Annotated in this window: 49 protein-coding genes and 3 tRNA genes (2 of these 52 cut by a window edge); 36 read left to right on the top strand and 16 right to left on the bottom strand. The window is 52.2% G+C overall.

Annotated elements, in window-relative coordinates:
* Positions 1-951: the 3' portion of a lysophospholipid transporter LplT gene (lplT, locus tag WC1_RS05485; protein ID WP_016150926.1), read on the top strand. The gene continues 243 nt to the left of window position 1, outside the view; only the last 951 of its 1,194 coding nucleotides appear in the window; the start codon falls outside the window, past its left edge; the stop codon is at positions 949-951.
* Positions 952-1,033: 82 nt separating this feature from the next.
* Here lplT and WC1_RS05490 read toward each other — a convergent pair whose 3' ends face one another.
* The 4 genes from WC1_RS05490 to mutH form a co-directional block, all read right to left on the bottom strand.
* Positions 1,034-2,074 carry an NADP(H)-dependent aldo-keto reductase gene (locus WC1_RS05490; RefSeq protein WP_003033954.1) on the bottom strand — a complete coding sequence of 347 codons (1,041 nt, stop codon included), beginning with the start codon at positions 2,072-2,074 and terminating at the stop codon, positions 1,034-1,036.
* Between the two features lie 106 nt (positions 2,075-2,180).
* A complete protein-coding gene (gene ygdR, locus WC1_RS05495) occupies positions 2,181-2,399 on the bottom strand; it encodes a lipoprotein YgdR (protein WP_000758660.1) in 219 nt (72 codons plus the stop codon).
* A 144-nt stretch (positions 2,400-2,543) separates the two neighbouring features.
* Positions 2,544-3,257, bottom strand: a complete 714-nt coding sequence (locus WC1_RS05500) for a TerC family protein (RefSeq protein WP_003033961.1) — start codon at positions 3,255-3,257, stop codon at positions 2,544-2,546.
* A 75-nt stretch (positions 3,258-3,332) separates the two neighbouring features.
* Positions 3,333-4,028, bottom strand: coding sequence for a DNA mismatch repair endonuclease MutH (mutH, locus tag WC1_RS05505; protein WP_003840955.1), 696 nt, complete (start codon positions 4,026-4,028; stop codon positions 3,333-3,335).
* Between the two features lie 684 nt (positions 4,029-4,712).
* Between mutH and rppH the strand changes: the two genes are divergently transcribed.
* The 12 genes from rppH to recD all read left to right on the top strand — a co-directional run bounded on the left by rppH (position 4,713) and on the right by recD (position 23,100).
* On the top strand, positions 4,713-5,243 hold the full coding sequence (gene rppH, locus WC1_RS05510) for an RNA pyrophosphohydrolase (RefSeq protein WP_003033982.1): 531 nt from the start codon (positions 4,713-4,715) through the stop codon (positions 5,241-5,243).
* A 12-nt stretch (positions 5,244-5,255) separates the two neighbouring features.
* Positions 5,256-7,502 carry a phosphoenolpyruvate--protein phosphotransferase gene (gene ptsP, locus WC1_RS05515; protein WP_003033984.1) on the top strand — a complete coding sequence of 749 codons (2,247 nt, stop codon included), beginning with the start codon at positions 5,256-5,258 and terminating at the stop codon, positions 7,500-7,502.
* 188 nt (positions 7,503-7,690) lie between these two features.
* The gene (lgt, locus tag WC1_RS05520) at positions 7,691-8,566 is read left to right on the top strand and encodes a prolipoprotein diacylglyceryl transferase (RefSeq protein ID WP_003033987.1); all 876 of its coding nucleotides are present in this window, start codon (positions 7,691-7,693) and stop codon (positions 8,564-8,566) included.
* Between the two features lie 6 nt (positions 8,567-8,572).
* Positions 8,573-9,367, top strand: coding sequence for a thymidylate synthase (gene thyA / locus WC1_RS05525; RefSeq protein ID WP_003033990.1), 795 nt, complete (start codon positions 8,573-8,575; stop codon positions 9,365-9,367).
* Between the two features lie 183 nt (positions 9,368-9,550).
* Positions 9,551-10,021, top strand: coding sequence for a prepilin peptidase-dependent protein (locus WC1_RS05530; protein ID WP_003033993.1), 471 nt, complete (start codon positions 9,551-9,553; stop codon positions 10,019-10,021).
* On the top strand, positions 10,012-10,575 hold the full coding sequence (locus WC1_RS05535) for a prepilin peptidase-dependent protein (protein WP_003840950.1): 564 nt from the start codon (positions 10,012-10,014) through the stop codon (positions 10,573-10,575). The genes WC1_RS05530 and WC1_RS05535 overlap by 10 nt, the downstream gene beginning before the upstream one ends.
* Positions 10,572-10,979, top strand: a complete 408-nt coding sequence (locus WC1_RS05540) for a DUF2509 family protein (protein ID WP_003840948.1) — start codon at positions 10,572-10,574, stop codon at positions 10,977-10,979. The genes WC1_RS05535 and WC1_RS05540 overlap by 4 nt, the downstream gene beginning before the upstream one ends.
* Positions 10,964-11,287 (top strand): prepilin-type N-terminal cleavage/methylation domain-containing protein, encoded by a 324-nt coding sequence (locus WC1_RS05545; protein ID WP_016150925.1) that lies wholly within the window; start codon positions 10,964-10,966, stop codon positions 11,285-11,287. Before WC1_RS05540 ends, WC1_RS05545 begins: the two co-directional genes overlap by 16 nt.
* Positions 11,288-11,299: 12 nt before the next feature.
* Positions 11,300-14,668: an exodeoxyribonuclease V subunit gamma gene (gene recC / locus WC1_RS05550; protein ID WP_016150924.1), complete on the top strand. Its 3,369-nt coding sequence runs from the start codon at positions 11,300-11,302 to the stop codon at positions 14,666-14,668.
* Between the two features lie 179 nt (positions 14,669-14,847).
* Positions 14,848-17,736, top strand: a complete 2,889-nt coding sequence (gene ptrA, locus WC1_RS05555) for a pitrilysin (protein WP_003840943.1) — start codon at positions 14,848-14,850, stop codon at positions 17,734-17,736.
* Entirely contained in the window at positions 17,729-21,274 is a 3,546-nt protein-coding gene (recB, locus tag WC1_RS05560; RefSeq protein WP_016150923.1) for an exodeoxyribonuclease V subunit beta, read from the top strand. Before ptrA ends, recB begins: the two co-directional genes overlap by 8 nt.
* On the top strand, positions 21,271-23,100 hold the full coding sequence (gene recD / locus WC1_RS05565) for an exodeoxyribonuclease V subunit alpha (RefSeq protein ID WP_003034009.1): 1,830 nt from the start codon (positions 21,271-21,273) through the stop codon (positions 23,098-23,100). The genes recB and recD overlap by 4 nt, the downstream gene beginning before the upstream one ends.
* A gap of 124 nt (positions 23,101-23,224) precedes the next feature.
* Here the strand turns inward: recD and argA are convergent, their stop codons facing one another.
* Entirely contained in the window at positions 23,225-24,556 is a 1,332-nt protein-coding gene (gene argA, locus WC1_RS05570; protein WP_003034012.1) for an amino-acid N-acetyltransferase, read from the bottom strand.
* A 234-nt stretch (positions 24,557-24,790) separates the two neighbouring features.
* Here argA and amiC point away from each other — a divergent pair, with 234 nt between their 5' ends.
* From amiC to WC1_RS05620, 10 genes are all read left to right on the top strand, one after another.
* On the top strand, positions 24,791-26,044 hold the full coding sequence (amiC, locus tag WC1_RS05575) for an N-acetylmuramoyl-L-alanine amidase AmiC (RefSeq protein ID WP_003840937.1): 1,254 nt from the start codon (positions 24,791-24,793) through the stop codon (positions 26,042-26,044).
* Between the two features lie 373 nt (positions 26,045-26,417).
* Positions 26,418-26,987 (top strand): fimbrial protein, encoded by a 570-nt coding sequence (locus WC1_RS05580; protein WP_016150922.1) that lies wholly within the window; start codon positions 26,418-26,420, stop codon positions 26,985-26,987.
* Positions 26,988-27,048: 61 nt separating this feature from the next.
* Entirely contained in the window at positions 27,049-27,606 is a 558-nt protein-coding gene (locus tag WC1_RS05585) for a fimbrial protein (protein WP_003840934.1), read from the top strand.
* A gap of 10 nt (positions 27,607-27,616) precedes the next feature.
* Positions 27,617-28,165, top strand: a complete 549-nt coding sequence (locus WC1_RS05590; protein WP_003840932.1) for a fimbrial protein — start codon at positions 27,617-27,619, stop codon at positions 28,163-28,165.
* A gap of 12 nt (positions 28,166-28,177) precedes the next feature.
* Positions 28,178-28,774: a fimbrial protein gene (locus tag WC1_RS05595; protein ID WP_003840930.1), complete on the top strand. Its 597-nt coding sequence runs from the start codon at positions 28,178-28,180 to the stop codon at positions 28,772-28,774.
* Positions 28,775-28,892: 118 nt separating this feature from the next.
* On the top strand, positions 28,893-29,579 hold the full coding sequence (locus WC1_RS05600) for a fimbrial chaperone (RefSeq protein ID WP_003840927.1): 687 nt from the start codon (positions 28,893-28,895) through the stop codon (positions 29,577-29,579).
* Between the two features lie 44 nt (positions 29,580-29,623).
* Positions 29,624-32,233 carry an outer membrane usher protein gene (locus tag WC1_RS05605; RefSeq protein ID WP_016150920.1) on the top strand — a complete coding sequence of 870 codons (2,610 nt, stop codon included), beginning with the start codon at positions 29,624-29,626 and terminating at the stop codon, positions 32,231-32,233.
* The gene (locus WC1_RS05610; protein WP_003840923.1) at positions 32,230-32,823 is read left to right on the top strand and encodes a fimbrial protein; all 594 of its coding nucleotides are present in this window, start codon (positions 32,230-32,232) and stop codon (positions 32,821-32,823) included. Before WC1_RS05605 ends, WC1_RS05610 begins: the two co-directional genes overlap by 4 nt.
* 15 nt (positions 32,824-32,838) lie before the next feature.
* On the top strand, positions 32,839-33,423 hold the full coding sequence (locus WC1_RS05615; protein WP_003840921.1) for a fimbrial protein: 585 nt from the start codon (positions 32,839-32,841) through the stop codon (positions 33,421-33,423).
* 12 nt (positions 33,424-33,435) lie between these two features.
* Positions 33,436-34,479: a fimbrial protein gene (locus tag WC1_RS05620; protein WP_016150919.1), complete on the top strand. Its 1,044-nt coding sequence runs from the start codon at positions 33,436-33,438 to the stop codon at positions 34,477-34,479.
* A gap of 141 nt (positions 34,480-34,620) precedes the next feature.
* Here WC1_RS05620 and WC1_RS05625 read toward each other — a convergent pair.
* The 3 genes from WC1_RS05625 to WC1_RS05635 all read right to left on the bottom strand — a co-directional run bounded on the left by WC1_RS05625 (position 34,621) and on the right by WC1_RS05635 (position 35,051).
* Positions 34,621-34,697 (bottom strand) — tRNA-Met (locus WC1_RS05625).
* 152 nt (positions 34,698-34,849) lie between these two features.
* Positions 34,850-34,926 (bottom strand) — tRNA-Met (locus tag WC1_RS05630).
* Between the two features lie 48 nt (positions 34,927-34,974).
* Positions 34,975-35,051 (bottom strand) — tRNA-Met (locus WC1_RS05635).
* Positions 35,052-35,256: 205 nt separating this feature from the next.
* Here WC1_RS05635 and mltA point away from each other — a divergent pair.
* Both mltA and tcdA read left to right on the top strand, forming a co-directional pair.
* A complete protein-coding gene (gene mltA, locus WC1_RS05640) occupies positions 35,257-36,354 on the top strand; it encodes a murein transglycosylase A (RefSeq protein WP_003840394.1) in 1,098 nt (365 codons plus the stop codon).
* A gap of 109 nt (positions 36,355-36,463) precedes the next feature.
* Positions 36,464-37,270: a tRNA cyclic N6-threonylcarbamoyladenosine(37) synthase TcdA gene (tcdA, locus tag WC1_RS05645; protein ID WP_003840392.1), complete on the top strand. Its 807-nt coding sequence runs from the start codon at positions 36,464-36,466 to the stop codon at positions 37,268-37,270.
* A gap of 77 nt (positions 37,271-37,347) precedes the next feature.
* Here the strand turns inward: tcdA and csdE are convergent, their stop codons facing one another.
* Together csdE and csdA are read right to left on the bottom strand one after the other, a co-directional pair.
* A complete protein-coding gene (gene csdE, locus WC1_RS05650; RefSeq protein ID WP_003840390.1) occupies positions 37,348-37,794 on the bottom strand; it encodes a cysteine desulfurase sulfur acceptor subunit CsdE in 447 nt (148 codons plus the stop codon).
* The gene (gene csdA, locus WC1_RS05655; RefSeq protein WP_003840388.1) at positions 37,794-38,999 is read right to left on the bottom strand and encodes a cysteine desulfurase CsdA; all 1,206 of its coding nucleotides are present in this window, start codon (positions 38,997-38,999) and stop codon (positions 37,794-37,796) included. The genes csdE and csdA overlap by 1 nt, the downstream gene beginning before the upstream one ends.
* A gap of 192 nt (positions 39,000-39,191) precedes the next feature.
* On the opposite strand from csdA, the gene WC1_RS05660 reads away from it, so the two are divergent.
* From WC1_RS05660 to rlmM, 4 genes are all read left to right on the top strand, one after another.
* Positions 39,192-39,419 carry a YgdI/YgdR family lipoprotein gene (locus tag WC1_RS05660; protein ID WP_003840386.1) on the top strand — a complete coding sequence of 76 codons (228 nt, stop codon included), beginning with the start codon at positions 39,192-39,194 and terminating at the stop codon, positions 39,417-39,419.
* A 363-nt stretch (positions 39,420-39,782) separates the two neighbouring features.
* Positions 39,783-40,700, top strand: a complete 918-nt coding sequence (gene gcvA / locus WC1_RS05665) for a glycine cleavage system transcriptional regulator GcvA (protein ID WP_003034035.1) — start codon at positions 39,783-39,785, stop codon at positions 40,698-40,700.
* 18 nt (positions 40,701-40,718) lie between these two features.
* Positions 40,719-41,114 carry a DUF423 domain-containing protein gene (locus tag WC1_RS05670; RefSeq protein WP_003034037.1) on the top strand — a complete coding sequence of 132 codons (396 nt, stop codon included), beginning with the start codon at positions 40,719-40,721 and terminating at the stop codon, positions 41,112-41,114.
* Positions 41,107-42,207: a 23S rRNA (cytidine(2498)-2'-O)-methyltransferase RlmM gene (gene rlmM / locus WC1_RS05675; RefSeq protein WP_016150917.1), complete on the top strand. Its 1,101-nt coding sequence runs from the start codon at positions 41,107-41,109 to the stop codon at positions 42,205-42,207. Before WC1_RS05670 ends, rlmM begins: the two co-directional genes overlap by 8 nt.
* A 35-nt stretch (positions 42,208-42,242) precedes the next feature.
* On the opposite strand, the gene fucR is transcribed toward rlmM, so the two are convergent.
* From fucR to fucI, 4 genes are all read right to left on the bottom strand, one after another.
* Positions 42,243-42,971 (bottom strand): L-fucose operon activator, encoded by a 729-nt coding sequence (gene fucR / locus WC1_RS05680; RefSeq protein ID WP_003034043.1) that lies wholly within the window; start codon positions 42,969-42,971, stop codon positions 42,243-42,245.
* Between the two features lie 57 nt (positions 42,972-43,028).
* Positions 43,029-43,451, bottom strand: coding sequence for an L-fucose mutarotase (gene fucU / locus WC1_RS05685; protein ID WP_003840383.1), 423 nt, complete (start codon positions 43,449-43,451; stop codon positions 43,029-43,031).
* Position 43,452: 1 nt separating this feature from the next.
* Positions 43,453-44,871: an L-fuculokinase gene (gene fucK / locus WC1_RS05690; protein WP_016150916.1), complete on the bottom strand. Its 1,419-nt coding sequence runs from the start codon at positions 44,869-44,871 to the stop codon at positions 43,453-43,455.
* 122 nt (positions 44,872-44,993) lie between these two features.
* Positions 44,994-46,769, bottom strand: coding sequence for an L-fucose isomerase (gene fucI, locus WC1_RS05695; RefSeq protein WP_016150915.1), 1,776 nt, complete (start codon positions 46,767-46,769; stop codon positions 44,994-44,996).
* A 464-nt stretch (positions 46,770-47,233) separates the two neighbouring features.
* Here fucI and WC1_RS05700 point away from each other — a divergent pair, with 464 nt between their 5' ends.
* From WC1_RS05700 to fucO, 7 genes are all read left to right on the top strand, one after another.
* On the top strand, positions 47,234-48,733 hold the full coding sequence (locus WC1_RS05700) for a sugar ABC transporter ATP-binding protein (RefSeq protein ID WP_003034052.1): 1,500 nt from the start codon (positions 47,234-47,236) through the stop codon (positions 48,731-48,733).
* 3 nt (positions 48,734-48,736) lie between these two features.
* Complete coding sequence (locus WC1_RS05705) at positions 48,737-49,720, top strand: ABC transporter permease (protein WP_003034055.1); 984 nt, start codon at positions 48,737-48,739, stop codon at positions 49,718-49,720.
* A gap of 73 nt (positions 49,721-49,793) precedes the next feature.
* Positions 49,794-50,744, top strand: a complete 951-nt coding sequence (locus tag WC1_RS05710; RefSeq protein WP_003034057.1) for an ABC transporter substrate-binding protein — start codon at positions 49,794-49,796, stop codon at positions 50,742-50,744.
* Positions 50,745-50,797: 53 nt separating this feature from the next.
* Positions 50,798-52,378, top strand: a complete 1,581-nt coding sequence (locus tag WC1_RS05715) for an FGGY-family carbohydrate kinase (protein WP_003840376.1) — start codon at positions 50,798-50,800, stop codon at positions 52,376-52,378.
* Positions 52,379-52,444: 66 nt separating this feature from the next.
* Entirely contained in the window at positions 52,445-53,443 is a 999-nt protein-coding gene (locus WC1_RS05720) for a LacI family DNA-binding transcriptional regulator (protein WP_003034060.1), read from the top strand.
* A gap of 141 nt (positions 53,444-53,584) precedes the next feature.
* A complete protein-coding gene (gene fucA / locus WC1_RS05725; protein WP_003034062.1) occupies positions 53,585-54,232 on the top strand; it encodes an L-fuculose-phosphate aldolase in 648 nt (215 codons plus the stop codon).
* 27 nt (positions 54,233-54,259) lie between these two features.
* Positions 54,260-55,408: a lactaldehyde reductase gene (fucO, locus tag WC1_RS05730; protein WP_003840374.1), complete on the top strand. Its 1,149-nt coding sequence runs from the start codon at positions 54,260-54,262 to the stop codon at positions 55,406-55,408.
* A gap of 76 nt (positions 55,409-55,484) precedes the next feature.
* On the opposite strand, the gene xni is transcribed toward fucO, so the two are convergent.
* Both xni and WC1_RS05740 read right to left on the bottom strand, forming a co-directional pair.
* Positions 55,485-56,240, bottom strand: coding sequence for a flap endonuclease Xni (gene xni, locus WC1_RS05735; protein ID WP_003840372.1), 756 nt, complete (start codon positions 56,238-56,240; stop codon positions 55,485-55,487).
* Positions 56,241-56,406: 166 nt separating this feature from the next.
* On the bottom strand, positions 56,407-57,671 hold the 3' portion of the coding sequence (locus WC1_RS05740) for an L-serine ammonia-lyase (protein ID WP_003840371.1). Its footprint extends 103 nt past the window's final position; only the last 1,265 of its 1,368 coding nucleotides appear in the window; its start codon lies beyond the right edge, outside the window; its stop codon occupies positions 56,407-56,409.

Genomic DNA, 57,671 nt, shown 5'->3' with positions numbered 1-57,671 from the left:
ATGATGTTCGCGAACACCCTGAAACTGCTGGGTGCGGCAAGTATTTGCTTCGGCATTAATCCGTTCCTCGGGTATACGTTAGTGGGGATTGGCGCGGCGGCGTATTCACCGGCCAAGTATGGCATTCTTGGTGAACTGACTACCGGCGACAAACTGGTGAAGGCCAACGGCCTGATGGAAGCTTCCACCATTGCCGCGATTTTGCTCGGTTCTGTCGCCGGCGGCGTTCTGGCCGACTGGCACGTGATTGCCGCGCTTTCTGCCTGTGCGCTGGCCTATGCTGGCGCAGTGGTCGCTAACCTGTATATCCCGAAACTGGCCGCGGCTCGCCCTGGCCAGTCCTGGCATCTGGGGAAAATGACGCGCAGTTTCTTCTGTGCCGCCTCTTCGCTGTGGCGCAACGGTGAAACACGCTTCTCGTTGGTGGGAACCAGCCTTTTTTGGGGGGCGGGCGTTACGCTGCGTTTTCTGCTGGTACTGTGGGTTCCGGTGGCGCTCGGCATCACCGATAACGCCACGCCGACCTATCTCAATGCCATGGTCGCGATCGGGATTGTCGTCGGCGCGGGGGCGGCAGCGAAGCTGGTGACGCTGGAAACCGTGTCGCGCTGTATGCCTGCGGGGATCCTGATTGGCGTCGTGGTGCTGATTTTTTCTCTTCAACATTCGCTGCTTCCGGCCTACGCATTGCTGATGCTTATCGGTGTGTGTGGTGGGTTCTTTGTGGTGCCGCTGAATGCGTTACTGCAGGAACGGGGTAAGAAAAGCGTCGGCGCAGGTAATGCGATTGCGGTGCAAAACCTGGGTGAAAACAGCGCGATGCTGTTGATGCTGGGTATTTACTCACTGGCGGTGCTGGTGGGGATCCCGGCGGTAGCGATTGGTATTGGGTTCGGTGCGCTGTTTGCGCTGGCGATTGCGGCGCTGTGGATTTGGCAGCGCCGCCATTAGTCTGTTATATGCTGTTGCAACCAGGCCTACAGGGAACGCTGTCTGTAGGCCTGATAAGCGCAGCGCCATCAGGCGCTAACTGTTAAGGTGCAGGATAGGTATACACCTGATGCACCGCTTCAATCTCTGCCAGCACTTCCTCGCTCAACTCCAGATGCAGACTTTCAACGTTGGTTTTTAGCTGCTCCATGGTCGTGGCGCCCAGCAAAGTGCTGGCGACAAACGGCTGACGACGCACGAATGCCAGCGCCATTTGCGCAGGATCCAGATTATGGCGTTTCGCGATATCCACATAGGCCGCAACGGCTTTCTGCGTCTGCTCGCCGCTGTAGCGCGTGAAACGGCTAAACAGCGTATTGCGTGCACCGGCAGGTTTCGCGCCGTTCAGGTATTTCCCGGTTAATGTACCGAAGCCCAGGCAAGAGTAGGCCAGCAGCTCAACGCCTTCATACTGGCTCACTTCTGCCAGTCCAACCTCAAAGCTGCGGTTCAGCAGGCTGTAGGGGTTCTGGATGGTGGCGATGCGTGGCAGATCGTGTTTGTCCGCCAGGTGCAGATAGCGCATCACGCCAAACGCGGTTTCATTAGAAACGCCGATGTAGCGAATTTTCCCGGCGCGCTGAAACTCGGCCAGCGCGTCCAGCGTATCCAGCAGGGAAACGACCGGCGCGGAGTCTGTCCAGCTGTAGCCTAACTTACCAAAGCAGTTGGTCGGGCGCTGCGGCCAGTGAACCTGATACAGATCCAGGTAATCGGTTTGTAGTCTTTTCAGGCTGTCGTGCAGCGCTTCACGGATATTTTTACGATCCAGCGCCTGATTCGGGCGGATGCCGCTGTCGTTGTTGCGTGATGGTCCACTGACCTTAGAAGCGACGATCAGCTTTTCACGGCTGCCGTGTTTGGCGAGCCAGTTACCTACGTAGGTTTCGGTGAGACCCTGGGTTTCAGGACGCGGCGGTACCGGATACATCTCGGCAACGTCGATCAAATTAATGCCCTGTGCTACGGCATAATCGAGCTGTGCATGTGCGTCGGCTTCGCTGTTTTGTTCACCAAACGTCATTGTGCCCAGCCCCAGTGTACTGACTTCCAGCGAGCTGTGGGGTATACGGTGATATTGCATAGCCGTTTCCTTTTTATAATCACGACATAAGGATTATAAAAATGGCTGAGGGAAGCGAAAAAGGGAAGTAAAATTGTTAAGGCCAGCGCGCTGCTGACCTCAACCATCAGCGTTCAATGATTTGGGACACATCATCGCGGTTAATCTGCATCGCATTGCCCTGCTGGTCGTGATAGCTCACCAGACCGGTATCATCGTCAATTTCTGGTTTTCCATCGGTCAGGATCATTCGACCATCTTTTGTCGCCATTACATAATCGCTGCTGCATCCGGAAACGGCAAAAGCCAGTCCTACGGCGGAAATCAAAACTGCCCATTTTTTCATCTGCTTATCCTCACATGGCCTGCGTCTGACAATAGTTTAGTAATAACGCGAAGTTGTGCAGGGTGAAAGCAGTAAAATCTTAAACTGTGAGAAGGGGTAGGTGTGGTGGGCATTCGCTCCCCTTGCAGGGAGCGATGGATTTCATCAGAGCGGATTTTTTTTATTACGCCACAGGTTCAGGGTCTCTACCGCGATAGAGAAGAACATGGCGAAATAGATATATCCTTTCGGAACGTGGACGTCGAAACTTTCCAGAATCAGCGTAAAACCGACCAGAATCAGGAACGAGAGCGCCAGCATTTTTACTGAAGGGTGGCGATCGACAAACTCACCAATTGGGCGAGCAGCAAACATCATCACGCCTACGGCAATCACTACTGCCGCCATCATGATAAACAGATGATCGGACAAACCAACCGCAGTAATCACGGAATCCAGACTGAAGATAATGTCTAACAACATGATCTGCACAATCGCGCCCAGGAAAGAAGATACGCGGGTTTTTAACCCCTCTTCCTCACCTTCAATGGATTCGTGGATCTCCTTGCTGGCTTTCCAGATCAGGAACAATCCCCCCAGCAGAAGGATCAGGTCGCGTGCTGATATCGCCTCGCCAAACAACTCGAATAGCGGGTTTGTCAGGCGCGTTACCCAGGCGATAGAAGCCAGCAGTGCCAGACGCATGATCATCGCCGCCGCCAGCCCAATACGTCGGGCATGATTGCGTTGCGCTGTCGGGAGTTTGGCTACAACCAGAGAAAGGAAAATAATATTGTCGATCCCAAGAACGATCTCCAGCAGCGTCAGCGTACCGAGCGCAAGCCAGGCGTTAGGATCGGTTATCCATGCAAATAACATCGAACAAAGTCCTGCCAAAAAAAAGAAGCGGTAATTATAGGCCCGTAACGCGGCGGGTGAAAGGCCGGGCGGTGCCTATTGCGCCTGGAACAAGAAATGTCGCTCAAGCAATGCGCGGGTGAAGTTCTTTTTCAGGTAAAAGCCGCGTGGCAGGGTCAGGATGGGCTCGCCGTTGGCGCCAATGGCCTCGGTAAGCGCGCGGGCGTTGGCGGCTTTAGGACGCAGTTGCAGTACTTCCCCATGGCGAGCAGTGATGCGTTCGACATGACCTAACACAATCATGTCCATTAATTCTTCCCAGTCCAGACGCAATTGCTGGTCCTCTTCTTCATTCGGGCTCCACAGCAGGGGAGAGCCGACGCGGCGCTCAGCCAGCGGGATGCTGCGTTCGCCTTCTACCGGGATCCACAGAACGCGTTTGAGTTTGTGCCGTACATGGCTGGTTTCCCAGGTGACGCCGGTATTGCCGGTTAACGGTGCCACGCACACAAAGGTGGTTTCCAGCGGTCTGCCAAGACTGTCCACAGGGATCGTTTTCAGCTCCACGCCCAGCGCCGCAAAATCCTGCTCTGGTTTACTGCCCGCGCTGGCACCGAGCCAGATTTCCAGTAGCACGCCAATCCAGCCTTTATCGCGCTTAAGATCCTTCGGCGTAACGATTCCCGCCATTGCCGCTAATTCTCCTAACGCGTAGCCCGAAAGCTGTCGTGCCTGGCTCAGCAACTGGGCTTCAGATTCAGGGGGAGAAAGCAACGGACGGAGTTCTGGCATCGGGTTAACCCTTAGGTGAAAAAATAAGCAATGATTTTATACCGTGTGGACAGAGTTTATCTTTTTCCACATGCTTTATTCAATTATATGATTTATATTGGTTTTTAGATTCACGTTTGCAGAGTTGCGCAACAGCGAAGCGGGTTTTCCAATTCTGGTCACTGACAATGAACAGGATCTTACACCATGTTATCCACAGAAAGATGGGATAACTGTGAAAAACCCCCACTACTGTTTCAATTTACAGCCTTGACGTGCGACGAAAATCGAATTTTCACACAAATTGTGCCTAACTTATTGGCATAATCTGTGGATAAAACCGACGCTGGTCGATCTTTCATCAGCGTGAAGATCGTATGCGTGATGAACATCACATTTCTGTGTGTTTATCTGCGTGGATCAGTTTTAACTTTATGAATGTATAAGACTATTTTTACTCTGTGACGAATGTCTTATTCGGACTGTTCTGGGTTTTCCCATAGTAATTCCGTACTTCTTCACAACTATATCCACAGAAAAGGTGAATAAAATCGCCTTGCTTGCCCTTCTTCTGTTTATAACTCGGCCTTTAACTGTGAGTTATTCAATTGTTATTAGAATATCGCACCCTTAACAGAGTGGTTTACCGCCCCTCAGGAGTGTGAAACAATCGTTTGTATATAAGGTTTATGTTGAGGTAGTCCGGTGATTGATGACGATGGCTACCGCCCGAATGTAGGGATAGTAATTTGTAACCGCCAGGGGCAGGTCATGTGGGCCCGGCGATTTGGTCAGCACTCCTGGCAATTTCCACAAGGTGGGATCAACGCAGGAGAGACAGCAGAGCAGGCGATGTACCGGGAACTCTTTGAAGAAGTGGGTCTCAGTCGTAAAGATGTACGGATCCTTGCTTCTACTCGTAACTGGTTGCGTTACAAGTTACCGAAACGTTTGGTGCGTTGGGACACGAAGCCGGTTTGTATCGGCCAGAAACAAAAATGGTTTCTTCTGCAATTGGTCAGCAGCGATGCTGAAATCAATATGCAAACCAGCAGTACACCTGAGTTCGACGGCTGGCGCTGGGTGAGTTACTGGTATCCGGTTCGACAGGTGGTGTCATTTAAACGCGATGTCTATCGCAGGGTGATGAAAGAATTCGCAAGTGTTGTCATGGCGCTTCAGGAGAGCACTCCTAAGCCGCAAAGCACACCTGCGTACAGACGTAAAAGAGGTTAAGCTACGCAAATTATGCTCACCCGCCTGCGCGAAATAGTCGAAAAGGTGGCCAGTGCTCCGCGTCTGAATGAAGCGCTGAATATACTGGTTACCGACATCTGTCTTGCGATGGATACAGAGGTCTGTTCGGTTTATCTGGCCGATCACGATCGACGTTGTTATTACCTCATGGCGACCCGGGGACTGAAAAAACCACGTGGTCGCACTGTCGCACTCGCGTTTGATGAAGGTATCGTTGGCCTGGTTGGCAGGCTGGCGGAACCTATCAACCTCGCCGATGCGCAAAAACATCCCAGCTTTAAATACATTCCTTCGGTAAAAGAAGAGCGTTTTCGTGCATTCTTAGGCGTACCGATCATTCAGCGTCGCCAGCTTTTAGGTGTACTGGTGGTGCAGCAGCGTGAACTGCGTCAGTACGATGAAAGTGAAGAGTCTTTCCTCGTCACGCTCGCCACGCAAATGGCGGCCATACTTTCGCAGTCGCAGCTAAACGCGCTGTTCGGTCAATACCGGCAAACGCGCATCCGTGCATTGCCTGCCGCCCCCGGCGTGGCAATAGCTGAAGGCTGGCAGGATGCGACGCTACCGCTGATGGAGCAGGTCTATCAGGCTTCAACGCTGGATCCGGTGCTTGAGCGCGAGCGACTGACCGGTGCGTTGGAAGAGGCGGCGAACGAATTCCGCCGCTATAGCAAGCGTTTTACCGCTGGGGCGCAGAAAGAAACGGCGGCGATCTTTGATCTTTACTCGCACTTGCTTTCCGATACCCGTCTGCGCCGCGAGCTGTTTGCGGAAGTGGATAACGGTTCAGTGGCCGAGTGGGCGGTTAAAACGATCATTGAAAAGTTTGCCGAACAATTTGCCGCGCTGAGCGATAACTACCTCAAAGAGCGGGCCGGAGATTTACGCGCGCTCGGCCAGCGTCTGCTGTTCCACCTTGACGACTCTATCCAGGGGCCGAATGCCTGGCCGGAACGCTTCGTACTGGTGGCGGATGAACTTTCGGCGACCACGCTGGCGGAGCTTCCTCAGGACCGGTTAGTCGGCGTGGTTGTCCGGGACGGCGCAGCCAACTCTCATGCGGCAATTATGGTTCGTGCGCTGGGTATCCCTACCGTTATGGGGGCCGATATCCAGCCGTCGGTGCTGCATCGCCGCACGCTGGTGGTGGACGGTTATCGCGGTGAACTGCTGGTCGATCCGGAACCGGTATTGATTCAGGAATACCAGCGTCTTATCAGTGAAGAAATTGAGCTGAGCCGCCTGGCGGAAGACGACGTCAACCAGCCAGCACAGTTGAAAAGCGGCGAGCGCGTGAAGGTGATGCTCAATGCGGGTCTCAGCCCGGAACATGAAGAAAAGCTGGGTAGCAGGATCGACGGTATTGGCCTGTATCGCACCGAAATCCCGTTCATGCTGCAAAGCGGTTTTCCTTCGGAAGAAGAACAGGTTGCGCAGTATCAGGGCATGCTGCAAATGTTTAACGACAAGCCGGTGACCCTACGTACGCTGGATGTCGGTGCCGATAAACAGCTGCCCTACATGCCGATCAGTGAAGAGAACCCGTGCCTTGGCTGGCGAGGGATCCGCATAACGCTCGATCAGCCAGAGATCTTTTTGATCCAGGTTCGCGCCATGCTGCGTGCCAACGCGGCAACCGGTAACCTCAGCATTTTGCTGCCGATGGTAACCAGCATTGATGAAGTGGACGAAGCGCGACGTTTGATTGAACGCGCCGGACGCGAAGTGGAGGAGATGATCGGTTACGAGATCCCGAAACCGCGTATTGGCATCATGCTGGAAGTTCCGTCGATGGTGTTCATGTTGCCGCATCTGACAAACCGGATTGACTTTATCTCGGTCGGAACCAACGATCTTACCCAGTACATACTGGCCGTCGATCGTAACAACACACGGGTAGCCAGCATTTATGACAGTCTGCATCCGGGGATGTTACGTGCGCTGGCGATGATTGCGCAGGAAGCCGAAAGAAGCGGTATCGATTTACGCCTGTGCGGTGAAATGGCGGGCGACCCGATGTGCGTGGCTATTCTGATCGGCCTGGGTTTCCGTCATTTGTCGATGAACGGTCGTTCTGTCGCTCGCGTAAAATATCTGCTGCGTCATATCGATTTTGATGAGGCGCAAACGCTGGCGCAGCGCAGCCTGGAAGCGCAGATGGCGGCTGAGGTACGCCATCAGGTAGCGGCCTTTATGGAGCGCCGCGGCATGGGGGGGTTGATTCGCGGGGGATTGTAGGCCTGATAAGCGTAGCGTCATCAGGCATTACGGGGTAAAGATTACTTATACAGATCTTTTACATCTTCCCGGCATCCGCTTCTAACCCCTTGTGCTATCATTCGCACCTTTGGAGCGCCTGCATTATGCAGGCGCGCTTATCAATTGCTGTCTGACTTCAGCGAAATAACAAGAACTTGTGGTGACAGATGACCAGTAGCTATCTGCATTTTCCGGATTTCGATCCGGTCATTTTCTCAATCGGACCCGTCGCGCTTCACTGGTACGGCTTAATGTATTTGGTGGGGTTTATTTTTGCGATGTGGCTGGCGACGCGCCGCGCTAATCGCCCGGGCAGTGGCTGGACCAAAAATGAAGTAGAAAACTTACTGTATGCGGGCTTCCTCGGGGTTTTCCTCGGTGGGCGTATTGGTTACGTACTGTTCTATAACTTCGAGTTATTCCTCGATAATCCCCTGTATCTGTTCCGCGTCTGGGACGGCGGTATGTCCTTCCACGGTGGACTTATCGGTGTGATCCTGGTGATGATTATCTTCGCCAAACGCACCAAACGTTCGTTCTTCCAGGTTTCTGATTTCATTGCCCCGCTGATTCCGTTTGGTCTGGGTGCAGGGCGTCTGGGTAACTTTATCAATGGTGAGCTGTGGGGACGCGTTGACCCGAACTTCAAGTACGCCATGCTGTTCCCGGGCTCCCGTACCGAAGATATTTTACTGCTGCAATCTAACCCGCAATGGCAGTCTATTTTTGATACCTACGGCTCGCTGCCGCGCCACGCCTCACAGCTTTATGAGATGGCGCTCGAGGGTGTTGTGCTGTTTATCATTCTCAACCTGTACATTCGTAAGCCGCGTCCAATGGGCTCGGTATCCGGTCTGTTCCTGATTGGTTATGGTGCGTTTCGTATTATCGTTGAATTCTTCCGCCAGCCGGATGCGCAGTTTACTGGCACCTGGGTACAGTACATCAGCATGGGGCAGATCCTCTCTATCCCGATGATTGTCGCAGGCATTATTATGATGGTTTGGGCGTACCGCCGCAGCCCACAGCAACACGTTTCCTGAGGAACCATGAAACAGTATTTAGAACTGATGCAAAAAGTGCTGGATGAAGGCACACAGAAAAACGACCGTACCGGAACCGGAACGCTTTCCATTTTTGGTCATCAGATGCGTTTTAATCTGCAGGAAGGGTTCCCGCTGGTTACGACGAAACGCTGCCATTTACGCTCGATCATTCATGAGCTGCTGTGGTTTTTGCAGGGCGACACTAACGTTGCCTACCTGCATGAAAACAACGTCTCAATCTGGGATGAATGGGCGGATGAAAACGGTAATTTAGGCCCGGTTTATGGTAAACAGTGGCGCGCGTGGCCTACGCCAGATGGTCGCCATATTGACCAGATCACCACCGTGTTAAACCAGCTTAAAAATGACCCGGACTCTCGCCGCATTATCGTTTCTGCATGGAACGTCGGCGAGCTGGATAAAATGGCGCTGGCACCGTGCCATGCGTTCTTCCAGTTTTACGTCGCGGATGGCAAGCTCTCCTGTCAGCTGTATCAGCGTTCGTGCGATGTGTTCCTCGGCCTGCCGTTTAACATTGCCAGCTACGCTTTGCTGGTACACATGATGGCGCAGCAGTGTGATCTGGAAGTGGGTGATTTTGTCTGGACCGGTGGCGACACGCACCTGTACAGCAATCATATGGATCAAACGCATCTGCAGCTTAGCCGTGAACCTCGCGCGTTGCCGAAACTGGTTATCAAACGTAAGCCTGAATCTATCTTTGACTATCGCTTCGAAGACTTCGAAATTGAAGGCTACGATCCGCACCCGGGTATTAAAGCGCCGGTGGCTATCTAACCAGCTTCATGCTGACACAACCGACGCCCGTGAGCGTCGGTTTTTTTTGTCTAAAATCACGTTCTTCGGCGAACATTCCTGAAATAGTGCAGCGGTCTGCAACGCGACAAATATTTCCCGTAGCTCGCCGTAGAAACCGAATTTCCCGCTCGTTATTCATTTTCCTCACGCCATACTGGCGACATGAAAAAACAACAAGGTTACACGCTTCTCGAAACCCTGATTGCGATGCTGATCGTCGCGGCGCTTGGTGCATCTGGGCTGTATGGTTGGCAGCGCTGGCAGCAGCAACAGCGGCTGTGGCAGACCGCCTGCCAGGTGCGGGACTACCTGCTGCAACTGCGTGAAGATGCTAACTGGCGCAATCGTGATCACGTCATCAACGTGCTCCGCGAAGGGGGGACATGGTGTCTGGCAAGCTCAGCGACATCACAAGCTTCGTGTCAGCCTGTTTCACCGTTGATATTTGCGCCACTCTGGGCTGATGTCGAAATGGCAGATATCACGCCTTCACTGGCTTTTTTTGGACTGCGCAATACGGCATGGGCCGGACATATACGCCTGAAAAATGCGGCAGGGGAATGGCGCGTGGTGGTGTCTGGCTGGGGGCGAATCAGGCTTTGTGAGCGCGATGAGGCCAGATTATGTCAGTAAACGAACGGGGATTTTCACTGCTGGAGGTGCTCATTGCCATGGCGATTAGCAGTATTTTATTACTTAGTTCAGCACGATTTTTACCGGCGCTACAGCGAGAGATTCTGCGTAACACGCGCCAGTTAGCGCTGGAAGATGAAATATGGCAGCGGGCCTACACCGTGGCGAAGCATCTTCAACGGGCGGGATATTGCCGAGGAAACTGTGTCGGAGAGGGACTGGTGATATCGGCTAAGGGGGACTGTGTCATTGCACGCTGGGATGCCAACGGCAACGGCGTTTGGGAGAGCAGTTCCGCGAAAGAGGCTGATGCTATCGGGTTTCGTTTACAGGACAAGGCATTGGAAACCCTGCGTGGAGCCACCGGCTGTACTGGAAAAGGATGGGAGAAAATGACCGATCAGACTACCATCCAGATTCAGGCATTCCAGGTTGAACGGCTGAATTTTAGCGGATATTCCCCGCTTCTTACGCTGCGTTTGCGTGGAGTGAGCAATGACGAACCACAAAAAGTTGTTGAAGCGGTCTACAGCGTTACGGGATTCAACCTGTGAACCGTGAGCGAGGCGTATCCTCTCTGGCAATGGTCCTGTTGCTGCTGGTGCTCGGTAGTCTGCTGCTGCAAGGCGTTAGCAGACAGGAGGCTAGTTTTGCTGCGCGTGTGTCCACACAAAGTCAGGCGCTGCAGCGTCAGGCGGTAGTGCAATCCGCGATGGAATGGGGGCGTATACAACCCTGGCGCTTACAACCCGTCGTACAGTGTCGGCGCGATCCCACGCAGAATGCCGCGGTTTGCCTGCGCCTGCTTACCAATAATTTCGTGTTGCTAATCGCCCACTATGAAGGAGTATTTTTATGGCGTCAGGGGGCGGTTATTGATGGCAACATAGAATTCTCGGCGCATGGCTGGAGCGATTTTTGTCCGCTTAAGGAGCAGACGTTATGCCAGATCCCCTGAACAGTCACCGTGGCTTTAGTCTGCCGGAAGTGATGCTGGCAATGGTACTGATGATCATGATTGTGACCGCGTTGTCAGGATACCAGCGGGTGCTAATGAACAGCTTTATTATCAGAAACCAGTATCAACAACTCTGGCGTCACGCCTGGCAGCAAAGCCAGCTGTACCAGTTTTCATCGCCTGTGAACTGGCAGGTTAACCGAATGCAGACAACGAGAGCGGGATGTGTCAGCATCAACGTCATAATTTCTTCACCCCTCGGCAGGCAGGGTCAGATGACGCGTCTGCATTGCCCGAATCGTCAGTAGTCAGGAGTCGCTATGTTAAGGGTCTACCACTCCAACCGTCTGGATGTGCTGGAAGCGTTAATGGAGTTTATCGTTGAGCGCGAGCGGCTGGACGACCCCTTTGAACCTGAGATGATCCTGGTTCAAAGTACCGGTATGGCGCAGTGGTTACAAATGACTCTTGCACAGAAGTTTAGTATTGCCGCCAATATCGATTTTCCGCTGCCCGCGAGTTTTATCTGGGATATGTTTGTGCGCGTGCTGCCGGATATCCCGAAAGAGAGCGCGTTCAGCAAACAGAGCATGAGCTGGAAGTTGATGACGCTGTTGCCGCAATTACTGGATGGCGATGACTTTGCATTGCTGCGCCACTATCTGACGGACGACACCGATAAACGTAAGCTTTTTCAGCTTTCCTCGCGCGCGGCTGACCTTTTCGACCAGTATTTAGTCTACCGCCCTGACTGGTTGACCCAGTGGGAAGCGGGGCGACTGGTTGAGGGACTCGGCGAGTCTCAGGCCTGGCAGGCACCGTTGTGGAAAGCGCTGGTGGAATACACCGCGGAGTTGGGCCAGCCGCGTTGGCATCGTGCCAATTTATACCAACGATTTATTCAGACGTTGGAAAACGCGTCCGAGTGCCCGCAGGGACTGCCTTCTCGCGTCTTTATTTGCGGCATTTCGGCGCTGCCGCCGGTTTATTTGCAGGCATTGCAAGCGCTGGGTAAGCACATCGATATTCATCTGCTGTTTACCAACCCTTGTCGCTACTACTGGGGAGATATTAAAGATCCTGCCTGGCTGGCGAAGCTTATGGCGCGTCAGCGTCGGCACAGCTTTGAAGAACGGCACCTGCCGCTGTTTCGTGATAACCAGAAAGCCGAAGGATTATTTAACAGCGATGGGGAACAGGATGTGGGCAACCCGATGCTGGCCTCGTGGGGCAAGCTGGGGCGTGATTACATTTATTTGCTTTCGGAGCTGGAAAATAGTCAGGAACTGGATGCGTTTGTCGACATTACGCCTGACAACCTTTTGCATAATATTCAATCGGATATTCTGGAACTCGAAAGCCATGCCGTGGCGGGCGTCACGCTGGAAGAATATTCCCGTAGTGACAATAAACGCCGGCTTGATCTGAACGATACCAGCGTGACTTTCCATGTCTGCCATAGCCCACAGCGCGAGGTGGAAATTCTGCATGACCGGCTGTTGGCCATGCTGGAAGCGGACCCAACGCTGACGCCGCGCGATATTATCGTGATGGTGGCGGACATCGACAGCTACAGCCCATTCATTCAGTCGGTCTTTGGCAGTGCACCAGCCGAGCGTTACTTACCTTATGCGATTTCCGACCGTCGGGCACGCCAGTCCCATCCCGTCTTACAGGCTTTTATTAGTCTGCTGTCTCTACCGGATAGCCGTTTTGTCTCAGAGGATGTCCTGGCGTTACTGGATGTCCCCGTGCTGGCGGCGCGTTTCAACATTGATGAAGAAGGGTTGCGCTATCTTCGCTTATGGGTCAATGAATCCGGGATTCGTTGGGGAATTGACGACGATAACGTGCGTGAACTGGAACTTCCGCCTACAGGTCAGCATACCTGGCAATTTGGTTTAACGCGTATGCTGCTCGGCTACGCGATGGAAAGCGCGCAGGGCGAGTGGCAATCGGTATTGCCTTACGATGAGTCCAGCGGTTTGATTGCCGAGCTGGTAGGACATCTGGCCTCGTTGCTGATGCAGCTTAATCTCTGGCGTAGAGGGTTAGCGCAGGAACGACCGCTGGAAGAGTGGCTACCTGTTTGTCGGGAAATGCTTAATGATTTCTTCCTGCCGGACGCGGATACCGAAGCGGCGATGACGCTGATTGAACAGCAGTGGCAGGCTATTATCACTGAAGGTTTAGGGGCCGAGTACGGCGATGCTATACCGCTCTCTCTGTTACGTGATGAGCTGGCCCAGCGCCTTGATCAGGAACGCATCAGCCAGCGCTTCCTGGCGGGTCCCGTTAACATTTGTACGCTGATGCCGATGCGCTCCATTCCGTTCAAAGTGGTGTGCCTGCTGGGTATGAACGATGGCGTTTATCCACGCCAGCTTGCGCCGCTGGGCTTTGATTTAATGAGTCAAAAACCGATGCGGGGCGATCGCAGCCGTCGTGATGATGACCGCTATCTGTTCCTCGAAGCATTGATTTCGGCACAGCAGACGCTCTACATCAGCTACATTGGCCGCTCTATCCAGGATAACAGCGAGCGCTTCCCGTCGGTGCTGGTGCAAGAACTGATGGACTACATTGGGCAAAGCCATTATCTGCCGGGTGACGAATTGTTGACCTGCGATCAAAGCGAGACAAGGGTAAAAGCGCACATTACCCGTTTGCATACCCGTATGCCCTTTGATGCGCAAAACTATCTACCAGGCGAACAGCAAAGCTATGCCCGGGAATGGCTACCTGCGGCGAGCCTGTCAGGAAAAGCGCACACGGATTTTGTGCAGCCTCTTCCTTTTGAAATGCCAGAAACGCTAACGCTGGAAACACTGCAGCGATTTTGGGCACATCCGGTACGCGCCTTTTTCCAGATGCGTCTGAGGGTCAACTTCCGTTCTGAAGAGAGTGAGATCCCGGACACGGAGCCTTTCACCCTTGAAGGATTAACCCGCTATCAGCTTAATCAGCAATTGCTTAATACACTGGTTGAAGAGAACGACGCTGAACGACTGTTCCGCCGTTTTCGTGCGGCGGGCACGCTACCCTATGGGCCGTTTGGCGAAATTCTGTGGGATACGCAGCGTCAGGAGATGCAGTCGCTGGCTGAGCGTATTATCGCCTGTCGTCAGCCCTGTCAGAGCATGGAAATCGATCTTAACTGTAACGGCGTACAAATCACCGGTTGGTTGCCGCAGGTACAAGAGGACGGTTTGTTGCGCTGGCGCCCATCTTTGATCAGCATTGCGCAGGGCGCGCAACTTTGGCTGGAACATCTTGTCTATTGTGCGAGTGGCGGTACGGGAGAGAGCCGATTATTCCTGCGTAAAGACGGGGAATGGCGTTTTCCGCCGCTGGATGCAGAACAGGCGTTGCTGTATCTGTCGCAACTCATTGAGGGGTATCGGGAAGGCATGTCGTCACCATTGCTGGTATTGCCCGAAAGCGGCGGTGCATGGATAAAAACCTGTTATGACGCCGCAAATGATGCCATGTTAGATGACGATGCAACGTTGCAAAAAGCGCGCAGTAAGTTTCTGCAAGCCTATGAAGGCAACATGATAGTACGTGGCGAAGGTGATGATATCTGGTATCAGCGTCTTTGGCGTCAACTGGATGCTGATACGCTGGAGACTATTGTTTTACAGTCTCAACGCTACCTGTTACCGATTTTTCGCTTCAATCAGTCATGATGGCTGTATAAAAATTGCGCAATTCGATAGCTTCCACTATGATGCGCATTCTGTCACGGACTGATTCTTACAAAGAGAAGATGCTGGCTCGTTCAGCACATAGTCTTGCCCTGTTCAGACCATGTATTTATGCGTGGTTTGTAGTGAACAGGTGAATACGTTAATGATGAGGTTTGTGAATGCCCCGCAGCACCTGGTTCAGCGCATTACTGTTGTTCGTCGCCCTTTGGGTTCCCGTAAGTCAGGCAGATACCGGTTGGCAGCCTTTAGCTGAAACCATCCGTAAAAGCGATAAAGATACCCGCCAGTATCAGGCCGTGCGCCTTGATAACGGCATGGTTGTGCTGCTGGTATCCGATCCTCAGGCCGTGAAATCCCTTTCTGCACTGGTAGTTCCCGTGGGCTCGCTGGAAGATCCGGACGATCATCAGGGGCTGGCGCACTATCTCGAACACATGTGCCTGATGGGCTCGAAAAAATACCCGCAGCCGGACAGCCTGGCTGAATTTCTGAAAATGCACGGCGGTAGCCACAATGCCAGCACTGCGCCTTATCGTACGGCCTTCTATCTTGAAGTCGAAAACGACGCGTTGGTGGGGGCGGTGGATCGCCTGGCGGATGCTATTGCCGATCCATTGTTGGATAAAAAATATGCCGACCGTGAGCGTAACGCGGTTAACTCCGAGCTGACGCTGGCGCGTACCCGAGACGGGATGCGTATGGCGCAGGTGAGCGCTGAGACTATCAACCCGGCGCACCCTGGCTCGCGTTTCTCTGGCGGGAATCTAGAGACATTAAGCGACAAACCGGGCAACCCGGTGGTACAGGCGTTACAAAAATTTCATGAAAAGTACTACTCCGCGAACCTGATGAAGGCGGTGATTTATAGCAATAAACCGCTGCCAGAGCTGGCGCGGATAGCGGCTGACACCTTTGGGCGCGTGCCGAACAGAAATATCGAAAAGCCTGAAATTACCGTACCGGTCGTCACTGATGCGCAAAAGGGCATCATCATCCACTATGTTCCGGCAATGCCGCGTAAAGTATTGCGCGTCGAGTTTCGTATTGATAACAACAGCGCGCAGTTCCGCAGTAAAACCGATGAGCTGGTGACCTACCTGATTGGCAATCGTAGTCCGGGCACATTGTCTGACTGGCTGCAAAAGCAGGGCTTGGTTGAAGGTATTCGCGCAGACTCCGATCCGGTGGTCAACGGGAACAGCGGCGTGTTAGCCATTTCCGCGACGTTAACCGACAAGGGGCTGGCGAATCGCGATGAAGTTGTCGCGGCAATCTTTAGCTACCTCAATTTGTTACGCGAGAAAGGCGTCGATAAACGCTATTTTGACGAGCTGGCGCATGTGCTGGATCTCGATTTCCGTTATCCCTCCATCACCCGTGATATGGACTACGTGGAATGGCTGGCTGATACCATGATCCGCGTTCCCGTCGAGCATACGCTGGATGCGGTGAATATTGCTGACCAGTACGATGCGAAAGCTGTTGAGCAACGTCTGGCAATGATGACGCCGCAGAATGCACGTATCTGGTATATCAGCGCGAAAGAGCCGCATAATAAAACCGCTTATTTTGTCGATGCGCCTTACCAGGTGGATAAAATCAGCGACAAAACCTTTGCCGACTGGCAGCAAAAAGCACAGGGCATTGCGCTGTCGTTACCGGAGGTGAACCCCTACATTCCGGATGATTTCACGCTGATTAAGACGGATAAAAAATATGCTCATCCGGAGCTGATTGTTGATGAGCCGGATTTACGCGTGGTGTATGCCCCGAGCCAGTACTTTGCCAGCGAGCCGAAGGCTGACGTCAGCGTGATCCTGCGTAACCCGAAAGCCATGGACAGCGCCCGCAACCAGGTCTTATTCGCACTTAACGATTACCTGGCGGGGATTGCGCTCGATCAGTTAAGTAACCAGGCATCGGTAGGTGGAATTGGTTTCTCTACCAACGCTAACAATGGGTTGATGCTTAACGCCAACGGCTACACCCAACGTTTGCCGCAGCTTTTTCAGGCGCTGCTGAGCGGCTATTTCAGCTATACCTCAACGGATGAACAACTGGAACAGGCGAAATCCTGGTATGCCCAGATGATGGATTCCGCAGAAAAGGGTAAAGCCTACGATCAGGCTATTATGCCGGTGCAGATGCTTTCTCAGGTGCCTTATTTTTCACGTGATGAGCGCCGTCAGTTGCTGCCTTCCATCACCCTGAAAGAGGTGATGACCTACCGCGACGCCTTAAAAACCGGGGCGCGACCTGAATTCCTGGTCATTGGCAATATGAGCGAAGCTCAGACAACGAGCATGGCGTGGGATATCCAAAAACAGCTTGGTGCGAACGGGTCACAGTGGTGTCGCAACAAAGATGTGGTGGTGGACAAGAAGCAGTCCGTCATCTTTGAAAAAGCAGGCAGCAGCACGGATTCAGCATTGGCGGCGGTATTTGTGCCAACCGGATACGATGAATACGCCAGTTCAGCCTACAGCGCCATGTTGGGGCAGATTGTTCAGCCGTGGTTCTACAATCAACTGCGTACTGAAGAACAGTTAGGTTACGCCGTATTTGCTTTCCCGATGAGCGTTGGCCGTCAGTGGGGAATGGGGTTCCTGCTGCAAAGCAGTGATAAGCAGCCGTCTTACCTCTGGGAGCGTTATAAAGCGTTCTTCCCGACGGCGGAAGCGAAGCTGCGGGCGATGAAACCTGAAGAGTTCGCGCAAATTCAGCAGGCGATTATTGCGCAAATGCTGCAGGCGCCGCAAACGCTGGGGGCAGAAGCCTCACAGTTAAGCAAAGATTTTGATCGCGGCAATATGCACTTCGATTCACGTGATAAAATAGTGGCTCAGATTAAACTGCTGACGCCGCAAAAACTTGCCGACTTCTTCCATCAGGCGGTGGTTGAGCCGCAAGGCATGGCGATATTGTCACAGGTTTCCGGCAGTCAGAACGGGCAAGCAGAATATGTGCACCCGGAAGGCTGGAAAGTGTGGCAGACCGTCAGCGCGTTGCAGCAAACCTTACCCCTGATGAGTGATAAGAATGAATGATGCCGCTGAGTCCCTTGATCCACTGCGTTTGCCCCTGACGGGCGAGCGTCTGATTGAAGCCTCTGCGGGCACCGGTAAAACCTTTACCATCGCCGCCCTGTATTTACGTTTACTGCTTGGACTGGGCGGCTCTGCCGCCTTTCCTCGTCCTCTGACCGTCGAAGAACTGCTGGTAGTCACCTTCACTGAGGCGGCTACCGAAGAGTTGCGCGGTCGAATTCGTAGCAACATTCATGAACTGCGAATTGCCTGCCTGCGTGAAACCACCGACAACCCGCTATATGCCCGTTTGTTAGATGAAATTGCCGATAAAAAACAGGCTGCTCAGTGGCTGTTATTGGCTGAAAGACAGATGGATGAAGCGGCGGTGTTTACCATCCACGGTTTTTGTCAGCGTATGCTCAGCCTTAACGCCTTTGAGTCTGGCATGTTGTTCGAACAGCAACTGATAGAGGATGAATCGCTGCTGCGCTATCAGGCCTGCGCGGACTTCTGGCGTCGGCACTGCTACCCGTTGCCCCGCGACATTGCGCAGGTGGTTTTTGAAACGTGGAAAGGGCCGCAGGCGCTGCTGAGAGATATCGATCGCTATCTGCAAGGGGAAGCACCGGTTATCAAGGCTCCTCCGCCCGATGACGAAACGCTGGCCTCCCGGCATGAACAAATTCTTGCACGCATTAACCAGATCAAGCAGCAATGGCGTGATTCTGTTGATGAGCTGGATGGTCTGCTGGAAGCCTCCGGGATCGATCGGCGTAAATTTAATCGCGCTAACCAGGGTAAGTGGATCGAAAAGATCAGCGCATGGGCGCAGGAAGAAACCCAAAGCTATCAGTTGCCTGATGCGTTGGAGAAATTCTCCCAGCGCTTTTTAGAAGAGCGAACCAAAGCGGGCGGGATAACTCCTCAGCACCCGCTTTTCGTCGCTATTGATGAACTGCTTAGCGAACCGTTAACCCTGCGCGATCTGGTGATCACCCGGGCGCTGGCGGAGATCCGCGCGGCGGTTGCCGAGGAGAAACGCCGCCGCGGCGAGCTGGGTTTTGACGATATGCTCAGCCGTCTGGATGCAGCGTTGCGCAGTGAAAGCGGCGATGCGCTGGCGACGGCTATTCGCACCCGTTTTCCGGTTGCCATGATCGATGAATTCCAGGATACCGATCCGCAGCAGTACCGTATTTTTCGTCGGATCTGGCAGCATCAGCCGGATACCGCACTTCTGCTGATTGGCGATCCAAAACAGGCGATTTACGCGTTTCGCGGTGCGGATATCTTCACCTATATGAAGGCGCGCAGCGAAGTCAGCGCACACTATACGCTTGATACCAACTGGCGTTCGGCCCCTGGCATGGTCAATAGCGTGAATACGCTTTTCAGCCAGATGGACGACGCCTTTATGTTCCGCGAAATCCCCTTCAGCCCGGTAAAATTCGCAGAAAAAAACCAGTCGCTTCAGTTTGTTTTACACGGTGAAACGCAGCCAGCCATGAGTATGTGGCTGATGGAAGGGGAAAGCTGTGGCGTAGGCGACTATCAGAACTACATGGCGCAGGTGTGCGCCACGCAAATTCGCGACTGGCTTAAGGCCGGACATTCTGGCGCTGCGCAACTGGTCAGTGGCAAAGCATCCAGCCCGGTACGCGCGTCGGACATCAGCGTACTGGTACGTAGCCGCCAGGAAGCGGCGCTGGTCCGCGATGCGCTGACGCAACTGGCCATTCCCTCCGTCTACCTCTCTAACCGTGACAGCGTATTTGAAACGCTGGAAGCGCAGGAGTTGCTGTGGGTGCTGCAGGCGGTGATGACGCCGGAGCGTGAGAACACGCTGCGTAGCGCGCTGGCGACCTCAATGATGGGGCTGAATGCGCAGGATCTTGAAGCGTTAAATAACGACGAAAATGCCTGGGATGCGGTGGTCGAGGAGTTCGATGGTTATCGTCAGATCTGGCATAAACGCGGCGTGATGCCGATGCTGCGCGCGCTGATGGCTGCCCGCCAGATTGCGGAGAACCTGCTGGCGACGGCGGGGGGCGAACGTCGACTGACCGACATTTTACATATCAGCGAACTGTTGCAGGAAGCGGGCTCGCAGCTGGAAAGCGAGCATGCGCTGGTGCGCTGGTTGTCCCAGCATATTCTTGAACCCGACAGCAATGCGTCCAGTCAGCAGCTCAGGCTCGAAAGCGACAAGCATTTGGTTAAAATCGTCACCATCCATAAATCGAAAGGGCTGGAATATCCGCTGGTCTGGCTGCCATTTATCACCAATTTCCGCGTCCAGGATCAGGCTTTCTACCACGATCGCAGCTCCTTTGAAGCGGTGCTGGATCTCAGCGATGCCGAGGAGAGCGTTGAGCTGGCAGAAGCGGAACGTCTGGCGGAAGACCTGCGTTTGCTGTATGTCGCGCTAACCCGTTCGGTATGGCACTGCAGCCTTGGCGTTGCGCCGTTGGTACGACGTCGGGGCGATAAAAAAGGGGATACCGATGTGCATCAGAGCGCCCTTGGTCGCCTGTTGCAAAAAGGCGAGCCGATGGATGCCGCGGGTCTGCGTGGCGCGATTGAAGCGCTGTGCTGCGACGATATTGCCTGCCAGATTCCCGCGCAGCCTGACGGCGAACCCTGGCAGGTTGCGCAGTCTGTTAGCAGTGAACTGAGTGCAAAAATACTGCAGCGTACGCCCGGCGATAGCTGGCGCGTGACCAGTTATTCCGGTCTGCAACAGCGTGGACATGGTATTGCGCAGGATCTGATCCCTCGACTGGATATCGATGCCGCAGGCGTCGGTGAGGTTATTGAAGAATCAGGACTCACACCGCATCAGTTCCCGCGCGGCGCTTCGCCGGGTACGTTCTTGCATAGCCTGTTTGAAAATCTCGATTTTACGCAACCGGTGGATCCGCATTGGGTCGAGGAGCAACTGGCGTTGGGCGGTTATGACGCGCACTGGACGCCGGTTTTGACCGAATGGCTGGACGCCATTTTGCAGGCACCTCTCAACGAGACGGGCGTGAGTTTGAGTCAGCTTTCCGCGCGAGAAAAACAGGTGGAGATGGAGTTTTATCTGCCGATTTCGCAGCCGCTGATGGCCAGTCAACTTGATGCGTTGATTCGTCAGTACGATCCGCTCTCGGCGGGGTGCCCTGCGTTGGACTTTATGCAGGTGCGCGGCATGCTAAAAGGCTTTATTGACCTGGTATTCCGCCATCAGGGGCGCTATTACCTGCTCGATTACAAATCGAACTGGCTGGGTGAAGACAGCTCCGCCTATACGCAGCAGGCGATGGCCTCTGCCATGCAGGCGCATCGCTACGATCTGCAGTATCAACTTTATACCCTGGCGCTGCATCGCTACTTGCGCCATCGCATTGCTGATTACGATTATGAACGCCATTTTGGCGGCGTTATCTATCTCTTCCTGCGTGGCGTTGACAGTGAAAATCCGCAGCAGGGAATTTATGCGACCCGACCTGACGGAGAGTTGATCGCTTTGATGGACGAGTTGTTTGCCGGTGTGCCGCTGGAGGAGATGTCATGACAATCCAGAAACGATTACTGGAAGCCGTTGAGCAAAAGCAGCTCCGCCCTCTGGATGCCCAGTTCGCGCTGGCGGTTGCCGGAAATGATAACCCTGCCGTTGCGCTGGCAGCGGCGTTGCTCAGCCGTGAAGCAGGAGAAGGGCACGTCTGCTTACCGCTTTCGCGTCTATCCCGAAGTGAGGACGCCCATCCTCTGTTAAGCGCCTGGCTCGCTGAAGCGGGAGAGCCCGAAGACTGGGCGGAATGCCTGCTGGCCTCCGGGGCGGTAAGTCGTGGCGAGCAGCCCACACCGCTGGTGCTGTACGGCGATCGTTTGTATCTGAACCGGATGTGGCATAACGAACGCGCGGTGGCGCGCTTTTTCGGTGAAGTTAACTACGCCATTGAGGTGGATGAACAACGGCTGACCCACACGCTGGCAGCGCTGTTTCCGCCCGTTGAAGGCGTTAACTGGCAAAAAGTGGCCGCTGCTGTCGCGCTGACCCGTCGTATATCGGTGATCTCCGGTGGGCCGGGGACCGGAAAAACAACAACGGTGGCGAGGCTTCTGGCGGCGTTGATTCAGATGGCGGACGGTGAACGCTGTCGTATTCGTCTGGCGGCGCCCACGGGAAAAGCGGCAGCACGTCTGACCGCCTCGCTGGGCGCGGCGCTGCGAGAACTGCCGCTGACTGATGAGCAAAAGAAACGCATTCCCGATGATGCCAGTACGTTGCACCGCTTATTGGGCGCTCAGCCTGGTAGCCAACGCTTGCGGCATCATGCAGGAAACCCGCTGCATCTTGACGTGCTGGTAGTGGATGAAGCCTCGATGATCGATTTGCCGATGATGTCGCGCCTTATCGATGCGCTACCGCCACACGGGCGGGTGATTTTTCTGGGCGATCGCGACCAGCTCGCTTCTGTTGAAGCGGGGGCGGTACTGGGGGATATCTGTGCTTTCGTCGGTGATGGTTTTACCCCGGAGCGTGCCCGCCAGCTTAGTCGCCTGACTGAAACCACTATTCCGGCTGGTTCGGGAACTCAGGCGGCTGCTCTGCGCGACAGTTTGTGCCTGCTGCAAAAGAGCTACCGTTTCGGTAGCGATTCCGGAATCGGTCAGTTGGCTGCGGCGATTAATCGTGGTGACAAAGCCGCGATAAAAACGGTCTTCCAGCAGGGATTTGGCGACATCGAAAAACGCGCTCTGCACAGCAGCGAAGATTACGCTGCGATGCTGGAGGAAGCGCTGGCGGGTTATGGTCACTATCTGGATTTACTGCGCGAGCGCGCCGAGCCGGATGCTGTCATTCAGGCCTTCAATGAGTATCAGCTATTGTGTGCCCTGCGGGAAGGTCCGTTTGGCGTGGGTGGTTTGAATGAACGCATTGAGCAGGTGATGGCGCAAAAACGCAAAATTCACCGTTCGACGCATAGCCGCTGGTATGAGGGAAGGCCAGTGATGATCGCGCGCAATGACAGTTCGCTGGGATTATTTAACGGTGATATTGGCATTGCCCTGGATCGTGGGCAGGGTCTGAGGGTGTGGTTTGCGCTGCCGGGCGGTTCTATCAAATCGGTCCAGCCCAGCCGCTTGCCTGAACATGAAACCACCTGGGCAATGACGGTGCACAAATCGCAGGGATCTGAGTTTGACCACGCGGCGTTGATTTTACCCAACCAGCATTCACCTGTGGTGACTCGCGAGCTGGTCTATACCGCCGTTACCCGCGCGCGCCGTCGTTTGTCGCTGTATGCTGATGAGCGGATATTGAGTGGCGCCATTGCCACCCGAACCGAACGCCGCAGCGGATTGTCGGCGTTGTTTAATGATGGCATGATGTAGGCCGGATAAGCGTCAGCGCCATCCGGCTGTGTGCCTGATGGCGACGCTATCGCGTCTGATCAGGCCTACGATCTGCATACCAAAGATGTGCCAGCGAACTTTATGCCGCATCCGGCAACCACGCCTATGCCAAATCCGCCATCAGCACTTTTGACCGCCGCTGATAGTTGTACATCTCTTTTTTGCTTTCCGGCAGCAGGTCGATATCTACCGGCGTGAAGCCTCGCTCCTGAAACCAGTGAATGCTGCGCGTGGTCAGCACGAACAGCTTGCTCAGCCCCATTTGACGGGCCTGCGCGGCGATCCGTTCCAGCAACACTTCCCCGCGCGACGAGCTACGGTAGTCCGGATGTACCGCTACGCACGCCATTTCGCCAATTCTCTCTTCCGGGAAAGGGTACAGAGCGGCACAGGCGATAGTCAGGTTATCACGCTGAATAATCGTGAATTTGTCGATCTCCATTTCCAACTGCTCGCGCGAGCGGCGGACCAGAATACCTTGCTGTTCCAGCGGGCGGATAAGCTCCAGAATCCCGCCGATATCGTTGATGGTAGCGCGACGGATCTGCTCGGCGCTTTCCATCACGATCTGCGTACCGATGCCGTCGCGGGAGAACAGTTCTTGCAACAAGGCGCCATCTTCCTGATAGCTGATCAGATGGCAGCGGCGTACGCCACTGCGACAGGCTTTCACTGCTCCGCGCAGGAAACGCACCGTACCGGAGCTGTAATCGCCTTTCTCTTCCTGCAACTCAACGCGAGCCTGAGCTTCGTTAGGAAACAACTCGGAAATAATATCGCCATCATCGTTGGTGACACCCTGAGACGAGCAAAAACCGATCATTTTCTCTGCCTTCAGTTTGATAGCCAGCTGCGTGGCGACCTCTTCTGACGTCAGATTAAAGCTCTCACCAGTGACGGAAACGGCGACCGGGCCCATCAACACAATCGCGCCGCTATCTAACTGGCGGTGAATGGCATCTTCATCGATGCGACGAATACGCCCGCTATGGCAGTAATCTACGCCGTCATCAACGCCCAGCGGCTGGGAGATAATAAAATTACCGCTGACCACATTGATGTGTGCACCCTGCAATGGCGTATTATTCAGGCTCATCGACAGGCGGGCGGTAATATCAAGCTGAAGTAGCCCTGCAGCCTGTTTGACCAGCTCCAGGGTTTTCGCATCGGTGACGCGCGTGTTTTTGTGGTACACCGGCTCATGATGATGCGCCGCAAGATTGGCATCAATCTGCGGTCGAGCGCCATAGACCACGACCAGGCGGATGCCGAGGCTATGAAGAAGACCAATGTCATTGACGATACTGGAAAAGTTTTCATGCTCGATGGCTTCACCGCCCAGCATAATGACAAACGTTTTTCCCCGATGGGTATTGATATAGGGAACAGAATGGCGGAATCCCTGTACCAGTTCGGTTCTACGCTCCTTCACCACGGCACACCCTCATTGCATGATTATTCGTAATTTGTGTATTTTTATTCTGTTTTGGTTCTGTGCGCAAGCGTAATTTTTACCCATGCTGAAGATTTTTATCAGTAATACCGTGAATATAAAAAGAATGTTTACCCTTTTATAGATGACAGATTATGCGTCATTCGCTAAAGTTTCCTGTCAATTCGGACGTTTTACGTATTACCTCTAAAAAGATTTCTTTTGCTCGGGAGAAGCATGTCGGGATCCAACTCAGCAATCAGTCGCCGCCGTTTACTGAAAGGTGCGGGTGCTATGTGGCTTTTAAGCGTCAGCCAGGTGGGTCTGGCTGCCGCGAGTCAGGTCGTTGCCGTACGTATCTGGCCTGCGTCCAGCTATACCCGCGTCACGGTAGAATCTAACCGTCTGCTGAAATACAAACAGTTTGCCCTGAGTAATCCTGAGCGTGTGGTTGTGGATATTGAAGACGTTAATTTGAATTCGGTGCTCAAGGGCATGGGAGCGCAGATTCGTCCTGACGATCCGTATATTAAGTCGGCGCGCGTTGGCCAGTTTGATCCAAAGACCGTACGGATGGTGTTCGAGCTGAAACAGAATGTGAAGCCGCAACTTTTTGCCCTGGCACCGGTGGCGGGCTTTAAAGAACGTCTGGTGATGGATCTCTATCCCGCAAATGCCCAGGATGTTCAGGATCCGCTGCTGGCATTGCTGGAAGATTACAACAGGGGCGATCTGGATAAACAGGTACCGCCTGCGCAGAGTGGCCCACAGCCGGGCAAAGCGGGACGCGATCGCCCCATTGTCATTATGTTGGATCCGGGCCACGGCGGGGAAGACTCCGGTGCGGTGGGGAAATACAAGACGCGTGAAAAAGATGTGGTACTGCAGATTGCCCGCCGTCTGCGAGCTCTCATAGAGAAAGAGGGCAACATGAAGGTCTTTATGACGCGAAATGAAGATATTTTCATTCCGCTTAAAGTCCGTGTGGCAAAAGCGCAGAAGCAGCGCGCAGACCTGTTTGTCTCTATTCACGCCGATGCCTTTACCAGTCGACAACCCAGCGGTTCTTCGGTGTTTGCGCTCTCGACCAAAGGCGCGACCAGTACCGCAGCGAAATATCTGGCGCAGACCCAGAACGCCTCGGATCTCATTGGTGGCGTCAGTAAGAGCGGTGACCGTTACGTCGACCACACCATGTTTGACATGGTGCAGTCGCTGACCATCGCCGACAGCCTGAAGTTTGGTAAAGCGGTATTGAATAAGCTTGGTAAAATCAACAACCTGCATAAGAACCAAGTTGAACAGGCCGGGTTTGCGGTACTGAAAGCGCCGGATATCCCGTCCATTCTGGTCGAAACGGCATTTATCAGTAACGTTGAGGAAGAGCGCAAACTCAAAACGGCGACCTTCCAGCAGGAAGTTGCAGAGTCGATTCTGGCAGGGATTAAAGCCTATTTTGCCGATGGGGCGACGCTGGCGAGAAGGGGATAAATACACGTCCTGGCATTCTGATGCGATATAACGAATGATTGTCCAGGACGAAATATTATAGTAGGACTATTTACAGGTTCATTTATTATTATCGGATAAATTACAGATAACATATATTCATAAAGTATCTTGTTGATTATATAATTTTAAAATTAATACATCTGTTTGAAGTTTATTTTTAATTATTTGGTGGTGTTATTTTATTTATTAACTGATAATTATTTCATATTGATGTTTTCCTAAAAATAAATCTAATGATGTTTTCTGGCACATAGTGTCTCTTCACTTGGGATATAATTTTATCGCATCACCTCTGGTAGGAATGCAGACACCATAAATTATGGTATTGGATATTTATCACCAAGGGAAAAAAATGAAAAAATTTACTATTGCAGCCATTGCTATGGCATTTGCAGGAAGCGCTTTTGCGGGCGATCAGGACTCTGCGGATATTCACTTTGCCGGTGAAGTACAGACTAACATCTGTACGGCAGCGCTTTTAGGGGGAGGAACTTCAGTGCAACTGGATCCGACTGACGTTAAGACCGTCTCGGCAGCCACCACTGACTCGGTAATGAAAAAAGACTTCACAGTCTCTCTGGATTGTACGGCCCAGGGTTCCAAAGACAAAATTACCGGTGCGAGCTATGCCACTGTAACAGGCTATCTGGCGGCTGCAAAAGGAACAGCGGTTAATGCCAGCACTTCTGCGCTGGATAACACCGACGTTTCTGCTGCGGGTGCGCAAGGGGTTGGTTTCCAGGTGCAAAACAAAGACAGCAGCAATGCAGTCCAGACGTTTACCACCGCGGATCGCCAGGCGAAAGTGATCGATACTGCGGCGCCAATGCTGTTTAACTACAACGTTGGCTACCTGAAAACCGGCACCGTCAGCGGCGGTCTGGTTGCAGCTGACGCCATGTTTATCGCAACGTATCAGTAATATCAAAATAATGTCAGGCAGGGCCGTTGAGCCCTGCTTTTTCATCCAGGAGGGAGGGCGTATGCGTAAAGGAAAACCGTTATTGTTGCTCCTGATGATATTCGGTCTGTTAAACGGGCAAGGGGCGCTGGCTGCGGTTGCCCCTGATGCGGAACTTATTGTGCAGGGGCGTATTTATAGCACAACCTGTACCGTACAAACGCCGGGAGACGGTACTTCGATAGCGTTGGAGGAGGTGACCACACAGGCATTACATGATGCACGAAGCTTTCCTGTTTCGCCGAAGGAATTTACGATTAATGTCAGTTGTTCTTCACCTTCAAACTGGCATGAAGTGACGGGAAAATTTACCACTGACGGGGAGATCGAAGGTTCCAATTTTTCTGTTCATTTAAAAAATACGATTACCGATACGACTGGCGCAAAATATGTCGGCCTACAAATTAAAGATAAAATTACCGATACTGTTGTTGATTTCAGTGCAACGCAGCAGTTCACGTTAGCTTTTAGCAATGAGGACAGCGCCTCATTTAAGTTTGAAGTGGGTTATATGCCTTATGGTGTGCCGGAAAAGGGCGACGTACATGCGGCGGCGACCTTTACCCTGACCTATGCCTGACGGAGCGTCTGTGAATAAATTAATTGTTCTGCTGCTGTCTGGGCTGGCGTGGGTTAATTCAGCGCGTGCTGCCGATACGGTGGAATATGAATTTACCGGTCGGGTGACGGAGTTAACTTGTAAGGTGGAACTTTATTCCTACACGGGAACACCATTAAGTGCTCTTTATGTCGGCGGGCTCGTGATCGATACTCTGCCAGCCATAGGTGATATTACTTGGGTATCGAATGCGGGAGATTATTATTTCCGCGTTTCCTGCCCGTCCGGATATAAGGCGTCAACAGTGACAGGAAAAATAAGTACATCGCAGGAGGTTGATGCCGCCACCCTCGCAATAAAATCTGAAGATAGAAATAATCAGTTTGGCTTCGTTTTTAAAGATACCGATCAGAATATGATGATTGATTTTAGCACGGCGGAAAATACGCAGACCCTTGTCCAGGATGGCGATGTAAAAAGGGCTGATTTTAATTTTATAGTGGGTGTCGTGCCTTACGGTGTGAACGTGAACTACGGTTTCCTGCAAGCTTCTATTATGTTTACTGCCACATTTGAGTAACAGGGGAAGAAAATGAAATATTTACCATTCCTTTTGTCTCTGATGGCTTTCTGTGTTTATGGTGCAGCGCCGGTTTACGACACGGTACAGACGCCTGAAATTGTTGTTTCGGCTTTCGTCGAGCCTATACCCACACAATGTAAAGTATGGGTCGAGGTGGATGGCGTGAGCAGCACCACTATTGCGTTAGAGACGGCTTCCCTGAAGGAACTTCAGGGGGCGACTTCAGGCGCGCTGCATCAAAAGAGTTTCGCTATACGTTCTGAGTGCACTCAGGCCGAACAATATTATCCGAATATTCGTTGGGTGACGAGCGGAGAGACCGACCCTGCAACCTATGCGTTAAAAAATACCGCCTTATCAGGCGCGGTAAACGTTGGTTTCCTGGTACAGGATCAATCAACACCACCGGGCTCAGTCGTGAATTTCCAGACGGGTAGCCGAAAAGATTATGAATATGTAGATCGCGGCCGTTGTTATAAATTAGAGGAAGGTGAACGAGTCTGCTTTAACTGGGCGTCAACCTATTCAGTCGGTTATATCGCCTACGGTACGCCCGGCGCGGGCATTGTTACTGCCGATGCTACCGTAATTATTAATGTTGAATAAAATAGCTAAAATATATTTGGTTGGTTTATATATCAGATTTGCATAGTGTAAAAATATTGTTTCTGTCAAAGGGATTTATATGAAAAGGTATTCATGTTCGCTATTTATTGCGTGTTTGATGACGCTCACTACAACTTCATCACTGGCCAGCGTGGTGATTCAGGGAACGCGGGTCATTTACCCTGAATCGGCGAAAGAAGTAACGGTAAAAATGGTAAATGAGGGCAGGTCGCCTTTATTGGTCCAATCCTGGCTGGATGACGGTAATGAAAACGGCGATCCGGCTAAAATGAAGCTACCGTTTATTGTCACTCCCCCCGTCTCGCGTCTTGATCCACAAAAAGGCCAGAGCGTGCGTATTACCTGGACCGGTAAGGCGTTAGCGCAGGATAAAGAGAGTATTTTTTGGTTTAACGTGCTGGAAATTCCACCTAAAGATAAGAATGCGGAAGGGAAAAGCAAACTTAATCTGGCTTTACGTTCGCGGATTAAATTCTTTTATCGTCCGGCCTCATTGAAGGGCAGCTTTATTGATGGTTTAAATAATGTTAAGTGGTCGCTGGTCAATGACGCGGGTAACGTGGCGATCGTCCTGAAAAACGACTCGCCTTATTATCTCTCACTGATTGGCGGCGCGGTGTGGGCAGGGGCGAAAAAATATGACTACAAACCGAAAATGCTGAGTCCTTTTAGTGAGGAACGCTTTGTCGTACCGCAATTAACCACGACTTCCGTTAATAAAGTGTCATGGGTTGCGTTGAATGATTACGGTGCGGATGCGGAAGTCGTCAAAACGGTTAAATAAAAAAGTACCCGCAGAGTAACAGGATTATTAATTAAAAGGGAATGATGGTGCGCCGATTATCACGATCTATTTATTTATCGACGTTTCTGACTGGCTTTTTTTCGCTGACATCCGCACAGGCAGATGAAGGTACGCCCGATGAAAGCGCCAGCACCGAAATGGTGGAGTTTAGTGACGCCTTTTTAATGGGTGATGCGGGCAGCCAACTTGACCTGAAGCGTTTTTCACGTGGTAATCCTGTTCTTGCCGGAACATACAACGTTAAAGTTTTCCTTAATGGCAAGGAAATGTTCAAAACTCCGCTGACTTTTCACGAAAACAATACGGATTATGCGTCGGCGTGTTTTACCCATGCGCTGCTGGAACAGCTCAGTGTGGATCCCGAGCCGCTAAATCAGGAGGATGAGGATGGCTGTTATGATCTGGCTGCCACCCTGCCGAAGTCATCCAGCCGCTACGACCCATTGACGCAGGAGCTGAATGTAACCATCCCGCAGGTCTATCTGGTCAGTCATCCTGCCGGCTATATTCCTCCTTCGCGTTGGGATTCCGGGATCCCGATGGCGTTGCTCTCCTATAACGCCAACGCCTGGCATTCCAAAAGCGACAATACCACGCAGGACACCTTTTACTCCGGGTTGATGTTGGGTTTGAACCTTGGCGCATGGCGTTTACGCTCAAATGGCGCATACAACTGGGATAACGATAACGGCGGAGAGTACAGCAGCTACGATCTTTTTATTGCACGCGACATTGTGCCGCTGCGCGCAAAACTGGAAGCGGGGGACGTACGCACCAACGCCAACATGATGGATTCCGTTTCGCTGGACGGTGTGCACCTTTACAACGATGCACAGATGGATCCGTCGGCTAACAGCTATGTGCCGGTGATTCGCGGCGTCGCGAACAGCAATGCCAAAGTGACGGTACGCCAGGAAGGTCGTATTGTTACGCAGATCACCGTCCCTCCGGGGCCGTTCGCCATCAGCGACTACTATGCCGCACAAAACGGCAGCGATCTGGATGTTACCGTTGAGGAGTCTGATGGCAGTACGCGCGTATTTTCTATGCCCTATGCCTCTATTGCCCATTTACTGCGTCCTGGTGAAGTGGACTGGGATATCGGTATCGGCACGGTGGATAAAGACACGGTTGATGAAACGCTGTGGGCGGGAGTCGCCACCGCCTCTTACGGTCTGAGCAATATGTTTACCGCCTACGGCGGTGTGCAAATGGCAGACAACTTATACACCGCCGGAATGCTCGGCGTAGCAATGAACACCAGCATTGGGGCGTTTTCATTCGACGTGACGCACTCACAAACCACCGCCGATGACGTTGGCACCTTAAAAGGGCAGAGTTACAGCCTTAACTACAGTAAAAATTTCACGGCGACGGGGACCACCTTCAGCGTGGTCGGCTATCGTTTTTCCTCTGAAAACTACATGTCGATGAACGATGCGCTATCGCTCAAAAATACGCTGAATAATTATGCTTCCGATAAAAACACCACGACGCAGGAGGCATATCATGCCTATACACGCACGCGCAATGAGATACAGGCCAACGTCTATCAGGATGTGACTATCAATGGTGAAAGTTATGGCTCGTTTTATCTGAACGGGACCTGGCGTAGCTATTGGGGCGATGATGGCAATACCTCGCAGTATTCCGTAGGTTATAGCAACTCTGTGGGGAGCGTGAGTTACAGCATTTCCGCCCAGCGCAGCTATGACGAATTTGGCGAAGAAGACGATAGCATCAACCTGGGTTTCTCTATTCCGTTGGGGTCAGGCTCCAGCGTGGACTATCGTCCATTCTCCAGTATGAGCGTCAACAGCAGTAGCGACTTTAAAGGTAATGACAGCGTCAGCGCGATGGCGACAGGGAGTTCTCGGGACAATATGTATAACTACTCCCTGAACACCACGAGCAGCCGCAACAAAGACAGCGAAGACCTCACCACGATAGGCAGTTGGGTGACGCGCAACGGCGCGTACAGCACCACCTCATTATCGGCGACGCAGGGGCTTAACGGCGATCAACAGTACTCGCTAAGTACAACCGGTGGCGTGGTGCTGCACAGCGGCGGGCTGACGCTGGCCTCCGGCTATTTAACGCCAGACTCGACGATGGCGCTGGTGCACGCCAGCGGGGCGAAAGGCGCGTCCGCCTCAATGGGCAATGGGCAGATAGACGGTTTTGGCAATATGGTCGTCACCAGCCTGAGTCCCTACCGGGAAAACACCGTCGGTCTGAATATTGACACGATGGAAAACGATGTGGCGATTAGTAATACCACCGGTGTCGTGGTGCCGACCAGCGGGGCGCTGGTGCGTGTGGATATCGAAACCGACGCCCGTAAAGCGTTTATGCTGGAACTGATGCGCGACGATGGCGGGTTTATTCCGCTGGCGGCAGATGTGCAGGATAGTGCTGGCAGCTCGGTCGGCACCGTAGGCCAGGCGGGGATTGCCTTTGTGCGCGGCATGGATGACAGCGGTACGCTCTCCGTCATTTGGGGCAGCGGCGCAGAAAGCCGCTGTCAGGTGAGCTATCAGTTAGATGGCAATGCCAGCATGATCGGTAAAACGCCGCTTATCTCCGGTCTGCGCTGCCGGATGTCCTCAACCAGCGTGAAGGTGACGCCATGATCCATCATCGAATTTTTCGCCATGTAGTATTAGGCCTGTGTTCATTTTGCTTTAGCGCTGCTGCTTTTGCTGATTGCCTGGCAAAAAGTGATCCGTTGAAATGTATGGGGAGTACCAAGACGGTTGATGTAACCTTTACCGCAACTCTTCAAACTCCTTCGTGCAATGTTTCTTTAGGGGGAGAGAGTAATCTGGGAGGAAAGTCTCTCGTTATTGATTTTGGTCAGATTATAGCGCGTGATCTGGATTTGAATGATGAACGTTATAACCGTCCTTTAGGTATATTTTTAACTGGTTGTGACAATATGCTTAATAAAGCAAAGGTGACTTTTTCCATAAATAGTGCTGATCTCTGTTCAGATCCCCATAAAACATGCCTCGGGATGGGGACAATGTTGGGATTAAAAATTAAGGATCGAGTCAAGGGAGATTTTATTACATTCAACAGCGAGAGGGATATGACGTTGAATAGTAATGGTGAGGGGTATTTCACGATTTACGATATATATATTATGGCAGCCTTTGGGGGGGCTACAATGAGCTCTGGTTATTTCGAGGAATCGTTTCAAATCATTGTCCGTTATAACTAAATACCTGGGGTTATCATGCGCTATTATCTTCCTTACCTGTTCACGTTAATCCTGTCTTCTCCAGCGCTGGCGGCAGAAACGTTTATTGCTGCACCCACGATGGATGTTACTGTAACGGCAACAACCGTATTACCCGTATGTAATGTTAGTGTTGCACAGGAGATAACCCTTCCTGATACACATATAAGCCAGTTTGCTGCCGGCGGTGTATTGAACGCTTTAACCCCTACTGATTACAGTGGAGGAGATATCTATACGCCGTTTAATATTACGCTCACCAACTGTGGCAGCGAAACGGCGTCAATATCCAGAACAATGCGTTTAACGCTTCGTAATATAGGTGCCGGACCTATTATCGATGGCGTATTCAGCGATTATTTACAAAACAGTACCAACGTTGGCATTGTTATTTTTAATACGGATGGCGCCAGCGCAAGAAATGTCCTGCTGGATGAAATTATATTCACTAATCAAATTGCTACGAATAGTGAACAAGTCTTCCATTTCGCGGCGCGTTTTCAGAAAGTGGGCAACGGTGAAAGTGGCGTCGCAAGCGGATTGTATGCAGCGAAAGTTTCCGTGACCGCAGCGTATGAATAAAAAGGATATGTCATGCTGAAAAAATATGGATTTATCATGCTGTTATTGCTGGGCTTATGTGGCGTTCGCAGCGCATTGGCGAGTTGTGCATTTACCACGCCAACGGGAACATATATTGATCAAACTATGGCATCGTCGCCCGTAACGGCGGTCACGCTGACAAGCACAAATTTGCAGCAGTTATTCCAAAGTTCGGTGCTGGTTGGCGGACCGGTCATTTCCACCTGTAATCCGTCCACGGGAACCGCCATCACCGTATCGGGGGATGGTTTTTCTTCGGGTTCACTGCCTGAAACGATGCCTGATGGTGGTTTGCTGATAGGCGGCATCGCCGATGGATTTGGTTATGGATTCTGGTACACCGTGACCTATGGTGATGGCAGTGGAAGCGTTTCGGGGCATCTTAAAAAAGGGGGGATGTTCACCGCGACGCCTGCCCAGCTTAATGGCGCAAGGTGGGAGTTTCAGGCCGAATTATGGTATGCGGGGGGAAGCTATGGTGATAAGGTAAAAAAGAGCCAGATCGTGGCAGTGAACACTACGTATTTTAAAGTGGGCTTTAGTAATGTTATGAAAGGGTTTCGTTTTAATTCCCCTGCCATTCCGATTACGCCAACCACTTGTAACTTGTCTATTGACAGGTCAAAAGTCGATTTTGGTTCGTTTAACTTTTTGCTCTATGGCGGAACGGGGGGAGTTAAAAATGGGCCGTATCAAGAGATACGTGTTAGTAACAATAACTGCAAGATGACGACTAAAATTGAGACTCGTATACTGAGTAATGGGAATCCGGTGAGTTCTGACCAGCATTTGTTGCTAAACAAACTGGCTGGTGATGATGCCGCCAGCGGTTTTGGTGTGGCGCTTTATACTTTTGACAATCCCCTTATCATTGATGCTCTTTCGGGGAACGGAGACATTAGTGGCCCGTACACTTCCGCGCCGAAAGAGTTTGATGCCTCTGATCGTATTTACTTATATCTTGAGCCCGACGGTACGCCGCTAAGGAATGGGAAATTCGAGGCTACCGCTACTATTAACGTCAGCTACTATTAACCCCAATGAACGACCACTGCCTGTGCCTTTGATCGATACGGGCGGATGACAGAACGGCAGACACAAAAAAACCGCATAAAGCGAAACGCTTTTGCGGTTTTATTTTTTAAGGTCTTATTTAATAGCCTTAACAAACTATGTTGGTTGCGGGGGCCGGATTTGAACCGACGACCTTCGGGTTATGAGCCCGACGAGCTACCAGGCTGCTCCACCCCGCGTCCGTCTTTTCGCTTCGTATTTCAAACCACATCTGCGTTGGCTTTCCTCTTTCACCTCAGTCACTTACTGGAGTAAGCTCCTAAGGATTCACTGCGTCGCCACCTTGCTGTGATTTGAACTACTTTGCAAAAATATTACATCAGATTTTAATTGGTTGCGGGGGCCGGATTTGAACCGACGACCTTCGGGTTATGAGCCCGACGAGCTACCAGGCTGCTCCACCCCGCGTCCGTCATTACTCTTCCATCGAGTAACGTTACTGCTTCTGATTTTAATTGGTTGCGGGGGCCAGATTTGAACTGACGACCTTCGGGTTATGAGCCCGACGAGCTACCAGGCTGCTCCACCCCGCGTCCGTGGATGCGCACTATACTCTGCTAATGATTTCATGCAACCCTTTTTTCACCTTGATCACGTTTTTAGGGTGAAAACGAACAAAAACAACGCATTCTGGACTGTTTTTTGCGCAAAATTTGCGTTCGGGTAGGTATACGCATTTCATTAGGTTCGGGGGTTTGTTATCTTCGTCTCGCATTCAGGCAACATAAGACGAGAACAATGAAAGGACGTTGGGCAAAATATCTTCTGGCGGGAGCAGTAGTCGCGATGCTCGCCGCGTGTTCCTCAAAACCCACCGATCGTGGGCAGCAGTATAAAGACGGGAAATTTACCCAGCCTTTCTCACTGGTGAACCAGCCTGATGCGATTGGCGCGCCAATCAATGCCGGTGATTTCGCCGAGCAGGTTAATCAAATTCGCAGTGCATCGCCACGTTTGTACGGTAACCAGAGCAACGTTTACAACGCTATCCAGGAGTGGTTACGTGCGGGTGGCGATACGCGCAGTATGCGCCAGTTTGGTATTGATGCATGGCAAATGGAAGGGGCGGACAACTACGGTAACGTCCAGTTTACGGGTTACTACACGCCGGTTATCCAGGCGCGCCATACGCGTCAGGGCGAATTTCAGTACCCTATCTATCGCATGCCGCCAAAACGTGGGCGCTTACCAAGCCGTGCCGAGATTTATGCGGGCGCCCTGAGCGACAATTATATTCTGGCGTACAGCAACTCCCTGATGGATAACTTCATTATGGATGTTCAGGGCAGTGGTTACATCGATTTTGGCGATGGCAGCCCGCTTAACTTCTTTAGCTATGCCGGGAAAAACGGCCACGCCTATCGCAGTATCGGTAAAGTGCTTATCGACCGTGGCGAAGTGAAAAAAGAAGATATGTCGATGCAGGCTATTCGTCATTGGGGTGAAACGCACAGCGAAGCCGAAGTGCGTGAGCTGCTGGAGCAGAACCCATCGTTTGTCTTCTTTAAACCACAATCTTTTGCTCCGGTGAAAGGGGCCAGCGCGGTACCGTTGATTGGCCGCGCATCCGTGGCTTCTGACCGCAGTATCATTCCTGCGGGCACAACGTTACTGGCGGAAGTCCCGTTACTGGACAATAACGGCAAGTTTACCGGCCAGTACGAACTGCGTCTGATGGTGGCGTTGGATGTGGGCGGGGCGATAAAAGGACAGCACTTCGACATCTATCAGGGTATTGGCGCAGACGCCGGACACCGTGCCGGGTGGTATAATCACTACGGACGCGTGTGGGTGCTGAAAACCGCGCCGGGTGCGGGTAACGTATTTAGCGGCTAGTTGCCTGATGGCGGCTAGCCTTATCAGGCCTACAAATTAGCGCGTAGGCCGGATAAGCGAAGCGCCATCCGGCAGCCATACTGCGTAGTATTAATGAATTTGAGGTGTTATGTCTGTGGTTATAAGTGATGCCTGGCGTCAGCGTTTTGGCGGTACGGCGCGTCTGTATGGCGAAAATGCGCTGCAACTGTTTGCCCAATCGCACGTTTGCGTGGTTGGGATTGGCGGAGTGGGGTCATGGGCGGCGGAAGCGCTGGCACGAACCGGCATTGGCGCCATCACGCTCATCGATATGGATGATGTGTGTGTCACCAATACTAACCGCCAGATCCATGCTTTACGCGATAACGTCGGCCAGGCAAAAGCTGAAGTGATGGCTGAACGTATCCGCCAGATTAACCCGGAGTGCCGGGTGAACGTGGTTGATGATTTTGTCACGCCGGATAACGTTGCTGAATATATGAGTGCAGGATTTTCGTATGTCATTGATGCGATTGATAGCGTGCGTCCAAAAGCGGCACTGATCGCGTACTGTCGGCGTAACAAAATTCCGCTGGTGACCACCGGTGGTGCGGGCGGACAGATTGATCCTACGCAGATTCAGGTCGTTGATTTGGCAAAAACCATCCAGGATCCGTTGGCGGCCAAGCTACGTGAGCGGCTGAAAAGCGATTTTGGCGTGGTGAAAAACAGCAAAGGCAAGCTGGGCGTGGACTGTGTGTTCTCGACCGAAGCGCTGGTGTACCCGCAGGCAGATGGCTCGGTATGTGCGATGAAAGCGACGGCGGAAGGGCCGAAACGTATGGATTGCGCATCCGGGTTTGGCGCGGCCACGATGGTGACCGCCACCTTTGGTTTTGTTGCCGTCTCCCATGCGCTGAAGAAGATGATGGCCAAAGCGGCGCGCCAGCCCTGATTGTGTCGGATGGCGCTATGCTTATCCGACCTACGGTTTGTGCGGTGTTGTAGGCCGGATAAGATACATCAGCGCCGTCATCCGGCTTTCTGGGCAGCCTCGATAATTGCCTCGTTAAGAGCATGTAGCCCCTGGCTACGCGAGGCGCTGAGCTGCGCGCGTAAACCCAGCTCGTCAAATAATTCCATTGGTGAATGCGCCAGTAACTCGGCGGCCGTTTTACCTTCGACCGCGGTGAGTAATACCGCCAACAGCCCGCGTACTATTCGACCTTCGCTGTCACCAAAGAAATGCAGAGTGCCATTCTCATGAAGAGTATGCCCCAGCCAGACGCGGTTTTCACAGCCCGCGATTTCTTTGGCCTGTGCTTTTAGCGCATCCGGAAGTGCCGGCAACTGCTTACCCAGCAGTATCAGCTGACGATATTTATCTTCCCACTGAGTGAGCGGGATAAAGGTATTGCGTAACGTCTCTTCGGTTACGGTTGTGCCAAACGGGTGTCCGGCGAACAGAGGGCTTGTCATTAATCCACCAATATTTCCAGCGCGCGGTCGACGGCTGCGACCAACGCATCCACATCGCTTTGTGTATTATAAGGGGCAAATGAGGCGCGTAGTGTCCCGGATACGCCCAGTTCTGCCAGTAACGGTTGCGCGCAGTGTTGCCCCGCGCGCAGCGCAATGCCATATTCGGCCAATAGCGTAACCATATCGCTGTGATGAACACCCGAGAAATCAAAGGCTAACAGACTGGAATCCTGGCAGCGGAAGGACCGAAAGCCGGGGCGTTTCGCCAGCGCATCTTCTGCCAGCGTCGCCAGACCCCGGCTCCAGTTTTCGGCCTGTGCAACGTCGACGTCCGCCAGCCATTCGAGCGCTGCGCTTAGCCCGATAACGCCAGCAACGTTAGGCGTACCGGCCTCCAGCTTCCATGGGGCTGCCTGGGTGGTGAAACCGTCGAAGCTGACTTCGCTAATCATCTTTCCGCCGCCGAGCCACGGTGACATAGCTTCCAGTAATCCAGGCTTACCGTACAGCACGCCAATGCCGGTTGGACCATACAGCTTGTGGCCCGAGAACGCATAGAAATCAATATCTAACTGTTGTACGTCGGCAGGAAAATGGACAATCCCCTGGGCACCATCAACCATCACCACCATGCCAGCCGCATGGGCGAGCGTGATGGCGCGGGCCAGATCCGGGCAGCCACCGGTGACGTTCGACATTTGCCCGAGTGCCAGAATGCGGCTGCGCGGGGTAATGAGTTGCGTGAGGCGCTCAACGTCTGGCAATAAATCGGGGGTGAGTGGGAGTTTGACGACCTTAGCCCCCGTTTGCTCCGCGACCATCAGCCAGGGCACGAGGTTGGCGTGATGTTCCGCTGCGCTAACGATAATCTCATCACCCGGCTGAAGGCGTGGACGCGCATAGCTTTGAGCAACCATGTTGATCGCTTCCGTTGTGCCGCGGGTCCAGACGATGGTTTTTTCATCCGGCGCATTAATCAGGCTTGCGACTTTTTCCCGCGCGGCTTCATAGCGTGCGGTCAGGCGCTGGGCTTCAGCAAACTGGCTGCGATGGACGTTTCCGGCGCTCAGGCTATAAAACTGGTGGGTAGCCTCAATCACCGCCTGTGGCTTCAGCGCCGTAGCAGCGCTGTCGAGATAGACGCCAGCATCGTTGAGTGCGGGAAATTGTGCGCGAAACTGCGCGGGGTTAAAAGCGTTCATGGTATTCCTCAGTTCAGTAAACAGATCGTGGCGCAAAAAGGGCATTGATACAAGGGTTGCGCTAACCATCGGAATACTCTGGATATCCTGGCAAAGCCCGCTCAGTGTCTTATGCTAAATAGCGTTAGGCGAGCAATTTTGCCTGTTACGGAGTGTGTTTTTAATAGCATAAATCGCTTTAAGGAGAAGAAGATGAAAAAGACTGCCGCAATTATCTCTGCCTGTATGCTGACTTTTGCCCTGAGCGCCTGTTCCGGTTCGAATTACGTGATGCATACCAACGATGGTCGATCAATCGTAGCTGACGGTAAGCCACAGACCGATAATGAAACGGGGATGATTTCGTATAAAGACGCTAACGGCAACAAACAGCAGATTAACCGCACTGACGTGAAAGAGATGGTAGAACTGGATAACTAACCGGTCATCCATCGACAAAGAGTCGGACAAAAAAAAGCACCGCAATTTGGCGGTGCTACATTAATCACTATGGACAGACAGGGTAAATGTACAGGAAGTGAAAAAGGGTAGCTTTGCTACCATGGTCTGAATCGCAGACCAATTGCAAACACAACAACACAACATCACAACCGTAAGCCAAAAGCCCACCAGAACACGCATTCCGATAAAACTTTTCGTTCCGGCTTCAGGAAGTGCCGCCACTATAGGTATTTGCTGGTAGAACCTCAACGGACAATTTATAATGGCTCAGATAAAAAAAACTAATAGGTTACAGCCTGTTAGCTAATTGTTAAATTCATTTAACATCAAAGCCTAAAAGTCATGTCAAAACGATTACCACCCTTAAATGCGTTGCGTGTTTTTGATGCTGCAGCGCGTCATTTGAGCTTTACTCGCGCAGCAGAAGAGCTTTTTGTGACGCAGGCCGCAGTAAGTCATCAAATCAAGTCTCTTGAGGATTTCCTGGGGCTGAAGCTGTTTCGTCGACGCAATCGATCTTTGCTGTTAACGGAAGAAGGCCAAAGCTACTTCCTCGACATCAAAGAGATTTTTTCGCAATTAACCGACGCGACGCGTAAACTTCAGGCACGTAGTGCAAAAGGTGCACTTACCGTCAGTTTATTGCCCAGTTTTGCGATCCAATGGCTGGTGCCCAGACTCTCTAGCTTTAACTCAGCTTATCCGGGAATCGATGTCAGGATCCAGGCGGTGGACCGTCAGGAAGACAAACTGGCGGACGATGTAGATGTGGCGATTTTCTACGGACGCGGCAACTGGCCGGGTCTGCGCGTTGAAAAATTGTACGCAGAATATTTATTGCCGGTCTGCTCGCCGCTATTACTCACCGGTGATAAACCGTTGAAGACGCCCGACGATCTGGCTAAACACACATTATTGCACGATGCGTCGCGCCGTGACTGGCAAGCCTATACGCGCCAGCTTGGCCTGAATCATATCAACGTACAGCAGGGACCTATCTTCAGCCATAGCGCCATGGTGCTACAGGCTGCTATCCATGGACAGGGGATTGCGCTGGCTAATAACGTCATGGCGCAGTCCGAAATAGAAGCCGGACGTCTGGTCTGTCCGTTTAACGATGTTCTGGTCAGCAAAAACGCATTTTATCTGGTTTGTCATGACAGTCAGGCAGAACTGGGTAAAATAGCCGCCTTCCGTCAGTGGATTTTGGCTAAAGCGGCCACGGAACAAGAAAAATTCCGCTTTCGTTATGAACAATAATTTACGTAGGGTATTCACATGACCAGCCGTTTTATGCTGATTTTTGCCGCCGTAAGTGGCTTTATCTTTGTGGCGTTGGGTGCCTTTGGGGCACATGTTCTGAGTAAAACCCTCGGTGTCGTTGAGATGGGGTGGATCCAGACTGGCCTTGAGTATCAAGCGTTCCATACGTTGGCTATCTTTGGCCTGGCCGTCGCCATGCAGCGACGCATTAGCATTTGGTTTTACTGGAGTAGCGTGTTTCTGGCATTAGGAACGGTGCTGTTTAGCGGCAGCCTGTATTGCCTTGCGCTCTCTCATTTACGCCTGTGGGCGTTTGTTACCCCCGTCGGCGGTTTCAGCTTCCTTGTGGGCTGGGCGCTGATGTTAGTGGGTGCTATTAGATTGAAACGTAAGGGCGTTAGCCATGAATAAGGTTGTGTTGTTGTGTCGCCCGGGTTTTGAAAAAGAGTGCGCCGCAGAAATTACGGATAAAGCAGGGCGCCGGGAAATCTTCGGTTTTGCCCGCGTGAAAGACAATGCGGGTTACGTCATCTTCGAATGCTATCAGCAGGATGATGCCGAAAAGCTAGTGAAAGAGCTGCCGTTTAGCTCACTGATTTTTGCCCGTCAAATGTTTGTGGTGGGCGAACTGCTGCAATATTTACCGCCGGAAGACCGCATTACGCCGATCGTTGGCATGCTGCAGGGCGTGGTGGAAAAGGGTGGCGATCTGCGTGTCGAAGTCGCCGACACCAATGAAAGCAAAGAGCTGGTTAAGTTCTGCCGTAAATTTACCGTACCGCTGCGCGCGGCGCTGCGTGAAGCGGGCGTACTGGCAAAATATGAAACGCCGAAACGTCCGGTGGTTCATGTTTTCTTTATCGCCCCTGGCTGTTGTTATACCGGTTATTCCTGGCCTGACAATAACTCACTGTTCTACATGGGTATTCCGCGACTCAAATTCCCGGCCGATGCGCCGAGCCGCTCAACGCTGAAGCTGGAAGAAGCGCTGCACGTGTTTATCCCTGCCGATGAATGGGATGAGCGTCTGGCGAACGGAATGTATGCGGTGGATTTAGGGGCCTGCCCGGGCGGATGGACCTATCAGCTGGTTAAACGCAACATGTGGGTTTACTCGGTGGATAACGGTCCAATGGCGCAAAGCCTGATGGATACCGGACAGGTTACCTGGCTGCGTGAAGACGGATTTAAATACCGTCCGAATCGCAACAATATTTCGTGGATGGTCTGCGATATGGTGGAGAAGCCGGCGAAGGTTGCCGCGCTGATGGCACAATGGCTGGTCAACGGCTGGTGTCGTGAGACAATATTCAACCTCAAGCTGCCGATGAAAAAACGCTACGAAGAGGTATCACAGAACCTGGCTTATATTCAGGCCCAGCTTGATGAACATGGCGTAAATGCCCAAATTCAGGCGCGTCAGTTGTATCATGACCGTGAAGAAGTAACCGTTCACGTACGTCGTCTGTGGGCGGCCGTTGGCGGTCGTCGCGACGAGCGATAAGGCTACAATCCAGGTTGGATGGCGGCGAAATCGCCCTATTCGGCCTGGATTGATTCAATCAGCTGTGTATCTGAAACAATATGCGTCACATCATCCAGATGCCCAATTCTGGCCTCTCCCGAACGATTAAATTTACTTTTATCGATCAACAATAAAGATTGCGATGCGCGCTTAAGCAGAATGGATTTGAAGTCTGCGTTGGTTGCATTTGAGTCCCAGAGCGCGCCGTCGCTATTGATCCCTTCGCAGGAAAAAATAAACAGGTCAATATCGAGGGATTTAAGCTGCGAGATAAGCGAGGGATTAACGTAGCAACCGTATTTGCGCTCAAGGCGACCGCCGGAGCTGATAAGCTGAATGTGTTCACGTTTAGCCAATTCCTGGCAGATGGGCTGGCTGTTGGTAAAAACGTGAATGTTGATGTCCGGTAGCTGTCGCGCCAGGTACCAGCATGTTGAGCTGGCGTCTAAAGCTATCACCATACCTTCTTCGATCCATGCCAGCGCTTCGCGGGCAATATTTGCTTTGTGGGCATAGTGGCTTTTTAGTCGTATATGGAACGGGTCGCCACTGTCCTGATTTTCCCGATGAATAGCCTTGGCCCGCCCGTGATTGCGTAGCACCTTGCCCTGGGTTTGTAATTCACTGAGATCGCGGCGGATGGTCTCTTTGCTAACGTTTAGCTGCAAAGACAGGGCTTCAGTTGTCAGGCTTTTGTGGTGGGTAAGCAGATCTACGATTGCCTGCTGGCGCGCCGCTTTCATGTTCAGATCCTCATCTGATGATAAATGCCCGTACCAGACGGGCATTCTGACCAGAGATTACGGCGTTACCCCTTTTTTTAAAAGAATATTCCCGTACTTTGCCCGCTCTCCTGTGATAACGATTGCAAACGCCTTTTGCGCTCGTTCGTAAAAGGCATAACGGTCAATACGCGTGATGTCTGGACAGGGGGCCTGCAATGAAAGCGCCTGTCGATAGCGAGCCTCGACGTCAGGATCGAGAGCGTCGCCTTCTACAGCGGCCATCATCACCAGCGGTGGGGCGTAGCTGTCCAGTTCAAAAAGCGGAATAATCGCCTGCAGCAGGTCGCTGACCAGCAGGCCGTCGGCGCGAATCACCTGCGGTCCCATGCTATGAGCCGGAAAATGAGCATCGGAAAAGATAATCTCATCGCCGTGACCCATTTCAGCCAGCACCTTCAGCAGGTCGGGGGAAATTAAGGGGGATATTGTTTTGAGCATGTTACTCGACTCCTGTCAGTTCGGATTCGGTTTGCGGATAGAAGTAACGGTACTGGTAGCGCACCTGTGCACGGGCCTGTTCCGGTGAGGGAAATTCCCTAATGCCTGACCAGGCAAACATCGCGGCGCCTGCGACGGTGGTTTCGGCGTCATCCAGCACTTTGACAGGGATCCCAAGCACATTAGCTTTAATCTGGTTCCACAATGCGTTACGGCTTCCCCCGCCAACCAATAACAATTCAGTGGCCTGGAAATGACCGATTTTTTCCAGCGTGTGTAAATTCCGCTGCAACTGTTCTGTCAGCCCTTCCAGTGCGGCGCGATAAAAATGCCCGCGGGTGGTATTGAGCGTAACCCCTTGCCAACCCGCATTCTGAGAGGTCAGCAGGTCGCAGTGCATCTTGACGCCTTCTGCGCCAGCAGGAATGGACCGGGCTTCGTCAATCAGCGTTTGCCAGGGCGATTCGGCAGTCCAAAACAGCTTACGCACCCATTCAAGCACGCCGGAAGCCAGCCACTGCATGCCGGGATTATACAGCCCGACCTGACTGTCTAATTCACAGGTGGAACCCGCATAATGGCTGAGCAGAGAGGTGTCCACCTGTGCGCTGCGTACCATCAGAATTTCCCATGTACCGGAAGAGAGCACCGGTTCGTCTGGCTGAGCTCCTGCGCCAAAGAGCGCAAACTGCGTGTCGTGCCCGGCAGATATCACAGGAATACCCACTGGTAGCCCGAGCAGGCTGGCGGCCTCGTTTTGCAGTACCCCAATCTGTTCGCCCGCTTCCACCAGCCGTGGAAACAGTCGGAGCGGTATGCCGGTCGCCTGCAAAATGTCATCACTGAAATCGCGCTGCTGGATGTTCAGCATCTGGCTGGTGCCCGCCATGGTGATATCTGTGGTGAACTCGCCGGTTAAACGGTGGTTGATAAGCGATGAGATAAACAGCCAGGCGTGCGCCTGTTCCAGTAATTGTGGATGGTTTTCTTTCAGCCACACCAGTTTATACAGCGTGTTAAAGCTAAACGCGCCGACGCCGGAGATTTCCTGCAACTGCTGCGGTGACATGTAGCGATGGATATTTTCCATTACTGCTGCGGTGCGTGGGCACTTCCAACTGATTACCGGATATAACTGCCTGCCGTGTTGATCGACCAGCGCACCGTCTACGCCGAAGGTGGTGACGGCGATCCCGCAGATACGGCAATTGGCCAGTTGCGTGGAGAGCCGCTGACAGCAGCCGGCGAAGCGTTGCAAAATGGCTTCCAGCGACCACTGATGCCAGATACCGTTCTCCGCGGCAATATCACTGGCGTTGGGCGTAGAGGCGCGGGCGATAATTTTTCCCTGACGGTCAACGGCTATGGCCCGCACGTTGGTCGCGCCACAGTCGAGGACCAGGATAACCTCTTGTTTCATAATTGCTCCTGGGAGATTACCTATTGCCGGATGGCGGCTTCGCCTTATCCAGCCTACAAAACCGTGCGCTTCGTAGGCCTGATAAGACGCGTAAGCGCCACCATCAGGCAATTGCTCGATGTTTAACGCTTATACAGCGGACCGTAGTTCTGGCAGGCGCGATAATCCTGGCCTTCCGTATCCATTCCGTGGGCTGCCCAGGCTGAAGGACGGTAAATTTTCTCGTCTTCCACGTTGTGCATGCAAACCGGGATACGCAGCATGGCGGCCAGAGTGATAAAGTCTGCGCCCACGTGACCAATTGTCAGCACTCCGTGGTTTGCGCCCCAGTTAGCCATAACCGAATAGACATCGCTGAACGGGCCTTTACCGGTTAAGCGCGGGGCAAACCAGGTGGTCGGCCAGGTAGAGTTGGTGCGCGCATCGAGCTGGTCATGCATATCTTCCGGTAATTCCACGCTCCAGCCTTCTGCGATTTGCAGTACCGGCCCCAGGCCCTTGATGATGTTGATGCGAGTCATGGTGAACGGCACGCCGCCCTCGGTCAGGAAGCGAGAGGAGTAGCCGCCGCCGCGGAAGTATTCGTGAATAGCCGGACACCATTCGGTTGCCGCCAGGCAATCATCGACCTCTTTTTGCGAGATTTCCCAGTGCGGTTTCATGGTCGGTTTCCCTGCGTCGTCGCGCTGTTTGCAGGAGCCGTCCAGTGCTGCCGAGCCGGAGTTAATCAGGTGAATAATGCCGTGCTCAGCAAGGCCGGTCAGCGGTTTACCCGTGACACGCTCCACCGCTTCTGGCGACCAGTAGGTGCGCACATCGGCAAAGACCTGCGCCGTGCCGGTGAGTTGATGGCCGAACAGCATCGCCACGCCGTTCAGGCTGTCGTTTTCGGTGGCGACAACGAACGGTTCGCGTATGCCATTCCAGTCAAAGGAGCTGTTGAGCAGCGCTTCGGCGGTATCACCATTCGGATATTGATCGGTCCAGTGACGCTGGCCCTGGAAGCCTGCGGCAATCGCGTTGTATCCCAGCGACTCTTCAACCCGACCTTTGTCGGCCAGCTTCTGGTTACCCTGCATCATGTCGCGAATGCACATGGCCATTAGCAGACTCTCTTTCAGCACCGTACGGCTCTGTTCTGCATTGCGCTTATATTGCTGCGCGTTCTGATCCTCGCCGTAGCGGAAGTTTTTGTCCGCCCATGCCAGCGCCATTTCCAGCTCAGCTTCGTCATAGATTTTTTGGTCGATGCGACGACGCAGTTCGGTCATATCAACGGGTTGAACTTTCATTCCCAGCCAGGATTCAAAGAAGTTATGATCGACAATAGAGCCGGCAATACCCATTGAAACGCCGCCTACGGACAGGTAGGTTTTGCCTTTCATACCGGCGACGGCTAAGCCCGCGCGGGCAAAGCGCAGCAATTTTTCTTCCACATCGGCAGGGATCGTGGTGTCGCCGGCGTCCTGTACGTCATGGCCGTAAATAGAGAAGGCAGGAAGTCCTTTTTGATTATGCGCAGCCAGCGCGGCGGCCAGATAAACGGCCCCCGGACGTTCTGTACCGTTGAAACCCCAGATAGCTTTCGGCCGCATTGGATCCATGTCGATGGTTTCGCTACCGTAGCACCAGCATGGGGTCACTGTGATGGTCATGCCCACATTCAGGCTGCTGAATTTTTCTTCGCAGGCGGCAGATTCCGCCATCCCGGCGATACAGGTGTCGGCAATGACACATTCAATTTGCGCGCCGCAGGCGTGACGAAGTTTCTCAGCGATCAGCGCAGCGGTGGCTTTAGCCATATTCATGGTTTGCTCTTCGAGCGATTCACGAACACCCATACGGCGCCCATCAATCACCGGACGAATGCCAATTTTCGGTAAGCTATTTTTTTTCATTCGAGGTTCCTCATCTCACTTTATGCCGTGCTGCAAAAGCGGATGTTGAACACCACCGTCGCAGTTGGCTGAATAATTCATTTTTGCTAACTCGAGTTAGCTTAGGTATTAGAGAGTTTTTTGCACAACTTTTTTGTTGTGGAACTGTGAGAGGCTTCACGAGAAGTGGTTAAAATTCGATCTGTGTCAAATAAACCAGAACGCATATTTTTGTATAAATTCTTTTAAATTAAGTATTTGCAATAAATTGTTTGTTCAGCGTCACAGATTTAAACCAAATGATTTGGCTAATTTGAGTAGCTAAAATAGCTTTAAAAGGCACTTCGCTAACTCGAGTTAGCATGATTGATGAAACGCATATGAACGTATAAGTAGTATTCGCATTAACGGTGACGATGGCTTCCTGGCAACGTTTTTTCGCCTGATTCACTGATTGCAGTTTCTGTATATTGAGGAAAGCAGCAATGTCTGAAACATTTTTACAGATGAGTCATATTACGAAACGTTTTCCCGGCGTATTAGCGTTGAGTAATGTGGATTTTGCTTTACGCAAAGGCGAGGTTCATGCGCTGCTGGGTGAGAATGGCGCAGGAAAGTCTACGTTGATGAAGATTTTATCCGGTGTTTATCAGCCTGATGAAGGAGATATTATTTTTGAAGGGCAATCTGTTTCTTTTGCGAACCCGTTGAGCGCACAAAGCGCAGGTATCACGATTATTCACCAGGAATTTAATCTTTTCCCTGAACTCACGGTAGAAGAAAATATTTTTATTGGCAGGGAGTTTTGCAAAAATAACCGCTGGCGTCTGGATGAAAAACAACAGCGACAGGCTGCTATCGATATTTTGCAAAAATTAAACCTGAATATCTCCCCAGAAACGCTGGTGGCCGATCTGACCGTCGCGCAACAACAAATGGTTGAGATTGCTAAAGCGATATCGGTGAATGCTAAGATCCTTATTATGGATGAACCGACGGCGGCACTGACGGAAACGGAAATCGACAGCTTATTTCAGGTGACCCGTTTGCTGAAAGAACAGGGAACGGGCATTGTTTATATCTCGCACAGACTGGAAGAACTGGCGCTGATAGCCGATCGCGCTACGGTGATGCGTGATGGTCAGTTTATTGCCACTGTAGATTATGATGCGGTTAAAATTAGCGACCTGATTGCCATGATGGTTGGGCGGGACCTCGGCAATATCTATCCTCGCCGTGGACCTTTGGCTCAACGTAAGCCGGTGTTGGAAGTCAGCGGTCTGACTCGCAATGGTGTACTGAACAACATTGATTTCACCCTGTATCAGGGCGAAATATTGGGCTTTGCCGGTCTGATGGGCGCAGGGCGTACCGAGCTGGCGCGGGCGATTTTTGGCGCGGATCCCATTGATGGCGGTACCCTCAAGCTAAACGGAAAAGTGACGGTAATTAAAGATATTCCTGATGCTATCCAACAGGGTATCAGCTATTTAACCGAGGACAGAAAAAAAGAGGGGCTGGCATTAGGACTGTCCGTTGAGCGTAATATTATGTTGGGCAATTATCCTGAATATTCTGACCGCTATGGCAATGTGGACAGCAAACGTTGTCAGAAAACCAGCGAGGAACAGGTTAAAGCTCTACGGATTAAAACACCACATTTAGAGCAGGCTGCACTGAATTTAAGTGGCGGTAATCAGCAGAAAATTATTATTGCCAGATGGGTATGTAAAGATACCGATATTCTCATCTTTGACGAACCCACTCGCGGTATTGATGTGGGGGCCAAACTTGAAATTTATGAATTAATGAATCGACTGGTGGCAAAAGGGAAGTCAATTATCATGATTTCCTCTGAATTACCGGAAGTGCTGGGTATGTGCGATCGCATTTTGGTTATGCGTAATGGACGTATTACCGGGGAGTTAGCTTCTGATGACGCCACACAAGAAAAAATCATGCAATACGCGACGTTAGAGGACTAATTTATGACTATCTCTGTAACCTCTTCAGACAGCAATAATAAGAAAATAAAAATTAACAAAGAACTTTTAATGCGCCTTGCGCCGCTTTTGAGTCTGATTATTTTAGTAATATTTTTTAGTTTTGGTTCGCCATTTTTCTTTAACACTGAAAACATCATGACAATTGCCTTGCAAACGTCAGTGATTGGCATCATGGCGATTGGCGTTACCTTTGTCATTATCACTTCAGGAATCGATCTTTCTCTTGGCTCGGTAGTGGCCTTTTCTGGTGTTGCGGTAGGCATCAGCGCCACGCTGGGATTGCCTCTGCCCGTATGTATTCTGGCGGGGGTGCTGGCCGGGGGATTATGCGGCTATATCAACGGCCTGCTGGTCACCAAAATGACTATCCCGCCTTTTATCGCCACGCTGGGCCTGATGATGTCAGTCAGAGGCATCAATATGGTGATGACCGATGGTCGTGCGATTTATTTCGCTGATTACCCCACCTTCAAAATGCTGGCCCAGGGACGTTTGTTTGATGTGCTGCCTTATCCCGTTTTTTACCTGGTGGTGGTGGCGTTAATTGCCGCCTACATCCTGAAGAAAACGGTGATTGGTCGCTATGTTTACGCCGTGGGTAGCAATGAGGTAGCCGCACATCTTTCCGGTATTAAAGTTCAGCGCGTCAAAATTTTCGTCTACGCCTTTTGTGGTCTGCTGACTGGGATTGCCGGGGTGATTCTGGCTTCTCGTTTGAACTCAGGACAACCAACGGTCGGCGTGGGGTATGAGCTGGAAGCTATCGCGGCGGTTGTTATTGGCGGTACGAGCCTGATGGGCGGAATTGGCACCATCGGCGGCACGATCATCGGCGCATTCATTATGAGCGTGCTGAAGAATGGTCTGAACCTGATGGGCGTTTCCCAGTTCTGGCAAATGGTTGCCATGGGCGTGGTGGTCATTGCCGCGGTTTATCTCGATACATTACGCAAAAAAATTCGTTGATTTACGCTCCCGGAAGTCACGGGGCATCATAACCCTGACGTTTAGGGTGACTCACTCAGAACGGAGTAAAACAATGAGAACCAGGAATTTTGTCTATGCGTTATCCCTGCTGGCCTGTATGACATCCAGCGTATTGGCTAAAGATATGAACCTTCCGGTGGTCAGTAAAGGTTTCCAGCATGAATTCTGGCAAACCGTGAAAATGGGGACGGAAGCGGCAGCAAAAGAGTTGGGCGATAAAACCAGCTATGTTGGCCCGGCGGATGAAACTCAAATTGCTGAGCAGATTCAGTTGGTTGAAAACGCGATGGCGCAAAAACCCAATGGATTATTACTGGCAGCGTTAGATGCCAATGCGCTTGCGCCATTAGTTGAGACCGCAAATTCACGCGGCATTAAAGTTGTGACGTTTGACTCCGGCGTGAATTCCGATATTCCGGTGAGCTTTGTCGCCACGAATAACCGTAAAGCCGGTGCAGAAGCCGCAGATGCGCTGGCAGCGGAAGTGGGCAGCAAAGGAAAAGTTGGCATTATTGCGCACGTAGCGGGGACCTCCTCAGCGATTGAGCGTTCGGAAGGGTTTATTGCCCGTATGAAGGAGAAATATCCGGATATTCAGGTGCTACCGGTCCAGTACAGTGATGGCGATCCGCAAAAGGCGATGGATAAAACCATCGATATGATCCAGGCCAATCCTGATATTGCAGGGATTTATGGCACGAATGAAGGTTCAACGCTGGGCGTAGCAAACGCTATTGATAGTCAGAACCTGAAAGGCAAAGTGAAAGTGATTGGTTTTGATAGCACAGAGGCAATTATTGCCTTCCTGAAGTCCGGAGTGATTCAGGGATTTGTGGTGCAGGACGCTTATCAGATTGGCTACCAGGGTATCAAGACGCTGAATGCAGCGGTATCGGGTCAGTCTGTACCGAAAGAAATTGATATTCCGGTGAAATTTGTCAGTGCGAAGAACATTGATACCCCGGAAATTGACAAATTGTTACACCCATTTGGTAAAAAATAAGACCGTTGGGGCGAGGTACTCGCCCCATCATTAGCCAGCGTCAGGGAGTTACTATGGGCAGTGGATATTTCCTCGGTGTGGATGTCGGTTCCGCCAGCGTCAGGGCTGGTGTCTTTGATGCCAGTGGCACACGGCTGGCTTTTGCGACACGCCCCATCTTGCAGTTTCGACCCGGTCCTGAGCGGGTTGAGCAGTCATCTGCAGAAATCTGGCAGCAGGTTTGCCAGGCAGTGAAGGAGGCGGTGTCGTCATCCGGGGTTTGTATTGAGGATATTCGCTCATTGGGATTTGATGCCACCTGTTCATTGGTGGTACTGGATGAACAGGGGCGGGGCCTGGCGGTTTCACCAGGCGAACCGTCAGACCATAACATCATCATGTGGATGGATCATCGTGCGTCGCAGGAGACGCAGCGTATTAACGCCACGCAGGATCCGTCTCTACGCTACGTTGGCGGTGAAGTCAGCGTCGAAATGGAGCTTCCCAAAGTGCTATGGCTGAAAAAACATTTTCCAGCCACCTGGGAGAGCGCACATCGCTTCTACGATCTGGCGGACTTTCTGGTCTCTAAAGCTACCGCTAATGATGTTGCAGGACTGTGCACGCTGACCTGTAAATGGAACTATCTGGCACATGAACAACGCTTCAGCCACTCCCTGCTCGACGCCGTTGGATTAACGGATTTGTTGGGCAAAATCCCGTCGCGTATTCTTCCGCCAGGCGCTGGCGTTGGAACGCTTAGCAGCGATTCGGCCCAGGCGCTGGGGCTGACGACTGCAGTGGTCGTCGCCAGCGGTATGATTGATGCCCATGCTGGCGGAGTTGCGCTTGCCGGGGTTGAGCCTGAGGGGACGTTGGCGCTGATTAGCGGAACGTCAAATTGCCATATGCTGTGCAGCGAGCAGGAAATTCATACGCCAGGTGTTTGGGGGCCTTATTGGTCAGCCATGCTGCCAGGCTACTGGCTGACGGAAGGGGGGCAGAGTGCTGCTGGGGCGTTAGTCGACTGGACGCTTCAGGAATCAGGAGCCAGTGCTGAGCTGTTTCACAAAGCTGAGGCCCGGGGCTGCCATCCCATTGTTTTAGTTAATGAATGGGTTGCCGCACTTGAGGAGCAGGAGTCTGAGCCTGGTCGTTATCTGCATGTGCTTGCCGATCACCACGGTAATCGTTCGCCGCGCGCACGGCCCGATGCTCGAGGCAGCATCTGTGGTTTGACGCTGGAACGAGGCGAGATGCAGGTAGCTCGCCTGTACCTGGCGACATTACAGGCGATCGCCTGCGGTACGCGGCATATTATGGAAGTGATGCGTGAAAACGGTCACACCATTTCCCGACTGACGCTGTGCGGCGGCGCAACGCATAACCCACTGTGGATGAGAGAATATGCCGATGCTACCGGATGCGATATTCATCTTATGCAGGAAGAGGATGCGGTGACGTTAGGTGCGGCTATCACTGGCGCGGTAGCATGCGGCGCGTGGGCAACTATACCGTCCGCATGCCGGGCGATGGTTCGATCGGGCGAGGTGATTAAGGCGAACCCGGCGCGGCGGAACTTCTATGATCGCAAATACCAGGCTTATCTGATGCTGTGGGATCAGCAGCAGGCGATTAACCAACTTATGCAGTAAGACAAAAGTTTAAAATACTTTTATGATTGTAGATTGACGTTTTTGGATGTGGACTGGGGCATATAGATGGCTAAAACAGTAGAACAGATAGCCAGCGATCTGAATTTATCGGTTACGACCGTACGACTGGTGCTGAACGGGAAAGCAGAGCAATATCGAATCAGTGTCAAAACCCAAACGCGTATTAATGAATATGTCGAGCGCTATGGTTACGTCATTAACCATTCAGCACGTAGCCTGAAATTAAATAAAACGGATACTTTGGGATTGATTGTACCCAATATTTCCAACGTCTTTTTTGCCACACTCGCAGAAAAACTTGAGCAACGCTGTCGTCGTTCAGGTTATCAGTTAACGATCAGCTGTACCTATGACGATGTTGATTACGAAAATAAACTGACCAAAGCGTTAATCGCCCGTAATGTCGATGGCCTTTTTATTGTCCCCTCAACGTTAGAGAATCAGCAACACCATTTACGTCAGGTCAGAAAACCGATGGTGTTACTTGACCGTGATTTTAAGTATACCGATAACGCACTGGTAGAAAGTCATAACATCTTGGGCGGCGAGAAATTGACGCAGAGTCTGTTTGACGCTGGAAAGTCGCCAATCTGGTTTTTAGTGGGGGATACCGGATTACCCAGCATTGGTGATCGTTTGCAAGGTTATCTTAATGCATTGAACAATAATGGTATTTCACATAGAGATTGGGTGCGCGAAGGTCCGGACAACACACCTGAAGGTGGTTATCGACTGATGGATGAGTTGATCGGCGAACAGGGCTGTCCGCAGGCGTTTATCGCCTCATCATTACCGGTACTGGAGGGGGCCATTAACGCTATTCGTAATCGTTTGGGCACAATTCCACCGGAAATTAATATTGGGACATTCGATGAACACCCAATGCTGGGATTCCTCGCCAATAATGTCTGGTCAATGCAACAGGATGAAAATGTCTGGGCGGAAAAAGCATTCGATATGATGATGAGTGCTATTGATGATCACCCAATTAAAGAAACTGTAAAAGTTGAGATGAAACTTATTAAGCGCGTAAGACAACCTTAATATTTCGCTATAAATAAATCGGCCAACTGAATCTGAATAAATACGTTCAGTGGCTGCCTGTACCTAAAACCTGACCCGTCTTATTCTGCGGCTGCATTTTTCGCAATAAAGACGAGGGGAAACTGTACCCGGAGAATCATTATGGAAAGAATGCGTTTGTCGCGAGAAATCATTGAAACCTGTCTGGAAATGACCAGCCTTGGATTGAATCAGGGGACGGCGGGAAATGTGAGTGCGCGTTATGAAAACGGGATGCTGATCACGCCCAGCGGTATTCCTTACGAAAGACTTACTGAAAACATGATCGTGTATGTAGATAACGACGGGAAATATGATAAAGGACAATTACCCTCCAGTGAATGGCGTTTTCACCTGGCGGCATACCAGACGCGTCCGGATGCCAATGCGGTTGTCCATAACCATGCCGTACACTGCACGGCCGTTTCAATTCTTAATCGCCCTATCCCGGCAATTCACTACATGATTGCAGCGGCGGGGGGGAACTCTATTCCGTGTGCGCCTTATGCGACGTTTGGTACACGAGAGCTGTCAGAGCATGTGAGCGTCGCCCTGAAAAACCGTAAGGCAACGCTTTTACAGCACCATGGGTTGATTGCTTGCGAAGCGAATTTGGAAAAAGCACTGTGGTTGGCGCATGAAGTGGAAGTTCTGGCCCGTCTGTACCTGAGCACGCTGGCGATTGTTGACCCGGTGCCGGTGCTGGATGACGAGGAGATCGCTATTGTGCTGGAGAAATTCAAATCTTACGGATTACGCATTGAAGAGTAATTTCGCATAGCGAAAAGGAGAAATACAATGGCGAACAGAATGATTCTGAATGAAACGGCATGGTTTGGCCGGGGGGCTGTTGGCGCATTAACCGATGAAGTTATTCGTCGCGGTTATCGCAAGGCGTTGATTGTAACTGATAAAAATCTGGTGCAGTGCGGCGTTGTTGAGAAAGTGACTTCCCGAATGGATGCTGCAGGTCTGGCATGGGAAATCTATTCAGGCGTTATTCCTAATCCAACCATTGCGGTAGTGCAGGAAGGATTGAGTGTCTTTCAGCAAAGCGGCGCAGACTATCTGATAGCAATCGGCGGAGGCTCCCCGCAGGATACCTGTAAAGCGATTGGCATTATCAATAATAATCCTGAGTTTGCTGATGTACGCAGCCTTGAAGGGTTATCGCCGACACGCAACCCAAGTGTGCCGGTTATGGCTATCCCAACCACCGCGGGAACGGCGGCGGAAGTGACCATTAACTACGTGATCACCGACGAAGAAAATCGGCGCAAGTTTGTTTGTGTCGATCCACATGACATCCCGCAGGTGGCGTTCATCGATGCTGATATGATGGACGGCATGCCTGCTGCGTTAAAAGCGGCTACTGGGGTAGATGCACTGACTCATGCCATTGAAGGTTACATCACCCGGGCAGCGTGGGCGCTTACCGATGCGCTGCACATTAAAGCCATCGAAATTATTGCCGGGTCATTACGCGGTTCCGTTACGGGTGACAGCCAGGCGGGTGAAGCGATGGCGCTGGGCCAATACGTAGCCGGGATGGGCTTTTCCAACGTAGGTCTGGGATTAGTGCATGGCATGGCACACCCGTTAGGCGCGTTTTATAACACGCCGCATGGCGTAGCGAATGCTATTTTGCTGCCGCACGTGATGCACTATAACGCCGAATTCACTGGGGAAAAATTCCGCGATATCGCCCGGGTAATGGGGGTTAAGGTTGAAGGGCTGACATTGGCGCAAGCACGTAAAGCGGCAGTGGATGCCGTCTTCGCCCTTAACCGCGATGTAGGGATCCCCCTGCATTTACGCGATGTTGGCGTCCGTAAAGAGGATATTCCTGCATTGGCGCAAGCCGCATTTGACGATGTTTGTACCGGGGGAAATCCGCGTGAAGCGAGCCTTGGGGATATCGTCGAGCTGTACCATACTGCCTGGTAATCACCTGGCGTTTATCTGGCCTACAGGGTTATACGTTAAGTAGGCCGGATAAGCGCAGCGCCATCCGAAAATAAGACTACCGTGCCAGCCGTAGCTGCTGTAGGTTTCCGTCGATATGTAAGTCCGTTTGCAGCCGCGCGATATCGCGGCACAAAAACGCCATTTCCCGATGTTCTTCGAGTTTCTTGCGCCATTTCTCCGGTACGTCATCCAGATGTTCATACAGTGCTTCCAGCGTTGGAAACTGCGTCAACAATTGTGTGGCGCTTTTAGGACCAATACCGGCAACCCCAGGTATCTTAGAACTGCTGATCCCTGCCAGTCCCCAGTAATCAGGCAACTGTTGCGGCAGTACGCCGAACTCTTTCTCGATAAACGGCGCATCCAGCCAGCGTTTCTGGAAATAATCGCGAATACGCAGTGTTGGGGAGAGTAGCTGACAATAGCCTTTATCGGTTGAGACGATGGTTGCCTGATGTCCGGCCTGGCTAACTTTCACCGCCAGAGTTGCGGCTAAATCATCGGCTTCATTCCCGCTGGATTCCCAGCAGCAGACACCGCGCTGTTCAAAAGCGGCGCGTAAGGCGGGCATTTCCTTGTGTAAATCGTCAGGCATTGGCGGGCGACCGGCTTTGTAGTCAGGTAAGCGTTGGTGACGCCAGCCGCTGTTGCGCGCTTCGTCATCAAATACCGCCACGGCGTGTGTGGGCTGACTGTGCACAATCAACTGATCGAGCGCGTGCTGGCACGTCTCCACGCAGGGGGAGCCCTGTACGGCGTGAATTCGGCGGATAAGATTCAGTGCATCGACAATGAGCAGATGGACGGCCACGGTGTTCTCCCTAACAAATCAGTCTGTAGGGTAACATTCACGGCGAGTGGAGGCGAAGATCTGATACAACATTTTGCCGGATAGCGGCTGAAGCCTTATCCGGCCTACAAATGAATACGGCACTGTAGGCCGGATAAGCTTGCGCCATCCGGCAATGGGGTGGGACTTAATCGCAGGTGACAATTTTCATTGCCAAACCGCCGCGAGATGTTTCGCGGTATTTGGCATTCATGTCTTTACCGGTTTCGTACATGGTCTCGATAACTTTATCGAGGCACACGCGTGGCTCACTGGTACGGCGCAGCGCCATACGTGCGGCGTTCACCGCTTTCACGGACGCGATCGCGTTACGCTCAATGCACGGTACCTGTACCTGGCCGGCAACCGGATCGCAGGTCAGACCCAGGTTATGTTCCATACCGATTTCTGCCGCGATGCACACCTGCATTGGACTACCACCCAGCAGTTCAGCCAGACCAGCCGCTGCCATGGAGCAGGCCACGCCAACTTCACCCTGACAGCCGACTTCGGCACCAGAGATAGAGGCGTTCATCTTATACAGTGAACCAATGGCGCTCGCGACCAGCATGTAGCGTGCCAGCGAGTTAGCGTTCACTTCACGGATAAACTTGTCGTAATACGCCAGTACGGCAGGAACAATCCCGCATGCACCGTTGGTTGGCGCGGTAACTACACGTCCACCTGCTGCGTTTTCTTCGTTCACGGCCAGCGCGAACATGTTGATCCAGTCAACAACCGCCATCGGGTCAGTGGTGGTTTTGTCGCTGCTGACCAGCATGCGACGCAGCGCAGCAGCACGACGCGGGACGCGCAGTTTGCCCGGCAATACACCTTCGGTGGTGATGCCGCGCTCAATCCCGCTACGCATCACTTCCCAGACGTTAGCAAAGTGCTGTTCCAGCTCTTCTTTGCTGTGTAGGGCCAGTTCGTTTTGCATCATCAGACCGGAAAGTGACAGGCCGGTTTCCTGGCAATGACGTTGCAAATCAGCTGCGGATTTATACGGATACGGCACGTTTACCGGAGAGTTATTCGGTAAACCAAAATGTTCTTCATCAACGATGAAACCACCGCCAATGGAATAGTAAGTCTGGCTGTAAATGGCTTTTTCGCCTGCCAGTGCGGTAATACGCATTCCGTTTTCGTGCAGGGACAGATTGTCCGCATGGAAATTCATGCACTTGTCGACCGGGAACTCGACCTCATGTTGACCGCCTGCCAGCAGCAAACGCCCATGAGTATTCACATCCTGGATAAATGAAGGGATGGCATCAATGTCTACGGTATCCGGCAGATTACCCGCCAGGCCCATAATAATCGCGATGTCGGTATGGTGACCTTTTCCCGTCAGAGATAAAGAGCCATAGACATCAACCACTACGCGGGTTACGTCAGTGAGAATTCCGCGTG

Origin of the sequence: Citrobacter sp. KTE30, assembly GCF_000398825.1 — a bacterium.
Classification (GTDB): Bacteria; Pseudomonadota; Gammaproteobacteria; order Enterobacterales; family Enterobacteriaceae; genus Citrobacter; species Citrobacter freundii.
This window is presented reverse-complemented; position numbering and strand designations above follow the sequence as displayed.

Excerpts from the sequence above, each read along its gene's own strand:
- WC1_RS05490 (WP_003033954.1), bottom strand. The coding sequence starts at position 2,074 with ATGCAATATCACCGTATACCCCACAGCTCGCTGGAAGTCAGTACACTG.
- ygdR (WP_000758660.1), bottom strand. The coding sequence starts at position 2,399 with ATGAAAAAATGGGCAGTTTTGATTTCCGCCGTAGGACTGGCTTTTGCC.
- WC1_RS05500 (WP_003033961.1), bottom strand. The coding sequence starts at position 3,257 with ATGTTATTTGCATGGATAACCGATCCTAACGCCTGGCTTGCGCTCGGT.
- mutH (WP_003840955.1), bottom strand. The coding sequence starts at position 4,028 with ATGCCAGAACTCCGTCCGTTGCTTTCTCCCCCTGAATCTGAAGCCCAG.
- ptsP (WP_003033984.1), top strand. The coding sequence starts at position 5,256 with ATGCTCACCCGCCTGCGCGAAATAGTCGAAAAGGTGGCCAGTGCTCCG.
- lgt (WP_003033987.1), top strand. The coding sequence starts at position 7,691 with ATGACCAGTAGCTATCTGCATTTTCCGGATTTCGATCCGGTCATTTTC.
- thyA (WP_003033990.1), top strand. The coding sequence starts at position 8,573 with ATGAAACAGTATTTAGAACTGATGCAAAAAGTGCTGGATGAAGGCACA.
- WC1_RS05530 (WP_003033993.1), top strand. The coding sequence starts at position 9,551 with ATGAAAAAACAACAAGGTTACACGCTTCTCGAAACCCTGATTGCGATG.
- WC1_RS05535 (WP_003840950.1), top strand. The coding sequence starts at position 10,012 with ATGTCAGTAAACGAACGGGGATTTTCACTGCTGGAGGTGCTCATTGCC.
- WC1_RS05545 (WP_016150925.1), top strand. The coding sequence starts at position 10,964 with ATGCCAGATCCCCTGAACAGTCACCGTGGCTTTAGTCTGCCGGAAGTG.
- recC (WP_016150924.1), top strand. The coding sequence starts at position 11,300 with ATGTTAAGGGTCTACCACTCCAACCGTCTGGATGTGCTGGAAGCGTTA.
- ptrA (WP_003840943.1), top strand. The coding sequence starts at position 14,848 with ATGCCCCGCAGCACCTGGTTCAGCGCATTACTGTTGTTCGTCGCCCTT.
- recB (WP_016150923.1), top strand. The coding sequence starts at position 17,729 with ATGAATGATGCCGCTGAGTCCCTTGATCCACTGCGTTTGCCCCTGACG.
- recD (WP_003034009.1), top strand. The coding sequence starts at position 21,271 with ATGACAATCCAGAAACGATTACTGGAAGCCGTTGAGCAAAAGCAGCTC.
- amiC (WP_003840937.1), top strand. The coding sequence starts at position 24,791 with ATGTCGGGATCCAACTCAGCAATCAGTCGCCGCCGTTTACTGAAAGGT.
- WC1_RS05580 (WP_016150922.1), top strand. The coding sequence starts at position 26,418 with ATGAAAAAATTTACTATTGCAGCCATTGCTATGGCATTTGCAGGAAGC.
- WC1_RS05585 (WP_003840934.1), top strand. The coding sequence starts at position 27,049 with ATGCGTAAAGGAAAACCGTTATTGTTGCTCCTGATGATATTCGGTCTG.
- WC1_RS05595 (WP_003840930.1), top strand. The coding sequence starts at position 28,178 with ATGAAATATTTACCATTCCTTTTGTCTCTGATGGCTTTCTGTGTTTAT.
- WC1_RS05600 (WP_003840927.1), top strand. The coding sequence starts at position 28,893 with ATGACGCTCACTACAACTTCATCACTGGCCAGCGTGGTGATTCAGGGA.
- WC1_RS05605 (WP_016150920.1), top strand. The coding sequence starts at position 29,624 with ATGGTGCGCCGATTATCACGATCTATTTATTTATCGACGTTTCTGACT.
- WC1_RS05610 (WP_003840923.1), top strand. The coding sequence starts at position 32,230 with ATGATCCATCATCGAATTTTTCGCCATGTAGTATTAGGCCTGTGTTCA.
- WC1_RS05615 (WP_003840921.1), top strand. The coding sequence starts at position 32,839 with ATGCGCTATTATCTTCCTTACCTGTTCACGTTAATCCTGTCTTCTCCA.
- WC1_RS05620 (WP_016150919.1), top strand. The coding sequence starts at position 33,436 with ATGCTGAAAAAATATGGATTTATCATGCTGTTATTGCTGGGCTTATGT.
- mltA (WP_003840394.1), top strand. The coding sequence starts at position 35,257 with ATGAAAGGACGTTGGGCAAAATATCTTCTGGCGGGAGCAGTAGTCGCG.
- tcdA (WP_003840392.1), top strand. The coding sequence starts at position 36,464 with ATGTCTGTGGTTATAAGTGATGCCTGGCGTCAGCGTTTTGGCGGTACG.
- csdE (WP_003840390.1), bottom strand. The coding sequence starts at position 37,794 with ATGACAAGCCCTCTGTTCGCCGGACACCCGTTTGGCACAACCGTAACC.
- csdA (WP_003840388.1), bottom strand. The coding sequence starts at position 38,999 with ATGAACGCTTTTAACCCCGCGCAGTTTCGCGCACAATTTCCCGCACTC.
- WC1_RS05660 (WP_003840386.1), top strand. The coding sequence starts at position 39,192 with ATGAAAAAGACTGCCGCAATTATCTCTGCCTGTATGCTGACTTTTGCC.
- gcvA (WP_003034035.1), top strand. The coding sequence starts at position 39,783 with ATGTCAAAACGATTACCACCCTTAAATGCGTTGCGTGTTTTTGATGCT.
- WC1_RS05670 (WP_003034037.1), top strand. The coding sequence starts at position 40,719 with ATGACCAGCCGTTTTATGCTGATTTTTGCCGCCGTAAGTGGCTTTATC.
- rlmM (WP_016150917.1), top strand. The coding sequence starts at position 41,107 with ATGAATAAGGTTGTGTTGTTGTGTCGCCCGGGTTTTGAAAAAGAGTGC.
- fucR (WP_003034043.1), bottom strand. The coding sequence starts at position 42,971 with ATGAAAGCGGCGCGCCAGCAGGCAATCGTAGATCTGCTTACCCACCAC.
- fucU (WP_003840383.1), bottom strand. The coding sequence starts at position 43,451 with ATGCTCAAAACAATATCCCCCTTAATTTCCCCCGACCTGCTGAAGGTG.
- fucK (WP_016150916.1), bottom strand. The coding sequence starts at position 44,871 with ATGAAACAAGAGGTTATCCTGGTCCTCGACTGTGGCGCGACCAACGTG.
- fucI (WP_016150915.1), bottom strand. The coding sequence starts at position 46,769 with ATGAAAAAAAATAGCTTACCGAAAATTGGCATTCGTCCGGTGATTGAT.
- WC1_RS05700 (WP_003034052.1), top strand. The coding sequence starts at position 47,234 with ATGTCTGAAACATTTTTACAGATGAGTCATATTACGAAACGTTTTCCC.
- WC1_RS05705 (WP_003034055.1), top strand. The coding sequence starts at position 48,737 with ATGACTATCTCTGTAACCTCTTCAGACAGCAATAATAAGAAAATAAAA.
- WC1_RS05710 (WP_003034057.1), top strand. The coding sequence starts at position 49,794 with ATGAGAACCAGGAATTTTGTCTATGCGTTATCCCTGCTGGCCTGTATG.
- WC1_RS05715 (WP_003840376.1), top strand. The coding sequence starts at position 50,798 with ATGGGCAGTGGATATTTCCTCGGTGTGGATGTCGGTTCCGCCAGCGTC.
- WC1_RS05720 (WP_003034060.1), top strand. The coding sequence starts at position 52,445 with ATGGCTAAAACAGTAGAACAGATAGCCAGCGATCTGAATTTATCGGTT.
- fucA (WP_003034062.1), top strand. The coding sequence starts at position 53,585 with ATGGAAAGAATGCGTTTGTCGCGAGAAATCATTGAAACCTGTCTGGAA.
- fucO (WP_003840374.1), top strand. The coding sequence starts at position 54,260 with ATGGCGAACAGAATGATTCTGAATGAAACGGCATGGTTTGGCCGGGGG.